This window comes from Microvirga aerilata, from assembly GCF_016743775.1.
In the GTDB taxonomy this organism is placed as follows: domain Bacteria; phylum Pseudomonadota; class Alphaproteobacteria; order Rhizobiales; family Beijerinckiaceae; genus Microvirga; species Microvirga aerilata.
The window spans coordinates 1-55,734 of sequence record NZ_JAEQMY010000022.1; the positions used below are offsets into that span (position 1 = coordinate 1).

Genomic DNA, 55,734 nt, shown 5'->3' on the forward strand with positions numbered 1-55,734 from the left:
CAAGTGGTTGTAAGTTTGTCCCATCGCGGCAACACCTTAGCAGGTGTTGCACTTCACACGTGAACTCAGCGGATCCACGACCCCGACGCTTCAGGATATGAGGAGGATTGGTGCACCTCCTTGTGGATCGTTAGCGGTGATGGATCCCGGGCTCCGCCGCGAGGCCTCGAAATGATACTGTTTCGCTGGTTTTGCGATCCCGGATCTCCGCTATGCTGCGTCCGGGATGTCGCTAGAGACTGCAGGTTCTAAAACGGCCCACGCCAGAGCGCCCAGATCCGCCGCCATTGCGGCACATCCACCACTGTCTGGAACGGATCATAGTCCCGTCTCTCCATGGCCTTGAGATAGGGCTCCACCAGCGCGATCGGCTGGAAGGCGGGCTTGGCAGCATTCGGGACCGTGGCGCGCAGCGCATGCGCCTGCTCAAGATGCCTGCGGGCGACGGCGCGCAGATCGGCGAGTGCTCCTTTAAGACCCGGCCCGCCGCGTCCCGTGACGATGTCTTCGCGCACGACGCCATGTTTGCTCAGAATATCCGCTGGCACATAGACCTGCCCCTGACGGGCATGGATCGGGAAAGCCCGCAGCAAGCCTGTGATGGCATAGGCCACACCGGCATGTCCGGCCGCATCGGCCGTGCCGGGATTCGAGCCGTTCGAGAGAATGAGACTTGAGAGCTGAATCAGGCTGGATGACGTCTCGCCGCAGTAACCCTCGAGATCGTTCAGGCTCGGCATGGGATCTTCGTAGAGATCAAAGATCCGGGCATCGATCAGGTCGACCAGAGACTGGCGGGGAAGCCGGAACTGGACGATGGTGTCGTCGAGCGCTGCGGCCACCGGGTTGGCGCGCACGTCGCCCCGGGCCTCCCCCTGCAGGGCATCGCGCCACCATTGGAGGCGGATTTCGCCGACAAGCGCCTCGCGCACCGCCTCACGAACACGGGCGATCTCGAAATTGAAGGCATGAAGCGCGTGAAGATGCGGCCGCTTGTCGAGGGGTGCGAAGAGGCTCGCCCAGTAGCGGTCGGGGTCGGCTTCACGCACGAGCGCTTCGCAATGGGCGAAATTGGAAATGGCTTGAGCCATGTCAGGGCACGGCGATCAGGGCCGCACCGACCTTGCGGTTTTCGGCAAGCAGGACGTTGTAGGTACGGGCGGCAGCTCCCGTCTGCATCACGTCGAGGCCGATCCCCGCCTCGCGAAAGCGCGTCCGGAAGGCTCCCGGAATGGCCGCGATATCGGCACCCGTTCCCAGGAGCAGCAGGTCGAGCGCATCGCCCTCGGCGAAGACTGGATCGAGCGCCTCGTCCGTCAGCTCGGCGACGGAATTGACTGTCCAGGCTTTGATGCCCGACGGCAGCGCCAGCACCGATCCCCGGTGGGACATGTCCGCGAAGCGAAAGCCGCCATTGCCATAGGCGTCGAACAGATAGCGCCCCGGCAGGAACCCGTCATAGAGGCGACCAGAGCTCATCGGCTTACTCCGCTGCTGCGGCCCTGCCCTCCGGCACCTTCACGGTCTCGGAGCTGCGGAGACCGATATAGATCAACATGGGAGACGAAATGCAGATGGCCGAATACGTACAGATGACAACGCCATAAAGCATGACCTGCGCGAAGCCTTGGATCGCTTGCCCGCCGAAGAGGACCAGCGCCAGGAGCGACAGCGCGGTGGTTGCCGCCGTCATCACGGTACGGGACATGGTGTGGTTGATCGACAGGTTCAACAGCTCTTCGGCCGGCATCGTCTTGTAGCGGCGCATCAGCTCGCGGGTGCGGTCGAACACCACCACCGTCTCATTGAGCGAATAGCCCACGATGGTCAGGATCGCCGCGATCGAGGTCATGTTGAACTCGTGGCCGGTGATCACGAAGAACCCGATGGTGAGCACGATGTCGTGAAGCGTCCCGATGATGGAGGCAATCGCCAGTTCCCGCTCGAAGCGGAACCAGAGGTAGAACAGCACCGCGATGACCGAGAGCACGACGCCGATGGTGCCGGACTGGACGAGTTCGCCCGAGACGCGGGGGCCTACCGTCTCCACGCGGCGGAACTCGTATTCGGCGCCGAACGTATCGCGCGCCTTTTGCACCACGCTGGCCTGAGCGGCCTCGCCTCCCTCCTGGATCGGGAAGCGCAGCGACACCTCGCCGGCGGTGCCGAACTCCTGCACCTCGACATCGCCGAAGCCGAAGCCCTCGGCGGTCTGCCGGATCTGGCCCACATTGGCCTGACCCGATTTCGCTTGAATCTCCATGAGCGTGCCGCCCCGGAAATCGATGCCGAAGTTGAGGCCGCCGGTCAGGAGCATCAGCGCGGTCAGAACCGAGATGACGGCCGACAGCGGAAACGAGAAGCGCCGGAAACGCATGAAGTCGAAGTGGGAGTTTTCGGGCCAGAGCCGTACGAGGCGCACGATACTCACTCCTTAGAACGGAAGAACTTTGGGACGCATCCAGTGATACCAAAGCGCGATCATCATGCGCGTCAGGGTGACGGCTGTGATCACGGTCGTCAGGATGCCGAGAATGAACACGACGGCGAAGCCGCGCACGGGACCGGAGCCGAGGAAGAACAGGATCACCGCCGCAATGGCCATGGTGCTGTTGGAATCGACGATGGTGGCGAATGCCCGGTCGAAGCCCGCCTGAATGGCCGAGACGATCGACCGGCCGGCATGCACCTCTTCGCGGATGCGCTCGTAGATCAGCACGTTGGAGTCGACCGCCGTGCCGATGGTCAGAACGATGCCGGCGATGCCCGGCAGCGTGAGCGTTGCCTCGAGCACCGACATGAGACCGAAGATGAGGCCCACATGGACGATGAGCGCGATGTTCGCGAACAGACCGAAGAGGCCGTAGGTGGCGAACATGAAAACGATCACGAAGATCGCCGCCACATAGGTGGCCAACTTGCCGGCCTCGATGGAATCGCGTCCAAGGCCGGGGCCGACGGTGCGCTCCTCGACGATGGTGAGCTTGGCCGGCAGGGCGCCGGAGCGGAGAAGGACCGCGAGATTGTTCACCTGCTCGACCGTGAAGCTGCCGGAGATCTGGCCCGAGCCGCCGGTGATCGGCGACTGGATGGTCGGGGCTGAAATCACCTCGTTGTCGAGGACGATGGCCAGCTGCCGCCCGAGATTTTCCGTCGTCGCCTGTCCGAAACGCTGAGCGCCGCGGATGTTGAAGCGGAAGTTTACGATGGGCTGGCTGGTTTGGGTGTCGAAGGCCGGCTGGGCATCGGTGAGATCGCCGCCTTCTGCGATGATCCGGCGCTCGACCGGCACCCGCTGGCCGCCCGCATCGCTCATGGGGAGCATGTCGACGTCTGTTGCGCCCGGCTGGGCCAGCAGGCGGAATTCCAGGTTGCCGGTCTCGCCCAGAAGCGCCTTCAGCTGCTGCGGGTCCTGCAGGCCCGGAACCTGGACGAGAACGCGGTCCGCGCCTTGGCGCTGGATGCTGGGCTCCGTGGTGCCGGTGGCGTCCACGCGGCGGCGGATAACCTCGATGGATTGATCGACGGCCCGGCGAATGCGCTCGTTGACGCCCGCTTCCGTGTAGGTGAGCGTGATCTGGCCTTCCGGCGTGGTGACGATTTCGATGGCATTGTTGCCGGTCTGGCCGAGAACGGCATTGCCGACCGGCTGCGCCAGCTCGCGCAGGCGCGGCAGCAGGCGGTCGCGGTCGGCCGCATCCGGCACGCGGATCTGCACGCCGCGCTGGATCGTCTGGATGCCGTTCTGGGACGAGACGCGGGTGTCGCGCAGGATCCGGCGGACGTCGTCACGCAGCGACGTGATCTGCGTGCGCATCAGATCCTGTGCGTCCACCTCGAGGAGAACGTGGGAGCCGCCCTGCAGGTCGAGGCCCAGCACGATGGCGCGGGACGGAACGAGCCAGGACGGAACCCAGCCCGGGATGGCGCTCAGGAAGGCCTGGCGCTGCTCGCGATCCATCGTGCTCGGAACCGCAAGCAGCAGGCCGATCACGATGATCGCCACCGTGGCGATGATCTTCGACTTCGAGAAGCGCAGCATCGTCAGCTCAACCTTTCTCACTCACCCTGCCGCAGGAGCCTGCGGCGAACCGGCCCTCCCCGTGCCTCGAAGGCCTGGAGGACCGGCTTTGTCTCAATCAGGCCTTGACCGGCTCGCTCTTGGAGCGGACCTCGGAGATCATGGCCCTGGCCACCTTCACCCTGACGCCTTCGGCGATCTCGACCTCGACATCGGCCGCGTCCTCGACGACCTTGGTCACCTTGCCGATGATGCCGCCCGACGTGACGACCGTGTCCCCGCGACGCACGTTCTTGATCATCTCCTGGTGCGCCCGCACCCGGCGCTGCTGAGGCCGGATGATGAGAAACCACATGATGACGAAAATGAGGATGAACGGAACGAATTGGAGGATCATCTCCATTCCGCCCCCGGCGGGGGCCCCTTGTGCGAAGGCAGGTGAAATGAACAAGCGGCTCTCCATGGATAAAGGCGCGAGGCGGGCATTTCGAGGCCCACCCGCGCCAGACGGGATCTAAAGCGTGGCGGACTATACTCATCGACCCGACGAAATCAATGAAGTTACAGAGGCATCGTGCGGAAAAGTGGTCCCGGTTTTCCGCATCCAGCGATGCCCCTTTCCAAGAAGGGAGCTTCGGATCGATCCCAAAAGTGGTGGCCACTTTTGGGTCCAAGGCTCAACCTTTCCATGGCCCCTTGCATGGACCGTTCGAGGCTTCCTGCGCTAAGCAGTTCCCCCAACCTCGTTCGAATGGCCATGTCACAGATGCCCACAGACCCTCTTTCTCCCGAGTCGCTGGCGCTTTTGACGCGCATTGCCGATGCCCTGGAGCGCCTTGCCCCGGCAGGAACCCCTCACGCGGATGTTACGGTGGCGGACGCCTTCGTCTGGCATGCCGCAGGACGCAGGCTTTCCCCTGTTCCCAGGGTGAACCGGGTCGAGATGAGCCTGCTGCGCGGCATCGACCGGGTGCGGGACCAGCTTGCGGAGAACACCGGGCGCTTCGCCAGGGGGCTTCCCGCCAACAATGCCCTGCTCTGGGGCGCCCGGGGCATGGGCAAGTCGTCGCTGGTCAAGGCGGTTCATGCGGAGATCAACCACACGAGGGCTGCCGATGCCCGCCCGCTGAAGCTCATCGAGATCCACCGGGAGGATATCGAGACCCTGCCCGATCTCATGACTCTTCTGCGGGCCGATCCGCATCGCTTCATCGTCTTTTGCGACGATCTCTCCTTTGATGCCGACGATACCTCCTACAAGTCGCTGAAAGCCGTGCTGGAGGGCGGGATCGAGGGGCGGCCGGACAACGTGATCTTCTATGCCACGTCCAACCGGCGTCATCTCCTGCCCCGAGACATGATGGAGAACGAGCGCTCCACCGCCATCAATCCGGGGGAAGCCATCGAGGAAAAGGTCTCGCTCTCCGACCGCTTCGGCCTCTGGCTCGGCTTCCACAAATGCAGCCAGGACGAGTATCTCGACATGGTTTTCGCCTATGTGGACCATCTTGGCCTGCAGGCGGACCGGGATGCGGTCCGTGCGGACGCTCTCGAATGGGCGACCACCCGCGGCGCACGCTCCGGCCGCACGGCCTGGCAGTTCATCCAGGATCTCGCCGGGCGGCTTGGCAAGGCAATCTAGAAAAGCAAAGGGACGGTGGCTGAGCTCCACCGTCCCCTCATTCGACCGGCCCCGAATATCGAGGCCGACCTAAACTCTCTGCCTCGTCAGCCGCCGAGATGCTTCATCGGGTCGACCGGGGTCGCGCCTTTGCGGATCTCGAAGTGCAGCTGCGGCGAGGTGACGTTGCCGGTCTGGCCCGAGGTCGCGATCACCTGACCACGCTTCACCTGCTCGCCGCGCTTCACGTTAAGCGAACCGTTGTGGGCATAGGCCGAGACGAAGCCGTTCTCGTGGCGGATGAGCACGAGGTTGCCGTAGCCCTTCACCTCGCTGCCGGCGTAGGTGACGGTGCCGGCCTCGGCCGCTTTGACCGGGGTGCCCTCAGGCACGGCGATGTTGATGCCCTCGTTGCCGCCATTGGCGCCGAACCCGGCGATGACGCGGCCGCGGGCCGGCCAGCGGAAGTCGCCCGATACGCTGGCGGTCTGTTCCGGCTCCGGGACCGGAGCCTTCGCGGCCTCAGGCTGGGGAGCCGGCGCGGGAGCCGCAGGCTGCACGGCAACGGAAGCGGGCTTGACCAGCTCCGGCTGCGTCAGGGCGGCCACTTTGGGCTGCTCGACGACGGGCTTGGGAGCGGAGACCAGGGGCTTCGGCGCGGAAACCAGCGGCTCGTCCGTGGCCGATGCAACCTGCATCGGAGCGGACTTTGCCGGGGCGGCCGGAGCCGGAGCCGGGGCCTGGGCACTTGAGGTCATTCCGGGACGGACGCGCTTGGCCGGTTCGGCCGAGGCGACCGGGGTGGTTGCCGCCGGCGTCTTGGAGGTGTCGACGAGGCGGAACTTCGGCTGAGCGGCAGGCTGGGCCGGGGCCGCCTGAGCAACCGGCACGGGGCGCGGCTGGATCGGAGCGGGAGCGGCGGCGATGCGGGAGGGCTGCGACAGGGGCTGCGACTGCACGGGAGGCAGCGCCTGGGCCTGAACCGGCGCGGTCGGCATCGGAGCGGCAGCATAGGACGGGGAAGGCTGAGGAGCGGCAGGGGCGCTGGCGTCGACCCGCTCGCTGGCCGCGAAGGGGTTCGAGAACGGGTTCTCCCCGAACCGCGCGCTGTCGGTACTACAGGCTGCCGCAGCACTGCCGATCATACTCACCAGAGCGATCCGCGACACGACATTCCAATGCCCAGAAGACACACGCAACCGCATAACTCAACCCCAACCGAACGCAACTCGATGGAGCCATTAAAAGCCTGTTCAGGTTAAGCAACGGTTGACGTGCAGCAATTTGTCGTAACCTTGTCTGAAATTGTTCGATTCCGTCAGAGTGTCGCCGCAATGCCTGTGACGAGCGGCGAAATCCGCAGCAGACCGCCGAGGCTGCGCTTCAGTTCGCCATCGGCCAGGCAATCGATCTGCACCAAGTGAGGCGCACCCTCCACCGTGAGCGCGCCGACAAGGCGACCGCCCGGTCCCAGGAGCGATGTCACCGCCTCCGGAATCTCAGCGCGAGCCCCGTTCAGCAGGATGCGATCGAAGCGGTCGCGCACCCGGATGGCGAGGCCGTCGCCCACCTCCATGCGGACCTTGCCCGCCTCCACGATCTTGAGGTGCTGGGCCGCGCTTTCCGCCAAGGTATTGAAGCGCTCGACCGTGGTCACCTCGGCGCCGAGCTTCGTCAGAAGCGCGGTCACATAGCCCGTGCCGGTGCCTACTTCCAGGATGCGCTGCCCAGGCGCCACCCCGAGGGCCAGCAGCATGGCGGCAACGGTCCTGGGTCCGGTCATGGTCTGGCCGCAGGCGAGCGGCAGGGCAACGTCGGTCTTGGCAAGATCCGTGAAGCGGCGGGGCGCAAACACCTCGCGCGGCACGAGCTCCATCGCCCGCAAAAGCGTGGTGTCCCGGATGCCTTTGGCCCGCAGGGACAGGATGAAGGATGCAACGCCGATCGCCTCTTGCTCGTCACGCGCTTCCGCATCGGACAGGAAGGGCATGTCCCGGCTCATGGGGCCCCTGCTCCCATCAGCCGAAGGCCTGGGCGTAGCGGGTGAGCGTCGGCTCGTCGGTCATGTCGATGCGCAGCGGCGTGACGGCGATGCGCCGGTTGGCGATGGCCCAAAGATCGGTGCCGTTGCCGGGCGTAAAGGGGCGGCGCTCGAAGGCGATCCAGAAATAGGGATTGCCGCGCCCGTCCCTGCGCTCGTCGAGCCGCAGCAGCTCCTGCGTGCGCTGGCCCTGGTTGACGAGAGCCGTCCCCTCGACCTCGTCCGGCTCGCAATCCGGGAAGTTCACGTTGACCAGGATGCCCTTGTCGATGCCGGCCTCGAGAATTTTGCGGACAATTTTCGGACCGTGATGCTCGGCGCATTGCCAGCGCGGGGTCTCGCGGGTTGTCGGCCCGTAGGCCTGGGAGAGCGCGATGGACGGCACCCCCAGGATCGTGCCCTCGATGGCTCCTGCCACCGTGCCCGAATAGGTTACGTCCTCGGCCACGTTCTGCCCCCGGTTGACGCCGGAGAGCACGAGGTCGGGCTTGTGATCGCGCATGATCTGGCGAACGCCCATGATGACGCAATCGGTGGGCGTGCCCTTCACGGCAAAGTGCCGCTCGGAGATCTCGCGCAGGCGCAAGGGATCGTTGAGAGAGAGCGAATGGGCGACGCCGCTCTGGTCCGTCTCAGGCGCCACAACCCACACATCGTCCGACAGGGCGCGGGCGATAGTCTCCAGGGCTTTCAGCCCCGGAGCATGGATACCGTCGTCGTTGGTGCAGAGGATGCGCATGATCTAAGCCTGACGCTCGATGCGGGTGAGGCCGCCCATGTAAGGCTGCAGCACGGCTGGCACCATGACGCTGCCGTCCTCGTTCTGGTAGTTCTCCAGAACGGCCACAAGGGTGCGGCCGACAGCGAGGCCGGAGCCGTTCAGCGTGTGCACGAAGCGCGGCTGCTTTTCGCCGGCGGCCCGATAGCGGGCATTCATGCGCCGGGCCTGGAAGTCGGAGCAGACCGAGCAGCTCGAAATCTCGCGATAAGCCCCCTGCCCCGGCAGCCAGACCTCGATGTCGTAGGTCTTGGTCGAGGAGAAGCCCATGTCGCCGGTGCAAAGCGTCATGGTGCGGAACGGAAGGTCCAGCTTCTTGAGCACGTTCTCGGCGCTGGCGAGCATGCGCTCATGCTCGTCGGCCGAGGTCTCTGGCGTGGTGATCGACACGAGCTCGCATTTCACGAACTGGTGCTGGCGGATCATGCCGCGGGTGTCGCGGCCGGCGGAGCCCGCCTCGGCGCGGAAGCTGGGGGTGAGCGCCGTGAAGCGCAGCGGCAGCTCCTCCTCGGAGAGGATCTGCTCGCGCACGAGGTTGGTGAGCGTGACCTCCGCCGTCGGGATCATGCCGTAGCGGATGTCCTTGATCATCTTGGCAACCGCATCGCGCGGCTGGCCCTCGAGGGCTGCGGCCACGACCTGCTCGAGCGAGTTGCCCGGAAAGGCCCAGAACTGGTCGTCCTCGAACTTGGGCAGCTGCGCCGTGCCGAACATCGCCTCGTCGCGCACCAACAGCGGCGGGTTCACTTCCGTGTAGCCGTGCTCGGTGGTGTGCAGGTCGATCATGAACTGGCCGAGCGCGCGCTCCAGGCGGGCGAGCCCCCCTTTCAACACCACGAAGCGCGAGCCGGAGAGCTTCGCGGCCGTCTCGAAATCCATCAGCCCGAGCGCTTCGCCGATTTCGAAATGCTGCTTGGGGCTTTCGAAATTCTTCGGATTGCCGAACCGGTGGCGCTCCACGTTGCCGTGCTCGTCGGCCCCGACAGGCACGCCTTCCTTGGGAATGTTGGGGATCGCGGCGAGAACGTCGAGCAGTGCCTTGTCGGCTGCACGCTCGGCCTGCTCCAGCTCCGGCATCGCCTCCTTGATGCGGGCCACCTCGGCCATCAGTTCCTGCGCCAGGGCCTCGTCCTTCTTGGCCTTCGCCTGCCCGATCTCCTTGGACAAGGCGTTGCGGCGCTCGGTGGCGGCCTGCAGGGCGGAGACGGCGCCCTTGCGCCCGTCGTCGAGGGCGATCAGGCGCTCGGACAGGGGCTCCATCCCCCGGTTCCGGAGGCCTTGATCGAAAGCCGCGGGGTTTTCGCGGATGGAACGGATGTCGTGCATGGAATGAGGACCTGTTTCGTCGAGCGGCCCTGCCTTAGCGCATCGTGCGGAAAAGTGGAATTCGGTTTTCCGCATCGGACGATGCGCTTGCCCGGGAGGCATCGGATTTTGGATCCGATGCCGAGCACGGGACCGCCCTTATCGGGCCAAGGAGGTGGCGGACATCGGTAGAGGCTTTTTGAGCCCTAGCCTTCCGCCGCGCGCGCGGCCTCGGCTTCCGCACGCCTCTTCTCCACCATGATGACGGACAAGATGGACGCCTCGTAGAGAAGCAAGGTGGGGACCGCAAGGGCGAACTGGCTGATCACGTCGGGCGGGGTGAGAACGGCCGCGATCACGAAGACGATGACCACCGCGTAGCGGCGCTTGTCCTTCAGGAACTGCGAATCGATGATCCCGGCCCGGGCCAGCAGGGTCAGGATGACGGGCAGCTGGAAGCAGATGCCGAAGGCGAAGATCAGCGTCATGATCAGCGACAGGTACTCGCTGACCTTGGGCAGGAACTCGATGGTGGGACCGGACTCGCTCGCCAGCTGCTGCATGCCCACGGAGAAGCGCATGAGAAGCGGCATGGCGACGAAATAAACGCAGGCCGCCCCGACGGCGAACAGAACCGGCGTCGCGACCAGGTAGGGCACGAAAGCCCGGCGCTCGTTCTTGTAGAGACCCGGCGCCACGAACTTGTACACCTGCATGGCGATGATCGGAAAAGCCAGGAACCCTGCGCCGAAAGCCGCGACCTGGATCTGCGTGAACAGATACTCGAGGCCGTGGGTATAAACGAGGTGGGCCTTGTCCGGCGAGCCGACGGCCAGGACATAGGGCCATACCAGAGCGTTATAGATGTACTTCGCCGCGGCAAAGCACGCGAAGAACATCAGCACGAAAGCGACAAGCGCCTTGATCAGGCGCGTGCGCAGCTCGGTGAGATGTTCGATCAGGGGCGCGCGCGATGCCTCGACCTCATCCTGTTCAACGGCGGTGGTCATCCGACTTTCGCGTCCGGTTTCTCTGAGAGTTGTTGAGCGATGGCGGCCTGCTGGGCCTCATACTCGGCTTCGCGCCGCAGGGATTCGGCGATCTCCGTTGCCGGATCGACCGTCGGCGGAAGCGGCAGGTCGATGAGCGGGTCGGCGGGAGGCGGCACTCGGCCCTCCACCACGTCCTGAACCGAGGCATCGGAGCCCACCGGCGAAGTCGTCCCTTGTAGAGCCGTCCCTTGAACGGTTTCTTCCACGCTGCCTGTTTGAGGCGCCTTCTCCGAGGCACCTGCGGGCGCTTCGATGGAGGTCTTCAGCTCGTCCCGAAAGGTCTGGATCGGGTTGAAGCTGGTGCTGGTGGCCGACGACACGGAGTCGTTCACGCTCTGCAGCTGCTTCTTGACGTCGTCGAGCTCGGCCTCGCGCATGGCCTCGTTGAACTGGCCCTGGAACTCAGCCGCCATGCGGCGAACCTTGCCGGTCACCTGCCCGACAGTCCGCAGCGCCCTCGGCAGATCCTTTGGGCCGATCACGATCAGCGCAACGGCGCCGATCACCATGATCTCACCCCAGCTCATGTCCAACATGACGTGGCCTCGAACCTGCCCTTTAGGTACTCACGCGTACTGTCGAGCCACGATGGTGGCTCCCGACGAAAGCTCAACCGACCTTGTGATCCGACGTCACGGTTGTGGTGGTGGTCGTGCCGTTCTGATGATCGATGGTCCGAACGGTTTCGGACGGCTGCACGGGCTTTGCCGGGGCGTCGTCCTCGGACATGCCCTTCTTGAAGGCTTTGATGCCCTTCGCCACATCGCCCATCATGTCGGAGATCTTGCCGCGTCCAAACAGCAGGACGACGATCAGACCCACAACGATCCAGTGCCAAATACTCGTGCCACCCATGGCAATCCTCCTGCGCCCCGGAAGGCGCGGCTTTTGAATTCGAACTCGCCGCCAACCTATGCGTCGGACGCGGCGAAAACAAGGACATCCTTAGTATCGACTTCGATGCCCACATCCTGCCCCTCCTTCACGCCAACGGGATCGTGAACGCGGGCCTGCAGGGGACGGTCCACCCCCTGCACGTCGATATGGACGAGATCGACCTCGCCTAAGAACCTGCGCGACGCCACCCGCCCCGGCAGGCAGAAGCCCGCCGGCTTGAGCTTCAGCCCCTGGGGACGCACGCAGACGACGGCCGGGCCGTCCTCCAGATGCGGGGCCGGGAAGATGCCCACGGGGCAGCTGACCTGATGGTTGCGGACGACGCCGGGGATCTCGTTGAAATCGCAGAAGAAACGGGCTGCGAACAGGTTGGCGGGCCGCCGGTAGATCTCCTCCGATTCCCCCTGCTGGATGATGGCTCCCGAGCGCATCAGCACGATCCGGTCGGCGATTCGCATCGCCTCCTCGGGGTCGTGCGTCACCACGATGGTGGTGGCTCCGTTCTCCCGCAGGATCGCCACGGTCTCGTCGCGGATGGCGTCGCGCATGCGCCGGTCGAGATTCGAGAAGGGCTCGTCCATCAGCAGCACGCCCGGTCGCGGCGCGATGGAGCGCGCCAGCGCCACCCGCTGCTGTTCGCCGCCCGACAGGGTATGGGGATACTCGTTCGCATAATGCTCTAGCCCGACGCGAGACAAGGCGCGGCGCGCGGCGATGCCGGCCTCGGAGACGGAGAGATCCTTCAGGCCGAACATGACGTTCTGCTGGATCGTCATGTGCGGAAACAGGGCATAGTCCTGGAACATCAGGCCGATGCCCCTCTTTTCCGGCTCCACGAAGGCTTTGGGGCCGCTGACCTCCAGGCCGTCCATGAGCACCCGCCCGGCCGTGGGAGCCTCGACCCCTGCGGCCACGCGCAGCAGCGTGGTCTTTCCGCAGCCGGAATGGCCCAGAAGGCAGACGATCTCCCCCGGCTCGACGGTGAGCGACACCCCATCGACTGCGCGCTGGCTGCCATAGGCCTGTACGATGTTCTCGAAGGTCAGCTGCGCCGGGATGGACGCGCCCGCCGTTCCGCGCTGGCCCCATCGCGGCAGCCGGAACAGGTCGCGGGCAGAGCCGGCAGGCTTTGCGGTCATTCCTCGCCCGCCTCGGTCCGGTGCATGTCGAGGGGCTGGAGGAAATCGTCCTGGTCGAGAGGGTCCTCGTCCTCGCGCAGGGCATCCGCGTCGGAGGGCACGGGCACCGAGAAGTCGGACGGCACCCGCCCTTCGATGAAGCCGGCGCCTTTCAGCTCCTCCAGCCCCGGCAGGTCCTCGATGGCATCGAGGCCGAAATGCTCCAGGAAACCGGGCGTGGTGCCGTAGGTGACCGGGCGGCCCGGTGCCTTCCGGCGGCCTCGGAGGCGAATCCAGCCTGTTTCCAGAAGGGTATCGACCGTGCCCTTCGAGGTGGCGACGCCGCGGATCTCCTCGATCTCGGCGCGGGTCACCGGCTGGTGGTAGGCGATGATCGCCAGGGTTTCCATGGCGGCGCGGGACAGCCTGCGCTGCTCGACCACATTGCGGGCCAGCACGAAGGACAGGTCGCTTGCCGTGCGGAAGGCCCACTTTCCGGCAACCCGGACGAGGTTCACGCCCCGAAGCGCATAAAGGCTCTCCAGATCCTGCAGGATCTTCTCCACATCGGCGCCCTCCGGCAGGCGGCCGGCCAGCTCCGCGGCGCCCAGCGGGCTGGCGGATGCGAACAGGAGCGCCTCGGCGATCCGCATGGCCTCGCCATGATCGGGCACGTGGCTGATCTCGTCCTCCGGGGCGTCCGGCATCTCGGCTGTTTCTTCCTGCATGTCACACTCCCGCGGCGGCAGGGTCGGCGGGCTTGACCCAGACCGGAGCGAAGGCCTCGTCCTGGCGAACCGTGAGCTTGCCCTCCCGCACCATCTCCAGGGTGGCCGACAGGGCTGAGGCCATGACCGTGGAGCGCATGGCGGGCTCGACCATGTACTCGACGAGATAGGTGTCGAGGGTCACCCAATCGCTCAGGTGGCCGACCAGTCGCTCCAGGGCCTCCCGCGCATCCACAAGGGACCAGACGTTGCGTTTGTGGAGGGAGACGCGGGCGTTGAACTGAATCTGCCGCTGCTGGGCATAGGCCTTGAGCAGATCGTAGAGGCTGGCCTCATAGCGGGAGTCCCGATTGACGATCACGGGCTCCGGCGCTCCGCGCGCAAAGACGTCCCGGCCGAGCCAGGCCCGCTCGCCCATCTTCTTGGCCGCCTCGCGGATAGCCTCCAGGCGGCGCAGGCGCAGGGCCAGGGCCGTGGCCAGCTCCTCGGCGCTCGGCTCCTCCCCTTTGGGAGGCTCGGGCAGCAGCAGGCGCGATTTTAGATAGGCGAGCCACGCCGCCATCACGAGGTAATCCGCCGCAAGCTCCAGGCGCATGCGGCGCGCCTCCTCGATGAAGGTGATGTACTGCTCGGCCAGCGCCAGAATCGAGATGCGGTGGAGGTCCACCTTCTGGCGCCGCGCCAGCTCCAGCAGGAGATCGAGCGGCCCCTCGAACCCGTCCACGTCGACGAGGAGAGCGGGCTCGCTCTCGGACCGTTCGGTGCGCTCGACATCCTCGAAGGGTAAGGGCTTGGCCATGGACGCTACTCAACTCGACGCATTCGGAGCCGCATCTTAGGCGATCATCGCAAGAGCAGCGTCAAGTCTCGAGCGGGCATCCACAGGATCCAGGGGCTCCGGCTCATGGGTGATGCGCGCCAAGGCCGCGTTGGCCCGGCGCAAGGCCTCCCCGGCCAGAACGGGCGCTGCCTCGGCGACGGCGGTCATCTCCTCCATATTGCCGTTGCAGTGGAGGGCCATGTCGCAGCCCGCCGCGAACGCAGCCTCGGCGCGATCCCGGAACGCTCCCGAAAGGGCGTGCATGGATAGATCGTCCGTCATCACCAGCCCGTCATAGCCGATATGGCCCCGGATGATCTCCTCGATCACGATGCGGGAGGTCGTCGCGGGCCGGTCCGGATCGAGCGCCGTGTAGACCACGTGGGCCGTCATCGCCAGCGGCATGTCGGTCAGCATGCGGAAGGGGGCGAAATCGTGCCGCTCCAGCTCCTCGCGGGTGGCGTCGACCACGGGAAGCGACAGGTGGCTGTCGGAGGCGGCCCGGCCATGGCCCGGCATGTGCTTGACCACCGGCAGCACGCCGCCGGCCATCAGCCCCTCGGCGGCGGCTCGCCCGAGCACGGCAACCTGGCTCGGAGTCTTGCCGTAGGCCCGGTCGCCGATGATGTCGTGAGAGCCCGGAGACGGCACGTCCAGCACCGGCAGGCAATCCACCGTGATCCCGACCTGCCGCAGATCGTGCGCGATCAGCCGCGCTCCAAGGCGGGTTATCTCGCGCTGGACGAGGGGATCATTGGCGTGAACGCGGCCATAGGCACCGCCCGCCGGGTATTTCGGCCAGTGCGGCGGCCCCATGCGTTGAACCCGCCCGCCCTCCTGGTCGATCAGGATCGGGGCGTCGGCCCGTCCGACCGCGTCTCTGATCGAGGCGCAAAGCGCCCTCACCTGCTCCGGATCCGCCACGTTGCGGCGGAAGAGGATGAAGCCCCAAGGGTCGGCCTCCTTGAAGAAGGCAACCTCGTCGGGGGTGAGCTCGAGGCCGGCACAGCCAGCAATAAAGGCGCGGGTTTTCATACCCGCGCCTTACGTCCCCTGCTCGGCAGGGTCAAGAAATCTCACCTGACAAGCTTTACGCCGGTGAGCCTCAGGCCAGTTCAGGCCTCAGGTCAGTTCTTGGCCACGAAGCACTGGCCGCCCTGTCCCTGGAGCTTGGAGCACAGGGAGGAGGCTTCTTCCTTCGACAGCGGTCCGACCCGGACGCGGAAGACGGTGCTGCCGTTCACCTCGGCCTTGCGGATCAGCGAAGGCATTCCGCCAAGGTCGGGATATTTCCTTTGGAACGCCGCGAAGACCGATTGGGCCGACGTCTCGGAATTGGCGACACCGAGCTGCACGGCGAAGCCGCCAGTCGGGGTCGTCTCGGCTGCCGCGACAGGCGCAACCGCCGCAGGCTGCACCGCCGCCACCCGCTGAGGCGAGGATGTGCTGGTGGGCGTGGCGGCCGCCGGAACCGGCTTGGGAGTTGCCGCCGGGGTTGCCGGAGCGGCGACGGGGGTGCTGGCCACGGGCTTGGGCTGAGCGGACGCCACTTGGACCGGCGCAGGCTGGGCTTGTGCTGGCATGGTCATGGCCGGAGCATGGGCGGCTGCCTGAGGAGCCGCGGCTTCGGAACCGGCCACGGTGCCGTCGGGACGGATCGTGACCGTGCGGACCTTGCGCGGCTCGCCCAGGTTGAGGCTTGCGGTCTGCTGGTGCTTGACCGCGCCTCCCGGCACGGTGCCTCCCGTTGCGTCCGCGACAGCATTGCCGTTCATGCGAACGGTCTGCTGCACGTCGACCGGCTGCTCCTCGCGGTTGACCACCTTGGTTTCCGTGCTCTGGGCAGCGCGCTCGTAGATCTGCTTGTTCTGGTTCGGGATCTCGACCCCGCCCGGATTCTGCGGCTGCACCTTGGTCGGCTCGTTGTTGGCCTTGATCAGGGGCGGCTCGCCGCCCGTGATCGCCGCCGAACCCGAAGCCATGTAGGCTCCGCCGCCGCCGATCACGACAGCGCCGATAACCGCCGCGACGGCTAGCATGCCCTTGCGCGAGCGGCTCTTCTCGGCGGGAGCATAGTGCGTGCGTTCGGACTGGGCGTAGTCCTGATCCGCATAGGCCCCGTTCTGATCGTCGTAGTAGTCCGGGGCATAGGCCTCGTTGCCATAGGCGTCCTGGCCCTGGGAGGCGGCGGCCGGCTTATGGGGATAGGCCTGTCCGCCGCGGGGGTCGTGCTGCGGGTAGTCGCCGGCGTCGTAGGCCGGTGCGGGGTACCCGGCCTGAGCGGCCCGGTCCGGCACTCCGTGGCCGGACGGCGGCATTGTGTCGCGGACGGCAAAAAGATCGTCGATGGAAGAGTTTTGCTGGCGCGGACGGGCGGAGCCGTCATTGGCCAAAATGGATTGAAAAGGATCGTCTTGCCCGACAATCCGCGCCAATTCCGCCAGCGGATCGTTCCGCACGGCGGAAGTTGGCTGGGCCTGCGGGTTGCCTGCCTGGGCGAGTTGCCGCTCGATCTCGGTGAGGTCGATGGCAAAACGGGGCTTTACTGATTCGCTCATGCGCCGGATCTCCAGTTACGCGACAAGAGCACCTGCTGCTCCGCCGGCACGACGTGACAGGACCCGACGCGAAGCGACCCTAAGCGGTTGATCCGCCTTGGGAAACACTATCGCATTTCGTCAGGTGCCGTGACGCCCAGGATTGCGAGACCAGATGCGAGCACACCCTTCAGGGCATGCACGAGAGCGAGCCTCGCTTGTGTTGACTCTTTATCAGTTAGATTAACAAAGCGTAATTGCGGCAAGTCTTTGCCCTTATTCCATAAACTATGGAAGGCGCTGGCCAGGTCGTACAGGTAGAACGCGACCCTGTGAGGCTCGTGAGCTTCCGCCGCCGCCTCGATCATTCTCGGGAACTGGGCGATGCGGTGGATGATGTCCATTTCCGCTTCGTCACCCAGGATCGACAGATCGGCGCCTTCAAGCTGCGCGCTCGAGAAATCCGCTCCCGGGAACGCCTCGGCGGCCTGCCGGAAGATGGAGGCGCAGCGGGCATGGGCATACTGGACATAGAAGACCGGGTTGTCCTTGGACTGCTCCACGACCTTGGCGAGGTCGAAGTCCAGAGGCGCGTCGTTCTTGCGGAAGATCATCATGAAGCGGGTGGAGTCCCGGCCCACCTCGTCCACCACCTCGCGCAGGGTCACGAAGTCGCCCGAGCGCTTCGACATCTTCACCGGCTCGCCGCCGCGCAGGAGCTTCACGAGCTGGCAGAGCTTCACGTCGAGCTCGGCCCTGTTGTCGGACACGGCCCGCACGGCTGCCTGCATGCGCTTGACGTAGCCGCCGTGATCGGCGCCCAGCACGTCGATCATGGAGAGGAAGCCGCGCTCGTACTTGGAGCGGTGATAGGCGATGTCGGAGGCGAAATAGGTGTAGGAGCCGTCAGACTTCATCAGCGGGCGGTCCACCTCGTCCCCGTAGGCCGTGGCGCGGAACAGGAGCTGCTCCCGGTCCTCCCAGTCCTCGTCCTTCTGACCCTTGGGCGGCGGCAGGCGGCCCATGTAGATCAGGTCACGGCCTTTCAGCTCCTCGATCATCTTGGCTACCTGATCGCCCTCGGGGCCCTGCTGAAGGGAGCGCTCCGAGAAGAAGATGTCGTGGTGGATGTTGAGCGCGGCGAGATCGCCCCGGATCATGTCCAACATGGCCACGATGGACGCCTCCTTGACGAAGGGCAGCCACTCGGTCTCGGGCTTGTCGAGCAGGCTGGAGCCGTGCTCCTGCGCCAGGCGCTCGCCCACGGGCTTCAGGTAGTCGCCGGGATAGAGCCCCTCCGGGATGGCGCCGATCTCCTGGCCGAGAGCCTCCCGGTAGCGCAGGTAGGCCGAGCGGGCGAGCACATCCACCTGCGCGCCCGCATCGTTGATGTAGTACTCGCGGGAGACCTTGTAGCCGGCGAAATCGAGAAGCCCGGCCAGGGCGTCGCCGAACACCGCGCCGCGGCAGTGACCCACATGCATGGGGCCCGTGGGGTTGGCCGACACGTACTCGACGTTGACGGCTTTGCCCGCCCCCTGCCCGCTCCGGCCGAAGCCGCTGCTGTCGGCGACCACGGCGCGCAGAACCTCGTGCAGAACATGGGGCTGGAGCCGGATGTTGATGAAGCCGGGGCCTGCGGCCTCGACCTTCGTGACGCGCGGATCGTCCCCGAGATCGGAGATGAGAAGCTCGGCCAGGGCGCGGGGGTTCATCCGCGCTTCCTTGGCCAGCACCATGGCGGCGTTGGTGGCGAGATCGCCATGGGAGGGATCGCGCGGCGGCTCGACCACGACGCGGCTTATGTCCAGCCCCGCCGGGATCTTCCCCGCCTCGGCCAACCGGCCGAGCGCATCCGCAACCCGCTTCTCAAACAGCCCGAAAATGTTCATGGTACTTTGTCTCTGAAGGGCCCAGGGCCCTGGATGTTGTGGTGCCGCCTAACGCAGGTCCGGCGTTACGTCAAACAGGCGGCGGTGTTCGAGGATCGCATAGCGGTCCGTCATGCCGGCGATGTAATCCGCCACGCGGCGGGCGAGGCGCGGCTCGTCGTCCCTCGGCAGATCCGCCTGCCACTCTTCCGGCATCAGCTCCGGCTCGGCCTTGAAGCGCCGGAAAAGGTCCCGCAGCACGTCGTCGGCCTGGGCGCGCACCCTCATCACGTCGGGGTGACGGTACATGTGGGCGTACAGGAAGCGCTTGATGGAGGCGTCCGCCTCCTTCATGGGCTTCGAGAAGCACACCACGGTGTCGCCCGCCTGCCGGATGTCCTCGGCTTTTCCTGGGGACAGGGCGGCGATCCTGCGCTCCCCCTCCGCCACCACGTCCTCCACGAAGCGGGTGATGACCCGCCGGGTCAGCTCGTGGATGCGACGGGAAAGATCGAGGCCGGGATAGCGCGCATCGATCTCGGCGAGGAGCCCGGCGAGAAACGGCACCTCGCGTAGTTCCTCGATCCTGAACAATCCGGCCCTGAGGCCGTCGTCGATGTCATGTGCGTCATAGGCGATGTCGTCGGCAATCGCCGCCGCCTGGGCTTCGCCGCCCGCATGGGTCGCAAGTTCCAGGTCCTGCTGCGCGTTGTATTCCAGGATCGCCAGCGGAACGCCCCGGGCCGCATAGCGCAGGGTCGGCCTGCCCTCGGCATCGAGGAGGGGCCCGTTGTGCTTGACCAGCCCTTCAAGGGTCTCCCAGGTGAGGTTGAGACCGTCGTATTCGGCATACCGGCGCTCCAGCCGGGCCACGACCCGCAGGGCCTGGGCGTTGTGGTCGAAGCCCCCGAACCCCTCCATGCACTCGTCCAGCGTATCCTCGCCCGTGTGGCCGAACGGAGTGTGGCCAAGATCGTGGGAGAGCGCCAGTGCCTCGGCCAGGTCCTCGTCGAGACCCAAGGAGCGGGCCAGCGCCCGGGCGATCTGGCTCACCTCGATGGTGTGGGTCAGGCGGGTGCGGAAATGGTCGCCTTCGTGATAAACGAACACTTGGGTCTTGTGCTTGAGCCGCCGGAAGGCGGAGGAGTGGATGATCCGGTCCCGGTCGCGCTGGAACTCGCTGCGCGTCGGGGACACCGCCTCCGGGAAAAGCCGGCCGCGGCTTGCGCCCGGATCGCAGGCGTAAGGGGCTCGCCATCTCTCGCCAAAGGGCCGCACACTCATCCCCGGGTTGAAGCCTTGTCAGCGCGCACTTACCTTGCTCTTAACTGCTTGTGCAAGATCAACGTCCTCGCGAGGGACTGGAAACCATGACCGCCATTACCCTGACCGAACGCGCCGCCCGCCGCATCAACGAGATCATGGCCACGGAGCCGGCAGGATCGCTGCTCCGAATCAGCGTCAACGGAGGGGGCTGCTCCGGGTTCCAGTACGCCTTCGACGTGGACCGCACCCGTCAGTCGGACGATCTCGTCATCGAGCGGGACGGGGCGACCGTGGTGGTGGACGAGGTATCCATCCAGTACATGGACGGCTCCGTCATCGACTTCGTGGACGACCTGATCGGCCAGTCCTTCAAGATCGAGAACCCTCACGCCACCGCCTCCTGCGGCTGCGGCACCTCGTTCTCGTTGTAAAATCCCTCTTCCGAAGCCTATTCTCCCCCCGAACATTGATCGTCCATGGCATGCCGGCTCGGAACCTGAGGCTGGCTTCGGGGGAAATTCATGGGACTTCGTTACCGCGCGGGCGTCTGCGCGCTCGCCCTCATGGTAGGCTCGGCGGCCCTGCAGCTCGAGCCGGCCGTGGTCCGCGACCTGGTCTCCGACGCCGGGGGCCAACGCTTTTCCGTCGGGACCATCCGGGTCCCGTTGTGGAGCGCGGCCTTCGCGCAATCCGCCGACAGCTTCAGCCTGGACAATGTCCGCTTCACCTGGGGCGACTTCACCTACGAGGCGAAGCGGGTCGACTTCTCAGGCGTGACGGTCTCCCGCGCTGACGTGGAGGCGCTTTTCTCCGCAGCCCCCGAGCCCCTGGCCGACCGGCTCATGCGGATCGGCGCCAAGCAGGTCACCTCGCCCGAGATCAAGGTGACCCAGAAGCTCGGCAAGGAGACGCAGACGATCTTCTACAGGAACGTGTCCCTGAACGATGTCGTCCAGGGACAGATCGCCTCGGCCCTCATCGGGGCCATGGCCATGGAGAAGACGGGACCGAAGGGCAACACCCTGTTCAGCTACGGCCAAATCACCGTCAGCGACCTGAATACTCCGGCTTTCGTGAGGCTCTACGAGACGAAGGATGCCTCCGCCGCGGCGCCCATGACCAGGATCTACGGCGCCATCACCATGGACAACCTCGACATGGTCGATACCGGCGAGAACATCTCCCTGCAGATCGCCCGGGTGAACGGCCGGAACGTCATGGCCCGGCCAACCAAGGATTCATGGAGCGGCACCATGGCGTTCCTCTCGGAGATGGGAACCAAGGACGATCCCTCCTCCGAGGAACAGACCCGCCTCACGGCGACGGTGGTCGACCTCCTGGGCGCATTCGACGTCGGCTTCATGGAAGCGACCGGCTTTCAGTTCAAAGCCACCCCGAAGCAGGATCCGACGGCAAAAGACGACAAGTCTCCCTCCTCAGGACGGATCGAGCGCATCGCTTACACCGGCGGCACCGGCTCCCAGCCGGCGGACATGCGGCTGGAGGGGCTCGAGGCCGGCGACCGGGACAGCCGGGTGAAGGTCGGCGCCGTCAGCCTGACCGGGTTTTCCATTGCGCCGACGCTCGCCGGCCTCACGGCTCTGCAAGGCAAGCCCATCGCCGATCTCGACCAGGCGGCGATCCGAACGCTCATTCCGACCTTGGGAACTCTGCGGTTCTCGGGCGTCGACATCGACGCTGTGAGCAAGGAGGACGGAGGAAAACCGGAGCGTACGCACGTGACCATGGACGACTTCGAGATCACGGCGGACAAGCCGCTCAACGGTCTTCCCACCAATGTCAGGATCGAGCAGCGCAACCTCGTCGTCACGCTGCCCTCGAACAGCACGGACGATCTCGTCAAGGAACTCGCGGCCTTGGGCTACAAGACCCTTAATTCGTCCTTTCTGGTCGCGGCCGCCTGGAACGAAAGCGCCAACGAAATCGCCCTCAAAGAGGTTTCCGTGCAGGGACAGGACATGGGCAGCCTGTCGGTGACGGGCACCATCGGCAACGCCACCCGGGATCTCTTCAGCCCGGACGAGGCCACGGCTGCGGCGGCCCTGATCGGCGCCAAGGCGAAGTCGGCCGACGTGGTGGTCGAGGACAGGGGACTGCTCGGGCGCTACTTGGCCCAGGCTGCCAAGGAGCAGAAGACCACGCCCGAGGCGCTGCGGACGATCTACGCGAGCGCGGCGCCCTTCGTCGTGTCGTCCATGATGGGCAATTCGGAACAGGCCAAGACCTTGGGCCAAGCCATCGGCCGCTTCATCGCCAAGCCCGGCAAGCTCGTCGTCCACGCGCAGCCGAAAAACCCGTCCGGCTTCGGCGTGATGGACGCAGTGCTGGCCTCCGACCCGAAGGAAGCGCTGGCGAAGCTGAACATCACCGCCAAGGTGGAGTAGCTCCACTGTCATTCCGGGGCGGCCATAAGGCCGAGCCCGGAATCCATAAGCACGACGTTTCAAGAGGGAACGCTCAGCGTATCGCCTCTTCCTGCACCGTTAGCGGTTATGGATTCCGGGCTCCGCTTGCGCGGCCCCGGAATGACAGCGGCGTGTCCTCAACGCCTCAGATCAGCATCGGCTGGTCCTGCTCGGCTGCCTGCGCCTCCACGACCGCGATGGCCGTGAGGTTGACGATGCCGCGGGCCGTGACCGACGGCGTCAGGATGTGCGCGGGCTTGGCCGGGCCGATCAGGATCGGACCCACCGGCAGCGAATCCGCCAGGATCTTGGTGAACTGGAACGCGATGTTGGCGGCGTCCAGGTTCGGCATGATCAGCACGTTCGCCTCGCCGGTCAGGCGCGAATGGGGGTTCACCCGCTCGCGGAGCATCTCGGACAGGGCCGAATCCGCCTGCATCTCGCCGTCGACCTCGAGATCCGGCGCGCGCTCGTTGATGCAGGCCAGCGCCTCTCGCATCTTCAGGGCCGAGCGGCTGTCGGCCGCGCCGAAATCCGAATGCGACAGGAGCGCGATCTTGGGCTCCATGCCGAAGCGGCGCACGTGGCTGGCGCAGGCGATCGTCATGTCGGCGATCTGCTCGGCGGTCGGGTCGAACTGCACATGCGTGTCGGCCAGGAAGTAGGCGCCCTTGGAAGTGATGACGAGCGACAGGGCCGCCATTTCGTTCACGCCGGGGGCCAACCCGATAATGTCCTTGATGTGCTTGACGCGGGACTGGAAGCGCCCTTCCAGGCCGCAGATCAGGGCATCCGCGTCCCCTCGCCTCACCGCAAGCGCGCCGATGACCGTGGAGTTGGTGCGCACCAGGGTTCGGGCCGCGTCCGGCGTGATGCCCTTGCGGCCGGCCGACTCCACGTAAGTGGCGACATAATCGCGATAGCGCGGATCGTCCTCCGGGTTCACCAGCTCGAAATGCCGGCCGATCTCCATGGAGAGGCCGAAGCGCTTCATGCGCGCCTCCACCACGTTCGGGCGCCCGATCAGGATCGGCTTGGCGATGCCCTCCTCGACGATCACCTGCACGGCGCGCAGGACCCGCTCGTCCTCGCCTTCGGCATAGATCACGCGCTTGGGATTGGCCTTCGCCTGCGAGAACAGCGGCTTCATGATGAAGCCGGACCGGAACACGAAGCGTCCCAGCGACTCCGCGTAAGCCTCAAGGTCCGCCAGCGGCCGCGTGGCGACGCCGGAATCCATGGCCGCCTGGGCCACGGCCGGCGCGATGCGCAGGATGAGGCGCGGATCGAACGGGCTCGGGATCAGGGACTTGCGGCCGAAAGGATGGGCCTCGCCGCCATAGGCGCGGGCCACCACTTCGGACGGCGCCTCGCGGGCAAGGCCCGCGATGGCCTTCACGGCGGCGGCCTTCATCTCCTCGTTGATGGTGGTCGCGCCCACGTCCAGCGCGCCGCGGAAGATGTAGGGAAAGCACAGGACGTTGTTGACCTGGTTCGGGTAGTCCGAGCGCCCGGTGCAGATCATCGCGTCGGGACGGGCGGCCTCCGCCTCCTCGGGCATGATCTCAGGGTATGGATTGGCGAGCGCCATGATCAGCGGGCGCGGGGCCATCTGGGCAAGCAGTTCCGGCTTCAGGACGCCGCCTGCGGAAAGGCCGAGGAACACGTCCGCATCCGGGATCACGTCGGCGAGCGTGCGCGCATCGGTATTCTGCGCGTAGACCGACTTCCAGCGATCCATGAGCTCGTTGCGGCCCTCGTGGACGACGCCCTTGATGTCCGTCACCCAGATGTTCTCGCGCTTGGCGCCGAGCGACACCAGGAGGTTGAGGCAGGCGAGCGCCGCCGCGCCCGCGCCGGAGGTGACGATCTTCACGTCCTCGATGCGCTTGCCCGCCAACTCCAGGGCGTTCATCACGGCCGCGCCGACGATGATCGCGGTGCCGTGCTGGTCGTCGTGGAAGACCGGGATGCCCATGCGGGCCTTCAGGCGCTCCTCGACCTCGAAGCATTCAGGCGCCTTGATGTCCTCCAGGTTGATGCCCCCGAAGGTGGGCTCGAGCGCTGCGATCACCTCGACGAGCTTGTCGACGTTGTTCTCGGCCACCTCGATGTCGAACACGTCGATGCCGGAGAATTTCTTGAACAGGACCGCCTTGCCCTCCATCACGGGCTTGGAGGCGAGCGGACCGATGTCGCCGAGGCCGAGCACGGCCGTGCCGTTGGAGATCACGGCCACCAGATTTTGGCGCGAGGTGAGATTGGCGGCTTCCGCCGGATCGGCTGCAATCGCCTCGCAGGGCGCGGCCACGCCGGGCGAATAGGCGAGCGCCAGGTCGCGCTGGTTGCCGAGGGGCTTGGTCGGCTGGATCTCGAGCTTACCGGGTCGCGGATACTGATGGTAGAACATCGCCCCCGATTTCAGATCCTGCGAGATGTTGTCTCCCATCCCCGACGCTCCTTGCACTGACCATTGCACACGGGAGACTTGTGCGCGCCCCGCCCCCCGCCGTCAATGTTCTTGTCCGCCCGGCGCGGGGCGGCCATAAAACTTCGGCGGCGCATGGGCGCCGCCGAAGGTGGAAACAGGGGTTTGGCCTGCCTGGGCTTACTTCTCCGGCAGGTTCAGCCGGATGTGCAGCTCGCGCAGCTGCTTGGGCGTCACCTCGGAGGGTGCGCCGAGCAGCAGATCTTCCGCCTTCTGGTTCATGGGGAAGATGGTGATCTCGCGCAGGTTCTGCGCGCCGCAGAGCAGCATCACGATGCGGTCCACGCCCGCCGCCATGCCGCCGTGGGGCGGTGCCCCGTACTGGAACGCGCGGTACATGCCGCCGAACCGCTCCATGACCTCCTTCTCGCCGTAGCCGGCGATCTCGAAGGCCTTCACCATCCGGTCGGGACGGTGGTTGCGGATCGAGCCCGAGGCCATCTCGTAGCCGTTGCAGACCATGTCGTACTGGAAGGCCGTGATCTTGAGGATCCGCTCCTTGTCCGAGGGGTCGAGCGCCATGAAGGCGTCGTGATCCATGTCGGCCATGGAGAACGGGTTATGAGAGAAGTCGATCTTCTTCTCGTCCTCGTTCCACTCGTATTGCGGGAAGTCGACGATCCAGCAGAACTCGAAGCGGTCCTTGTCGGTGAGCCCCAGCTCGTCGCCGATGCGGATGCGCGCCTTGCCGGCAAGGGACGCCGCCTTGTCCTCGGTGCCCGCCGAGAAGAACACCGCGTCTCCGGCCTTGATGCCGGCCTTCTCGCGGATGGCGGCCTGGGCGGCCTCCGGGATGAACTTGGCGATCGGTCCTTTTCCGGTGATCTGGCCGCCCTCTTCCTCGAACACGATGTAGCCGAGGCCGGGCGCGCCTTCCGTGCGGGCCCAGTCGTTGAGCTTGTCGAAGAAGGAGCGCGGCTGCGAGGCAGCACCCGTGGCCGGGATCGCGCGCACCACGCCGCCGGACTTGATCACGTTCTTGAAGGCGTTGAAGGTCACGTCCTCGCGGGTGAACACCTCCGACACGTCGGCGATGACCAGCGGGTTACGCAGGTCCGGCTTGTCGGAGCCGTATTTCAGCATGGACTCGAAATACGGGATGCGCGGGAACGTCTCGGTCACGGGCTTGCCGTCCGCGAATTCCTTGAAGGTGTCGCGGATCACGGGCTCCATGGTCTGGAAGATGTCTTCCTGGGTGACGAAGCTCATCTCCACGTCGAGCTGGTAGAACTCGCCCGGCAGGCGGTCGGCGCGCGGGTCCTCGTCGCGGAAGCAGGGGGCGAGCTGGAAGTACCGGTCGAAGCCGGAGATCATGATCAGCTGCTTGAACTGCTGCGGCGCCTGCGGCAGCGCGTAGAACTTGCCGGGATGGATGCGCGACGGCACCAGGAAGTCGCGCGCGCCCTCCGGCGAGGAGGCCGTCAGAATCGGCGTCGTGAACTCGAAGAAGCCGCTCTGCTGCATGCGCGAGCGCAAGCTGTTGATGATCGCGCCGCGCTTCATGATGTTGTTGTGCAGCTTCTCGCGGCGCAGATCGAGATACCGGTAGGTGAGACGGGTCTCCTCCGGGTATTCCTGGTCGCCGAACACCGGCATCGGCAGCTCGGCCGCCGGCCCCAGCACCTCCATGTCGGTGATGTAGACCTCGACCATGCCGGTGGGCAGCTCCGCGTTCTCCGTGCCGGCCGGGCGCTTGCGCACCTTGCCGTCGACCCGGATCACCCATTCCGACCGCGCGGCCTCGGCCTGCTTGAAGGCGGGCGAATCCGGGTCGATCACGCATTGCGTCATGCCGTAGTGGTCGCGCAGGTCGATGAACAGCACGCCGCCATGGTCGCGGATGCGGTGGCACCAGCCCGACAGGCGGGTAACCCCGCCGACATCGGATTCGCGGAGCGCGCCGCAGGTGTGGGAACGGTAACGGTGCATGGAGGCGGACATGGACAAAAGCCTGCTGTTTCGATTTACGCGCAACATCCATGGGAGGCGGGGGAAGTCAAGGCGGAAGGCTGAAATCGAGCCTGCGCGAAGGTGCTCCCTCCCCTGTGCGGGGTGGCGGCTGTGGGCTTGGTCCTGGCTTGTCTCGTGGGGCGAGGGAAGCGCGGGAGGCAAGGCTGCTTCGCTTCACTCCGGTGGAGCGGGCGAAGATCGGGTCGGGACGGGAGTTCCGCCCGGACGGGAAGCACCCTGCCTCCCGCGCACGGCTTTTCGGCCCTGAGCCTCGCGCTTCAGCCCATCAGGGACAAACCCTCAGAGAGCTTTGCGGCGCGTCATGTCGCGCAGCCCCGGGTGCGCCGGTGCCGGCGAGGCTTGGGAGATCGACGACGCCAGCCTGCCCGAACAGGCCTGCCGTCTCGTGCCTCCACTCAGAGCCCTGGCATGCGGAACCAGCGTCTTGTCCCACAGCGGCCAGAACCGCATCCCGCCCCCACAACCAACGCCTCGGGCGCGTCCCTCGTGAGGCAGGACGATAAAGATATGGCTCAGCTTAGGAGAATTGTCAAGAACAAATAGAGAACTAAACTTTATGGCTCTCCCGAGTTCAAGCGCCGAATTTCTGCAGGCCCTCTGCTCTAAGTTCGGCGGCGTGCTCTCTGCCGTGCTTTGTGGGATAGGCGGTTGAGCATCCCTGTGGACAGCGGTGGGACTGGGGGATGCTTTCGAAAGCGATAGACAGCGAATGTAACAACCTTCAATCTTCGGATGTGCAGTAACCCAGGAGGACACATGCACTTCGAGATTGATAAGAACTCACAGGGCCAGTACATCTGGAGGCTCAAGTCAAATAACGGCCGGACCTTTGCCGTTTCTGGGGAGTCCTATCACAACAAGGCCGACTGTGAACACGCTATCGGCCTCGTGAAGAGCGCTGTCCCTGACACGCTCGTGAAAGACCTCACGACTGGGGCTGGCATCCTGGGCGGCCTCTATGGCTTGAAAAAGATGTAACCTATCTCAACAGCCTCAGCCTCTCAGCGATGCTCTCTTCTATGTACAGGTTGGGGCGCCAATCTGGTAGGCGATCCTGGCGAGAGCGATGTACCCTCGCCAAGCCATTCGATCACTGCGAGCGGCAGCGACCGGTCTTGGTTGTCTCGCGGTCGCCGTCATCATAGTTGATGCCGATCGTCTCGCCGCCCAGTGACGCGATCTTCCCAGGATACCACTTTCCAGCGCCCTTGAAGTTGCACTCCACTCGACCGCCGATAGCCCAATTGTACGGCCTTACGGCACTGACGGAGAGGGTCTCCCGATCACCGTCGTCGTAAGCCACGGTGATGTTCTCACCGGATACTGCTTGGATGACGCCAGGATACCAGTAACCACCGCCCTTGTACTTGGCGAGAACCCAGTCGCCCTTGGATTGAGCGTGAGCCGAGCCCATGCCGGCGATCAGGCCCATCATGATGAGCCCGAGCTTATAAGAATTCTTCATACTATACTGCCCCCAGCAAGGCCGCAGGAGCGCGGCCAAGTTACCGGGTATAGAAACCTAACGTGAAGTTCAATGACGTTTGGGAATGCGAGCGCCTTATTGTGGCTGATACTTAACACTTCAAGTACAGCCGGGCGTTGGCCTCACTCTGATCTAACGCTCATTTGCGATCTCAACAGCCCCAGCCTCTCAGCAGTGCCAGCATGGTTGGCTAGGGACCTGTTACATTTCGAATGCTTGCTACTTGCAGCCACCAAAGAACTCCGCGCAGATCCCAAGGGTGAAACCAAGTGTCCAGAGGTACATCAGCGGAATGTAAAACAGGGCCATTGGGACCGTTAAAAAACGGGGCCTCAAATACGCGATAGCCGCTGCACCCAAAAGCAAAACTGGCAGCATGTAAAATCCATACCAGTTGAGCGGGAGCATCCACTTTGGCAGATTTCGAGAGACCGGGATCAAAAGAATAGACCACGCTAAAGGCAGCAGACCAAGGACCAAGGCCATGGCCACTCTGTACCTCGTGCTCATGAACTGGACCCACAGTTGCTCCTGGTTGTACTGGCAAGATAAATTCCAGCCAACCATCACGCAACTATGTTTCTTTTGAGGACCTCACCCCCACCTTTTGGCCATCCAGATGCGATCATGCCCTGGTGGCCGATCCTTCAGGCGGCCGATCTCGGCATAGCCCTGCTTCCGGTAGAATCCCTCCGCCTGGAACGTCGATGTGGTCAGCTGCGCGCCGATGGCCCCGTGTATCCGGGCGGCCTCCTCGGCCATGTCGAGAAGGCGGGAGCCGTAGCCTTGCCCGCGCAGGGCCTCATCGACCCAGAAATGGTCCACTTGCAGCCAGCACAGGGCGATAGCGCCCCTGATGCCGCCGCGCACCCGGTTGTCATTGTCCCGCAGGAGCAGGGTCAGAGGGATCCAGGGCAAGGCGCCGGTCCTCTCGAACAGATGAGCCCGCAAACCCGCCGTCACGTCCTCCGCGCCGGGCGGGCTGGGCTCCTCAAGAATCTCGTTCTGCAAGCGGTTGCCTTATGGTGCTGATGCCGGCCCTCGTACTGTTTTCTCGGAATTACTCCGATGGTTTAGGCCGCACCACCTTCCACCAGAACAGCCATGCACCACTGATCCCATACATGGCACACGAGGGAACGACCCACATGATGATCTCGACCAGTGAGCGCTGATCCGAAGCCTCGTGCGGCAGAAACAAGATGGGCACACTGAGGAGGGCTCCTGTCAGCGCACCGCAGGTGATGAAATAGACCAAACTTCTGGTATCCAAAGCTCTAGCCAAGGATATCGTCAGGAGGAAAAAGGGCGATACGGTCACGAAAGCAATGATCCAGCTGTACGCGCCGAAAAGAACCGACACGAGAGCGACCCCAGCAATTTCAGATAAGAATCCGATGCCGCTATGTGTTGCCCAAACATCAACGCCGAAATCGAGAGCGACAACGGCGGCGAAGGCTCCTGCCGCACCTGTGATGACCCAGTGGTATCCTGCCATTCTACCCATGCCAGACGACCTGTAGTCCTTAGATCCCGACGTGGGATTGAATTCATAACGTTTATGGGGCTCCGGGTGATCAAGCGCCAGTTGCAAAGGATATTATCGCTGTCGCTTCCAGCGGCATCCAGAGAGAATGAAAGCCCTCAGTTCCTCCTACTTTTCCAGTGCTTTTTTCCCTCTCTAATAGCCTCGAGATCCTTGCAGAACAAAGGGTGAAACCCCATATTCTTCCTATGGTTACCACCCTTGCAACATCCCTGTTGAAGCCGGCCCGGAACGCCCCTGTCGAGGAGCGGATCGAGGGCAATTGGCACGTCTATCCGCTGGAGGCGGCGCTGGAGCTCGACTATGTGGACCAGGCCGGCAACGCGACCCGGCGCTGGGTGCTGGCGCGCGAGCTGAAGGTGGGCCCCGGCAAGATGCTGCTGGGCGGCATCGACATCCTGCTGGACGACGGCTATCGCGGCTTCCGGGTCGACCGCATCCAGCGCCTTGAGGATGCGGAGACCGGGTTCGTGGTCGAGCACAACATCCTCGATTGGCTCATGAAGCTCGCCGAGCGGCAGGCCAAGGCCCGGAAGAAGCACATCGCCCGCACCCAAGCCAGCGCCTAAACCACGCCGGTCGACCCACGGCTGCGGCGGAACCGCCGGTTCGGCTCCGTCGCCCTCCCTTGCTCTTGTCCCGGCCCGGTCTTTCTGCAACATAGTGACATATTCATGTTGCATTGAGGCGATGGGTTGACCCAGCAATCCTTGTTCCGGCCGCAGGCCGTCATGGCGGCCACGGGCGAGCATTCGTCCGTGTCGCTGCCGATTGCGCCCATCTCCTGGCAGCTGCTCGGCGGTTTCATCGTCTCCTGCATTCTTGTCATCGTCGGCTTCCTCGGAACCGCCGAATATGCCCGCAAGGAAACCGCGAGCGGATCCCTCGTGGCAGCCGGCGGGGCGGTTCGCATCGGCCCGATGCGCGAGGGCGTGGTTACCCGGCTGATGGTCAAGGAAGGGGACCGGGTGGCGGCGGGACAGGCGCTTTTCACCGTCGCCTCACGCCAGGGGCTGGAGGCCGGCGGCACCCTCGACGGGGCGGTTCTCGCCGCGCTGGAGACCCAAGCCACGGTGCTCCAGGAACAGATCGCCGCAGATCCGGCCCGCATGGCCAACGAGATCCTGCGCCTGGATGCCACGATGGCCGCGGTGGCCGCGGAGCGGGACGCGCTCTCCGCCCAGCGCCGGCTCATGGTGGAGCGTGTGCAGGTGACGGAGGAGCGGCGCAACACCATCGCCCGCCTGAACCAGCAGGGGCACACCACCCGCGCTGCCCTTCAGGAGCAGGACGAGGCGGTGCTCACCCGCCGGCAGGAACTCGCCGAGATCGACCGGCAGATCGCGGCGACCGAGAAGGAGCTGGGCCAAGCCGAGCTCCAGCGCGAGCAGCTGCCGGTGCAGCAGGCCGAACGCCTGGCCCAGCTGCGCCTCAGCCTCGCGGACAAGGAGCGGCAGCGGGCCGAGGCGCAGGCGCAGCGAGCCCAGGTGATCGCGGCTCCCTTGGCGGGTCGCGTCACGGCGCTCCAGGCCGCTCCCGGCCAGATCGTCGATCCCCATAAGCCCCTTCTCACCCTTCTTCCCGACGGCGCGAGCCTTCTGGCGGAGCTGTTCGTGCCGAGCCGGGCCATCGGCTTCGTCGAGCCCGGCCAGCCCGTGCGGCTGATGGTCGACGCCTTTCCCTATCAGCGCTTCGGCACCCAGAAGGGCACGGTCGAGACCGTGTCGCAGGCGGTGCTCTCGCCCAACGAGGTGATCGGCAAGGTGGCGCTGTCCGAGCCGGCCTATCGGGTCACCGTGCGCCTCGACCGGCAGGATATCGACGCCTTCGGGCGGCGGGTCGCCCTCCAGCCCGACATGACCCTCAAGGCCGACATCGTCCTGGAGGGCCGCTCCCTCGTCGCTTGGCTCTTCGAGCCGCTCATCGGCGTCAGGGGGCGGATGTGAGGCTCTCCGCACAGCTCGATTTCTTCGGCGGGCCGCGCCTGCCGGCGATGATCCAGTCGGAAGCCGCCGAGTGCGGCCTCGCGTGCCTGGCCATGGTCGCGACCTTTCACGGGCGAGAGGTCGATCTCACAGCGCTGCGGCGCCTGTTCTCCGTCTCGCTCAAGGGCGTCACCCTCAAGGACGTGCTGGCCATGGGCCAGCGCCTGGGCATGACGGGTCGGGGCCTGCGGCTCGAGCCGGAGCAGCTGGGCGAGATCAAGCTGCCCTGCATCCTGCACTGGGACATGAACCACTTCGTGGTGCTGAAGACGGTGAGCGCCCGGACGGTGACGATCCACGACCCCGCCGTGGGCGTGCGTACCCTCACCCTGGACGAGGTTGGGCGCCACTTCACCGGGATCGCTCTGGAGCTGACCCCCACGGGCAGCTTCGAGCGCAGGAAGGAAACCTCGCGCCTGAGCCTCACGGCACTCTGGGGACGCATGCCTGGCATTAAGCGGGCGCTCGCTCAGGCGCTTGTGCTCTCGGCCGTGCTGCAACTGGTGGTGCTCGCCGCCCCCTTCTACATGCAGCTTGCGGTGGACGAGGCGGTGATGAAGGGCGATGGGGGCCTGCTCACCGCGCTGGCCCTGGGCTTCGGGCTCTTGACGCTCGTCCATATCGGGGCGGACTGGCTGCGCTCCCATGTGCTGCTGTTCTTGAGCGGCGCGCTTAATTTCCAGATGGGAGCGAACCTCTTCCACCATCTCGTGCGCCTGCCCCTGGCCTGGTTCGAGAAGCGGCATATCGGCGATCTCGTGTCGCGCTTCCGCTCGGCGGAGCCGATTCAGCGGCTGATCTCCGAAGGCCTGGTGGCGGCCCTTGTCGACGGCGTGATGGCGATCCTCACCCTGGTGATGATCCTGATCTACAGCCCCAAGCTGTCGGGCATCGTGCTTGCGGCGCTGGTGCTCTATGGGCTCCTGCGCTTTGCCCTCTACCGGGCCCTGCGCCAGCGTCAGGAGGAGATGATCGAGGCCGCCGCCAAGGAGCAGACCACCTTCATCGAGACCGCGCGGGCCATCCAGAGCATCAAGATCTTCGGACGCGAGGCCGACCGGGAGGCGCTCTGGCAGAACCGCTATGCGGACGAGATCAGCCGGGGCATCCGGCATGGCCGTTTCACCATCGGGTTCAAAACCGCCAACGACCTGATCTACGGGATCGAGAACGTGCTCGTGGTCTATCTCGGCGCCAGGGCCATCATGGCGGGCGAGCTTTCCATCGGCATGCTCTATGCCTTCATGGCCTACAAGGAGCAGTTCCTTTCCAAAGCCACCAACCTGATCGAGACCGGCATCCAGTATCGGATGCTCGACCTGCATCTCGACCGGCTCTCCGACATCGCGCTCGCCGAGCGGGAGCAGGACCGGCATGGGGAGAGCCTCGTGCCCCGCGAGGTCAGGGGCGCGGTGGAGCTCGAAGGGGTGAGCTTCCGCTATGCCGACACGGAGCCGGAGGTTCTGTCCGGCGCGAACCTCAAGGTCGAGGCCGGCGAGTTCGTGGCCGTCACCGGCCCCTCGGGCGGCGGCAAGACCACGCTCCTCAAGATCATGCTGGGCCTGTTCAAGCCCATGGAAGGCACCGTGCTCATCGACGGCACGCCCCTCGAGCATTTCGGCACCCGGGCCTTCCGCTCGCAGGTGGGCGTGGTGATGCAGGACGACCAGCTCCTGTCGGGATCCATCGCCGAGAACATCGGCTTCTTCGACGCGACCCTTGATCTCGACTGGATGCGCGCCTGCGCCGAAGCAGCCGGGATCGACGACGAGATCATGGCCATGCCCATGAACTACAACACGCTCATCGGCGACATGGGCACCACCCTGTCGGGCGGCCAGCGCCAGCGGGTGCTGCTCGCCCGCGCGCTCTACCGCCGCCCGCGCATCCTGTTCATGGACGAGGGCACCTCGAACCTCGACCTCGACAAGGAGCGGGAGGTGAACCGGGCGCTGGCGGAGCTGAAGATCACCCGCATCGTCATCGCCCATCGCCCGGAGACGATCCGCGCCGCCGACCGGATCGTGGTGCTGCGCGAAGGCCGGGTTTCCCCGCCCATGGACGGCGACGCGCTGGCCTTCACCGAGGCGGCCCGGCATACGACGGGCCTGAGCCGCGCATGAGCGGGTCGCGTGGAGCCAAGGGGCCACAGGATGCGCCGTTTGAACAAGGGAGCATCGGATGGACCCCAAAAAGTGCAAACCCACTTCCGGGTCCGATGCACGAGACGAAAAAGGCGCGGCCTTGAAAAGCCGCGCCCCTGTTGCCGGCGATCCGGTTCAACGCGGGAGGCGCTCAAGGCCGAGACCTTCGCGCCTCCGTCGCGCCACCGGAGCGATCAGCAGCCTGAGTAAACGATGATCCGGCGACCGCCTGCAACCGCAGCGAGATCCTTCTCGCTGAGCTCGACGATCACCTTCTTGTCTTTCTTCTCAGTCTTGGTCTGCGTCTTCTTCATGAAGACCTCCCCACCCTTCGGGTGTTGTTGAAGTACCAATCCCTGGCCCTCCGGCCAGTGATACATAATAACAATATATCGGGTCAGGGAGTCAACAGGCGGCGTTTTACCTTACCTCGAGCAATCGGGGGATCCCTCGACGACGGACTCGCGGGCCTCTTCGGGATGGGTTATGTACGCTTCATGGACCTGATCACCTCCACCGAAGCCCTGGCAGCCGCCTGCGCCCGCCTCAGCCAGCATCCGTTCGTCACAGTCGATACGGAGTTCCTGCGCGAGACCACCTATTATCCCAAGCTCTGCCTGATCCAGATGGCAGGGCCGGACCCTTCGGACGCCTGCCTCATCGACCCGCTGGCCGAGGGCCTGAGCCTGGAGCCGTTCATGGCGCTGATGGGCGACAGGAACGTGGTCAAGGTCTTCCACTCCGCCCGGCAGGACCTGGAGATCGTCTGGAACTTAGGGGGCATCGTGCCCGAGCCCCTGTTCGACACCCAGGTCGCCGCCATGGTCTGCGGCTATGGGGACTCCGTGTCCTACGAGCAGCTCTCCAACGACCTCGCCAAGGCGAAGATCGACAAGTCCTCCCGCTTCACCGACTGGTCGCGCCGCCCCTTGAGCGATGCGCAGCTCACCTATGCGCTCTCCGACGTCACCCATCTGGTGAAGGTCTACGAGGCCCTGGTGGCCCAGCTCCAGGAGAACGGCAGGCTCGACTGGCTGAACGAGGAGATGGCGATCCTCAGCTCGCCCGAAACCTACCAGGCCGATCCTGCCAATGCGTGGCGCCGCCTCGCCGGGCGCTTGCGAAAGCCGAAGGAGATCGCGGTTCTCATGGAAGTCGCCGCCTGGCGCGAGCGCGAGGCCCAGAACCGCGACGTGCCCCGCGGCCGCATTCTCAAGGACGACGCGGTCATCGACATCGCCACCTCGGCGCCGCGCAGCGTGGAGGCCCTGGGACGCCTGCGCTCGATCCCCAACGGCTTCGAGCGCTCCCGCACCGGCGGCGACATCCTGGAAGCCGTCGAGCGCGCTCTCGCCCGCGATCCTGCCACGATCCCGACCCCTGAGCGCAGCCGGGGCCGCAACAACACCGGCTCGGTGGTGGACCTCCTGAAGGTCCTGCTCAAGGCGGTGGCCGAGCAGGAGGGCGTGGCGCCCAAGATCATCGCCACCGTCGAGGAGCTGGAGGCCATCGCCGAGAGCGACGATGCCGACGTGCCGTCGCTTCACGGCTGGCGGCGCAAGCTGTTCGGCGATAAGGCCATCGCTCTCAAGAACGGACAGCTCGGGCTGGTTCTGGAGCGCGGGAGGGTGAGGTTGCGGGAGATTGCGGCGACCTAGCGCATCGTGCGGAAAAGTGGCTCCGGTTTTCCGCTCGAACGATGCGCCAGCCAAGAGAAGCATCGGACCCAAAAGTGGAATCCACTTTTGGGTCCGATGCTCTAAGGTTTATCCCGAAGTACTCCTGCTCACCGTCATGGCCGGGCTCGTCCCGGCCATCCACGTCTTCGCTATCGGAGCGAATAATGCATCCGCACCTCCACCGTCATCCCGGGGCCACTTCAGTGGAGCCCGGGATCCATATCCGCTGACGCTGCCGGAAGAGGCGCGACGCTGCTCGCCGTTCTGGAGATGTCGCGGTTATGGATCCCCGCCTGCGTGGGGATGACAGTGGAGGATGTGGCGCTGGAAGACGTGGATCGCCGGAACAAGTCCGGGCATGAAGGGAGGGAAATACCGCCGTTAAAGCAGCCCTTTGAGCCGCAGCAGCCCCAGAGCCGCCACCGTCGCCGCATCCTTGATCGTGCCGTTCAGGACCATCGCCAACACCTCCTCCAAGGAAAAAGCCCGGCTCACCATGTCCTGCTCCGACTGCTCGCGATCAGCCTCTCCAAGCCTCAGTCCCTGGGCGAGGTAGATGTGGAAGCCCTGCGTCGAGTAGCCGTAGCACTCGAATAAATAACCTGCATGCAGCATGGTCTCGGCCGCAAGCCCCGTTTCCTCCCGCAGCTCGGCTCTTGCCAGCGCCAGCGGATCGGTGCCGGGAGCCTCCTCCCATGAGCCCTGCGGCAGCTCCCAATAGCGGCCCTGCACCGGATACCGGTATTGCTCCACCAGATGGATCATGCCGTTGTCGACCGGCGCGATCACCGCGAAATCGGCCTTCTCGACGACGCCATAGATGCCGGGCGCCCCGTCACGACGCTCGATGGCGTCCTCGCGCACGCGCATCCAGCGGTTCTCATAGACGATCCGGCTCGAAAGCGTCTTGATGTCCGGCGGCATGGGGCTCCTCATGAGTATGGCCGGGCGTGAGCCCGGCCATTGCGATGGAAAACGGTTCTGGACGGAAACAGCGTTACCGCCCGAAGATGCCCTTGAAGAACTGGGCCATCTTGTTGTGCTTCTTCTTGCGGTCCACGTCGGCCTGGCTCTTCACCCAGGCGATCTGCACCACGCGGCGCTCGCCGGCGAAGGGCAGATGGCCGTGCCAGGAATTGTCCGAACGCAGGAAGGCGAACATGGTGCCCATGGTGGGGGGCACTTCGAGCTTGTAGCGGTCGTAGTTCTTCTCGTCATAGAGAACCCGCAGGCGGCCGCCCTCGTCCTGCTGCCACTCGTCGTTCATGTAGACCAGCATGGTCATGACCTTGGACGGGCCGTCCGTATGGATGGCGCCGTATTTGGGCTGCGACTTCTTCATGATGGTAGTCAGGCGCGGATACTGGTGGAGGTTGAGCCCGAACTTCTGGGACAGCTCCTCGGTCAGCTCGGGGCCTTCCAGCTCGTCGATGAGCTGCTTGAAGCGTCCATGGAGCTTGACTTCGTCCACCGTCAGGTAGCCGGGCTTGTCGATGGCCGGGAAATCGCGCCGCAGCTCGTCGATCTTGTCCTGCTTCAGAAGCTTCGACGCGAGAACGTAATTGTAAGGTTCGCTGGAGCGCTCGGCATTGCGAACGGCTGTCAGGTCGATCAATTCCATAACTATCCCCAAAGGCTAAGTTGCCCGCCTCGTGACGGCCAAAGTACCGAAGTCCTTTGTCGTGTAAACCCTGACGGCGCAAAGGGACAGGGCCGATGGCGCCCTCCTGCCTCGACCCACGCCGTTCGTCAGATGAATTCGATCACCGGCGCCATGTTGAGGAGCTTGCCGAGGGACCGGAGGCGACCGGTGAGGCGTTCGTTGGCGAGCGGCTCCATATGGGCCGGCAATTGCAGGACGACCTGATTGCCCCGGGCCAGCAGCGGCGCCTGCGGCAGGACGCCCTCCATGGCAACAGAGACCGGGTAGGCGATCCGCATCAGGGCTGCGAGCAGACGGGCGCGCTCCAGGAGCTTCGTGCCCGCGAGCGTCTTGATGCGCGAGCTGACCTTGTCGGGGGAGAGCCCCTCGTGCCGGAAGAAGATCGAGAGCGCCAGATAGGCCCGGCCCGGGTGGTCGAGCCCCGCGAAGGCCCCGTAGGCGATGAGGTTGAGGCTCTGCTCGCCCCGGTAATCGGGATGCGCGCGCCAGCCGATATCGGCGAGCAGGCAGGCCGCCCGGCGCAGGCGCGTGTCGCTCTGCGTTTCGGGCAGGTTCAGGCTGCGGATAAACGCTTCCGTCCACCCGCACAGCTCTTCCCCATGGCGGGGAGAGCGGGAGCGCAAGAGGTTGAGATCGCTGGCAGCCGCGAGGAGCGGATCGCGCTCGCGCGTCTGCAGGTCGAGCTTGTCGAAGAGAACGCCCTCGCGCACGCCGAAAGCGGAGATCGCGACCTCTTTCGGCTCCCCGAGGCGGATAATCTCCTCCAGCAGGATCGCCCCATAGGCGAGCAGGGGCCGGCGGGCCTCGGACACGCTCTCGATGTCCTTCAGGGTCTTGGAGTCGGCCTCTTCCACGAGATGCAGGAAGTCGAGACCGTCCTCCGGATCGATGATGTAGCCGTGCATCACGTGCAGCGGATAATCCCGCGCCGCCTGGTGCAGCCGCGCCAGGGCGCGCCATGTGCCGCCAACGGCGTAGAAGGTGCGCCCATGCAGGTTTTCGAGGTATTCGGGGGCACGCTGCAGGGCGTCGCGCACGATCCGCTGCGCCTTCTTCAGGGAGCCGCCGCTCACGTCCTGGAGGGCCAGGCCGCCGAGCGGCATGGTGATCCCCTGCCCCACCCGCGAGCCCTTCACGTCCACCAGCTCCAGGCTGCCGCCGCCCATGTCGCCCACGATGCCGTCCGGCTCATAGAATCCGGCGATGACGCCGAGCGCCGAGGACCGCGCCTCCTCCGCGCCCGAGAGCAGGCTGATCGGCCGGCCGCAGGCGCGCGCCGCGGCCTCCAGGAAGGCGGGCCCGTTGGAGGCGTCGCGCGCCGCGGCCGTGGCCAGCACGAACACCTCGGATACGTTCATCGTGTCGCACAGCACCCGGAACCGGGCGAGCGCCCGCAGGGCCCGGTCGACCGCCTCGTCGTCCAGGCGGCCGGTGGTGGCCACATGGCGTCCGAGGCCGCAGAGAACCTTCTCGTTGTAGATGGGGGTCACGGCCCTGGTCAGGCCCTCATAGGCCACGAGGCGGACCGAGTTCGATCCGATGTCGATGATGGCGACGGGGCGGCCGATCTTGAGCCGGCCTTGGGCCTCGCGGTTGATATGCTGCATGTCAGCGCTGCCCGCGTTTTGCGAGCGCCTTGGGGCTGGAGGTTTTGAGGGATTTGCCACGGCCCGACAGACTCGGATTTGTCATGAAATACTTGTGAGCATTGAATGGTTCCTCGCCCTTGGCCGGCACCACCCGCTGACTCGTGCCGTCGGGTAATACCGTCCAGCTCTGCTCGTTGTCGAGAAGGTTGGCGAGCATGATCTGGTCCAGCACCTGCTGGTGAACGGTCGGGTTGACGATGGGCATGAGCGCCTCGACGCGCCGGTCGAGATTGCGCGACATGAGATCGGCGGACGAGATGTACACATGGGCCTTCGGATTGGGAAAGCCATGCCCGTTGCCGAAGGCATAGATCCGGGTGTGCTCCAGGAAGCGCCCGACGATGGACTTGACCCGAATGTTCTCCGACAGGCCCTTGATGCCGGGCCTGAGGCAGCAGATGCCGCGCACGATGAGGTCGATCTGCACGCCGGCCGCGGACGCATCGTAGAGCGCATCGATGATGTCGGGATCGACGAGCGAGTTGCACTTGCCCCAGATCGCGCCCGGCCGCCCCGCCTTGGCGTGCGCCACCTCCTCGTCGATGTGCTGGAGCAGGCGCTTCCGCAAGGTCAGCGGCGACACGGCCATGCGCTCCAGCTCCGCCGGCTCCGCGTATCCCGTCACGTAGTTGAAGATGCGCGACACGTCCCGCCCGATCACCGGATCGGCCGTGAAGTAGGACAGGTCCGTATAGATGCGGGCCGTGATCGGGTGGTAGTTGCCCGTGCCCACATGGCAGTAGGTGATGAGCTGGCTGCCTTCGCGGCGCACCACCATGGACAGCTTGGCATGGGTCTTCAGCTCGATGAAGCCGAACACAACCTGCGCGCCGGCCCGCTCCAGGTCGCGCGCCCAGCGGATGTTGGCCTCCTCGTCGAAGCGGGCCTTCAGCTCCACCAGGGCCGTGACGGATTTGCCCGCCTCCGCCGCCTCGGCCAGCGCCGCCACGATGGGCGAGTCGGACGAGGTGCGGTAGAGCGTCTGCTTGATCGCCACCACGTTCGGGTCCCCGGCGGCCTGGCGCAGGAACTGCACCACCGCGTCGAAGGACTCGTAAGGATGGTGGACGATGATGTCCTTCTCGCGGATCGCCGCGAAGCAATCGCCGCTGTGCTCGCGGATGCGCTCGGGGAAGCGCGGGTTGTAGGGCTTGAACTTGAGGTCGGGCCGCTCGAGCGCCACGAGCTGGGACAGATCCCGCAGGCCCATCATGCCCTCGACCACGAAGACCTCGTCCTCGGAAACCTCCGATTCCTCAGCCACGAAGAGGCGCAGGTCCTCCGGCATGGCGGCTTCGACCTCCAGGCGGATCACGCTGCCGCGGCGGCGCTGCTTCAGGGCCGTCTCGAACAGGCGCACCAAATCCTCGGCTTCCTCCTCCACCTCGATGTCGGAGTCGCGGATTACCCGGAAGGCGCCCTGCCCCTGCACGTCGTAGCCCGGGAACAGGCGGCTCGTGTAGAGCACGATCATCTGCTCGAGCGCGATGAAGCGGATCGAGCCGGTCTCGGCGAAATCCGGCAGGCGGATGAAGCGCTCGGCCCTGACCGGCAGGCGGATGAGGGCGTTGAGCACCTTGCCGTCGCTCTGGCGAACCAGTTTCAGGGCGATCGAGGATCCGAGATTGGGAATGAACGGGAATGGATGCGCCGGGTCGATGGCAAGCGGCGTCAGCACCGGGAAGACATGGTTGAGAAAGTAGTCCTCGAGCCAGGACGCCTCGGACTTCGTCAGCCCTGCTCCCTCGATAAGGACGATGCCCTCCCCCTGGATCGTCTCGCGCAGCTCGCGCCAGCGCCGCTGCTGATCGGAGGCAAGGTTGGAGACCGCGACCGAGATCCTCGCAAGCTGCTCCTGCGGCGAGAGCCCGTCCTGCGAGGTGGTGGCCACGCCGGAACGCACCTGGCCCCGCAGGCCCGCAACGCGCACCATGAAGAACTCGTCGAGGTTCTCGGCCGAGATCGACAGGAAGCGCAGCTGCTCCAGCAGGGGATGATTGCGGTTCGACGCCTCTTCCAGCACGCGCCGGTTGAACTGGAGCCAGGACAGCTCCCGGTTGATGAAGCGCTGAGGGAACTGCCGCAGCACCGCCCCGTCCAGATCGATATCGGGCGGAGCCTTCGGCAGGGGCGCCTCGCTGACGGTCTCAAGCTCCTTCAAAGCGTTCGCGCTACGCACCTCGATCTCCGCCGTTTCCTTCTTCGGCGTCCGTTTTGCTTTGAGCTTCGTGACAGCTTCACGACGGCTCAGGGCTGGGGCGTTGGTATCGGGCTTCACTCGTTTTCATCCGTTTCCTGCGCGGCGCCAAGGATCTCCGCCGCAATCGCCCGCGACACGCGCCGGCCCCGGCTCAGGGCCTCCCTGTCGAGGAGACCCACAAACTCGGATGCCTTTGCCAGCGATCGTTCGATCCTCAGGGCAATATAGTCGACAACGGAGGTATCGACCACGAGTTGCCTGTCCACGAACAGCTTCACCAGAACGGCCTTGAGCAGGGCGTCGTCCGGAGCCTCCAGGGATACGCTCGGCGCGAGCCGCAGGCGCGACAGGAGATCGGGGGTCCGCAAGCCCCAGCGGTCGGGCGGGATTTCGCAGGTGATGAGGAGCGAGGCCTTCTTCTCCCGCGCGAGGTTCAGGAGATGGAACAGGGCCGCCTCGTCCCTCTCTCCCCGGTCCATGTCCTCGATGGCGAGCGCCCCGTTCGAGACCAGGTGGGGAACCTTGTCGTGGGTGATCCCGGAGGCATCGACCGTCCAGGCGCGGGCGTTCGTGGCCCAGATCGAGGCCAGATGGCTCTTGCCGCTGCCGCGCGGGCCCACGAGCAGCAGGATGGTATCGGGCCAGTCCGGCCAGTTCTCGATGAGGCCGTAGGCCTGCTCGTTGGACGGGCTGACGAGAAAATCCTCCGCGCCGAACCGGGGATCGAGGGGGAGGTCGAAGGCGAGCTGCTTGGGGGTCTCACGCATTGATATCGGCCTTCTGCTCGGCCTCGACCCGGGGTTTGAGGATCACCGGGTCGGCGCCGCGATAGAGCGGGCTTGCCAGATACTGGCGCAGGGCAAAGCGCGCGATGACCCCGATGGCGGCGGCGAGCGGCACCGCCAGGAGCAGGCCGACGAAGCCGAACAGGGCCCCGAATGCCACGAGGGCGAACATGAGCCAGACCGGGTGCAGGCCCACGGATTCGCCCACGAGCTTCGGCGACAGGATGTTGCCCTCGACGAACTGGCCGAAGATGAAGATGCCCAGCGTCGCGGCGATCATGGTCCAGTCCGGCCAGAACTGCACGATGGCGACGCCCACGGAGAGGATGAGGCCGGTGAGCGAGCCCACATAGGGAATGAAGCTCAAGATGCCGGCCGTCATGCCGATCAGCCCGCCGAAGTTGAGCCCGATCAGGGCGAGGCTCACCGCATAGAAGGTGCCGAGGATGAGGCAGACCAGCGCCTGTCCGCGGACGAATCCCGCGATCGCCCGGTCGATGTCGCGGGCGATGTTGCGGATCGTGTCCCGGTGGCGCATGGGCATCCAGGAATCGACCGTGCGCACCATGCGGTCCCAGTCGACGAGCATGTAGAAGGCCACCACAGGCGTCACCACCAGCAGGGAGAAGATGCCGATCAGGGCCTGCCCGCCGGACCACAGCCCCTGCAGGAAGGTGGTCATCCAGGCGATGCCCTGGCTGATGAGGTTGCCGACGGAAGGGGGCGCTGCCGGCAGCACCTCCTCGATGCCGAGCCTTCGGATCAACGGGCCCAGCTGCTCGGCGCCCAGCTCCTGAAGCCTCGTGACGTAGCCCGGCAGCCTTTCGACGAAGGCCCCCACCTGCTGCGCCGCGAAAGGCACCAGGACCACCAGGGCGAGAATGAAAACCAGGACGAACAGAACCAGGATCAGAAGGCTGGCGCCGAGGCGCCCGATGCCCACCTTCTGCAGCCGGTCGGCCAGGGGGTCGAGGAGATATGCCAGCGCGAAGCCCGCCACGAAGGGCAGGAGGATGCCCCGCAGCACGAACAGCAGCAGCACCGCGACGACCAGCGCCGCAATCCAGAACCCGATCTGCCGTTGGACCGTCATCGGCTCTCCTATCAGCTTTCGGCCTTCAGCCCGTCATATGCCGCAGCCAGCCTCCGAGATAGGCACCGGCAGAGGCTACGGTCAAGGCAGCCACCAGCGCCATGGCGATATCCTCCAGCCCCGCAAGCTCCGCCCCGAAGGCATTGGCGGCGAGCGCGAAGGCCGCGAAGGCGATCTGGGCTCCCGTATTGAGCTTGCTCACGAGGAGCGGCTTGATCTCGACCGGCCGGCTCATGACCCAGGACAGGAGCACGGCGGCCACGATCATCACGTCCCGGGACACCACGACGATGGCGAGCCAGCCTGGGATCGCGCCAGAGACGGCGAGCGTCACATAGATCGACACCAGGAGCGCCTTGTCGGCGATGGGATCGATATAGGCTCCGAATTCGCTCCTCATGTCGAACCGGCGGGCGATGAACCCGTCGACGGCATCCGAGATCCCGGCCACCACGAACAGCACGAACGCCGCCGCCCACCGCTGCTGCATGATCGTGACGATCACGATGGGAACGATGATGAGGCGCCCGATGGTGATGATGTTCGGAATGGTCATCGGGGTGATGATGGTCGCTTGAGGGGCGGAGTTCAATCGGATGGGTGGGGATAACGGCCGACGATGACGTGGGAGGGTGTCATTCCCGGCCGGAGCGCAGCGGAGGGGAAGGGAATCCATCGTGCTGAGACTGAGAGTGGGATCCCCTTCCCTCACTTCGTTCGCCGGGGATGACACCACGGATACGATCTCGGGACTTTGCTCTCAGTGTCATTCCCGGCCGGAAGCGGCAGAGCCGCTGGAGGGGAAGGGAATCCATACCACTGCGCATGTGGGTGGATCCCCTTCCCGGTCCTGCGGACCGCCGGGGATGACACCGCTGGAATCCTCCTCCGTCGCTCAAATCCCCTTGCCTCCCGCCCCCTCTCGCCTTACTGCCCCCTCAACACGGGGTGAGCCATGACGACCGAGAAGCAGACGAACGGCCTGACCTATGCCCAAGCGGGCGTCGACATCGACGCGGGCAACGCCATGGTCGACCAGATCAAGCCCCTGGTGCGCTCGACGCGCCGGCCCGGGGCCGATGCTGAGATCGGCGGCTTCGGCGGGCTCTTCGACCTCAAGGCCGCAGGCTTCAAGGACCCGATCCTGGTGGCGGCCAATGACGGGGTCGGCACCAAGGTGAAGATCGCCATCGACACCGGCATCCACGACACCATCGGCATCGACCTCGTGGCCATGTGCGTGAACGACATCATCGTGCAGGGCGCCGAGCCCCTGTTCTTCCTCGACTATTTCGCCACCGGAAAGCTCTCGCCGGAGGTCGGCGTGCATATCGTCAAGGGCATCGCCGAGGGCTGCGTCCAGGCGGGCTGCGCGCTGATCGGCGGCGAGACCGCCGAGATGCCGGGGCTCTACGCCAAGGGCGACTATGATCTCGCGGGCTTCGCCGTGGGGGCGGCCGAGCGCGGCACCCTGCTGCCGAAGGATGTGAAGGTGGGAGACGTGCTCATCGGCCTGCCCTCCTCGGGCGTCCATTCCAACGGCTTCTCCCTGGTGCGTCGGATCGTCGAGCATTCGGGCCTCGCCTGGGATGCGCCCGCCCCCTTTGCAGAAGGACAAACCCTCGCACAAGCCCTGCTGGAGCCGACCCGGATCTACGTGAAGGCGCTCCTGGAGGCGCTGAAAGGCGGCGACGGCATCAACGCGCTCTGCCACATCACCGGCGGCGGCTTCCCGGACAATATCCCGCGCGTTCTGCCGGACGGCATCGGCGTGCGCCTCGACCTCGATGCCATTGCCGCTCCGCCCGTGTTCGGCTGGCTGGCCAAGACCGGCGGCGTGGCCGGGGCCGAGATGCTGCGCACCTTCAACTGCGGCATCGGCATGATCGTGGTGGCAGGCGCCGATCAGGCGGACGCCGTGATGGAGCGCCTGCGCCAAGCGGGCGAGCGCCCGGTGCGGATCGGCGAGACCGTCGCCCATGCGGGCGGCGAGCGCGTGCAGACCGCAGGGTCCTTGAAGCTCTGATGTCGCGCCGCCGCGTCGCCATCCTGATCTCGGGCCGCGGCTCAAACATGCTGTGGCTGATCGAGGCGGCGAACGCGCCGGGTTTCCCGGCCGAAATCGCGCTCGTGCTCTCCAACCGCCCCGATGCGGAAGGCCTCACGCGGGCGAAGGACGCCGGGATCGCGACGCTTGCCGTCGACCACAAGAACTATCCCACCCGCGAGAGCTTCGAGCAGGCCCTCGACGCGGCTCTGGTCGCGCACGACATCGCCTTCATCTGCCTTGCGGGCTTCATGCGCGTGCTCACGGACTGGTTCGTGGAACGCTGGGCCGGCCGGATGATCAACATCCACCCGTCCCTCCTGCCCCTGTTCCGGGGCACGCACACCCATCGAAGGGCCCTGGAAGAAGGCGTTCTGGTTCATGGCTGCACGGTGCATTTCGTGGTGCCGGAGCTGGATGCGGGCCCGATCATCGCCCAGGCCGTGGTGCCGGTGGTGCCGGGCGACACGCAGGAGAGCCTCGCCGCCCGCGTGATCGTGCAGGAGCACCGGCTTTATCCGCAGGCGCTGAGAATGATCTGCGACGGGACGGCTCGCCTGGAGAATGGGCGGGTGGTGTTTGCGCAGGGCTGGGATGCGGGCGGGGCGCTGCACGTACCGGCTCATGCGGAGCGTGCCGTATCGGAATGACCGATTGACATATGCCCGGAACGGGCGTGGAATCCGACGTGCTGGGGTGGCCTCTTTGACGGGAGGAAGCCATGCAATCGCTTAACCGTCGCCAGACCTTGCTCAATCTTGCCGCAGGGTCCGTTGTTCTTCCAGCCCTGCCTGCCGCCGCTCAAACCTCCGGTTCGCCCGAAGGCAGGGAAATCGCGCCGGGCGTCCGCCGTGTGGACTATTCGAAGCGCGAGACCATGATCCCGAACTACAAAACGGTCTCGATGCGCGACAACATCTATCAACCGGGCGCGAGCACCAGCGGTGCGAGCATGGGCAATGACATGGTCTGCCACATGCTCGAGGGTGAGCTGACGGTGGACACGGGATCCGGCGACACCCTCTACAAAAAGGGTGACGTATGGTCGTGCGCCAAAAATATGCCGGAGCGCAGCAAGAACAACGGCACCACGGTGGCCATCATGCGCGTGATCGACCTTCTGCCTGGATAGGCTCTGGCGCGCCATTCCTGAAAGGCTGAAACGAAGAAGGCCGGGCGAGCCCGGCCTTTTTGCATCGCTTCACCGATCAGGATCAGATCTGCGGACGCGGCAGGCGGCAGGCGTCGAGGGCCGCCAGAGCCTTGCCGCGGGCCGTGTCGTTGAACACGCCGGTGTCGCGATAGGCCTGAACCTCCTCGGCGCTGAGCGAGCGCATGGTGCGGCCCGCGTAGCAATCGCAGGCCCGGTTGAGGGAGGACTCGCTCGCCTCGCTCTGGAGCTTGGCCTGCGTGACGGCGCAGGCCTGGCTCACCCGGGCGCGCAGCTGGGGGACGCTTTCGGTCTTCAGCGCGGGATCGGGCTGATACTGCGTCGGCATGTTGGAGGCGGCGGCAAAAGCGGCGGTCGCGCTCAGGGTGACGGCGGCGGCAACCAGCAGCGCGCGGACGGTCGAGGTCATGAATAGCTCCCCAGAGATGAAATCACGTTCAGGCCTTAGAATAGGCTTGGCCGTTCAGGATCAAGGAAGAGCTGCGGATAGGCTTAAGAAGGTCTGACCATGGCGCTTCCGTTACGGGCGCTGTCCCCCTCCTTGTGCGGAGAGCGCTAGCTCAGGGAACGCTCCAGGCTGGGGTGCCATTTCCCTCCCCCTCGTGGGGAGAAGGGCTGGTTGTGCACGGCTGCTCGGCTTGCGCAGAAGGAAGATACCCTCGAGCTCCCCTGAGAGGAGCGGGAAGGAGGTTTCTGTGGCGCTTCGACTTAGCCAACAACGGCCTCGGCCCTGTGATGCTTGCGGGCCACCGGGGGCTCCAGGGCCGGGTCGAGATCCGCCTTTTCCAGCGCCACCCGATTGTCGTGGAAGGCGGCACCGCCATAGGGCGCAACCTGATCGCCGCCGGTGAGCGTGTTGATGCCGCGCCCGAAGGGGTGCGCCGCATTGGGCCAGATGCCCTCGGCGATCAGCACGCCGCGCCTGACCCCGTCGAAGAGCTTGGCGCGCAGATAGACCTCGCCGCGATGGTTCTTCAGCTTCACCCAATCGCCCTCGGCGATGCTCTGTTTCTCGGCATCGACCGGGTGGATCATCACCTCGGGCCGCCGCTCCTTGTCGAGGGAGGTCGGGGTCTCGGTGAAGCTGGAATTGAGGAAGTTGCGGGCGGGACTCGTGGCGAGGCGGAACGGATGCTCCTCCGTGGCCGCCTCGATCACCCCCCAATGGTCCGGCAGCGAGGGCATGCTGGCCCAGGGACCCATGGGGCCGTTGTTGTAGGACGGCACCTTCGTCCAGTCGGGCTTGAAGCGGAACTTGCCGTCCGGGTAGCCGAAGCCGTTGAGGAAATGCGCCTCCTCGAAGGGGGGTTGCGCGTCGAAGTGAACCTGGGCCTCCAGGCTTTCGAGGCTGCCCCAGCCGGAATTCTGCAGGGTCCAGTCGATGATCTCCCGCGGCTCCATGCTGAACCCGCGATGCCGGGCCCCGAGGCGTTCGGCGAGCCCGCGAAACACCTCATGGTTCGACCGGCATTCGCCCGGCGGATCGATGAGCTTGGGGCCGACCTGGAAGTGCTGGTGGCCGCCGCCCGAATAAAGATCGTCATGCTCCATGAACATGGTCGCGGGCAGCACGATGTCGGCCATGAGCGCCGTCTCAGTCATGAACTGCTCGTGCACGCAGACGAACAGGTCCTCGCGGGCAAAGCCCCGCTTCACCAGTTCCTGCTCCGGCGCCACGGAGACCGGGTTCGTGTTCTGGATCAGCATCGCCTTGACGGGCGGGCCGTCATAGAGCGCCACGGGGTCGCCGGTGAGCACCCGGCCGATCTGCGACTGGTCGAGAACGCGGATGCTTTTGTCGATGGCGTCATGGCCTTCGATCAAAGCCTTGTTCCAGTGGAAAATGCCGCTGTTGGAATGGAAGGCGCCGCCGCCCTCGACCTGCCACGCGCCGGTCACGGCCGGGATGGACAGCGCCGCATGCATGTTGACCACGCCGTTGCGCTGGCGGCCGAAGCCGAAGCCCAGGCGGAAGTAAGTGCGCTTGGTCTCGCCCACGAGCTTGGCGAAGGCCTCGATCTCCTCCACCGGCAGGCCCGTGATGGCGGACGCCCAGGCCGGATCGCGGGTGCGCAAGTGCTCTTCCAGCTCGCGCGGATGATCCGTGTAGCGCTCCAGGTAATCCCAATCGGCATAACCGTCGCGGAAGAGCACGTGCATCACCGCGCAGGCGAGCGCCCCATCGGTGCCGGGGCGCACCAGCAGCGCCATGTCGGCCTGCTTCATGGTGGCGTTCTGATAGATGTCGATGGCCACGATCTTGGCGCCGCGTTCCTTGCGGGCCTTCATCGCGTGGGTCATCACGTTGACCTGGGTGTGAACCGGGTTGGTGCCCCAGATCACGATGCAGTCGGACGCCGCCATCTCGCGCGGATCGGCGCCCCGCAGATGGCCGGTGCCGGCCACGTACCCCGTCCAGCTCATGGCGGTGCAGATGGTGGAATACTGGCCGGAATACTTTTTGACATGGCGCAGGCGGTTGATGCCGTCGCGCATCACATAGCCCATGGTTCCGGCATAGTAGTAGGGCCACACGGCCTCGGAGCCGAACTCGCGCTCGGCCTCCAAGAACTTTTGAGCCACGATATCGAGAGCCTCGTCCCAGGAGATGCGCTCGAAGGATCCTGAGCCCTTCGGGCCGGTGCGCCGCAGGGGGTAGAGCAGCCGGTCCGGGTTGTGGATGCGCTCGGCGTAGCGGGCCACCTTGGCGCAGATCACGCCCGCCGTGTAGGTGTTCGACTTCGCCCCATGGACGCGGCCGATGGTGCGGCCGTCGATCACCTCCACCTCGAGGGAGCAGACGGAGGGGCAATCGTGCGGGCAGACGGACGAGCGGCGCTCGATGCGGGGAGCTTGGTTCATGGCGGGCGCATGATGGGGGAAAGGGCCTGAAATGAAAAGGCCGCCCGGGGGCGGCCTATGATCTCGGTGTCAGTCCCGGCCGGAGCGCAGCGGAGGGGAAGGGAATCCGTTCAACAGCGCTCGATCGCGGGTCCCCTTCCCGGCCTGCGGCGGCCGGGGATGACAGGGCTGGTTAGCCGACGATCTCGTTGCCCGAGAAGAACTGGGCGATCTCGATCTTGGCGTTGTCCTGGCTGTCGGAGCCGTGGACGGAGTTCTCGCCGATGGACCGGGCGTAGAGCTTGCGGATCGTGCCCTCGGCGGCGCTCTCCGGGTTGGTGGCGCCCATGATCTCACGGTAGCGCAGAACGGCGTTCTCACCTTCGAGAACCTGCACGACCACGGGGGCGGAGATCATGAAGTCCACGAGCTCGCCGAAGAAGGGGCGCTCCTTGTGGACGGCGTAGAACGTCTCGGCCTCGCGGCGGCTCATGAGGATGCGCTTCTGCGCCACGATGCGCAGGCCCGCCTTCTCGATGACGGCGTTGACGGCGCCGGTGAGGTTCCGCTCGGTCGCGTCGGGCTTGATGATGGAGAAAGTGCGCTCGATGGCCATGATGGTTCGCTTCTATTCAAGAGAAAAACGGTGAAGTGGGGCGCTTATAGCGGCGAGCCCCTTGTGCCTCAAGCGCCTTTTGGCCCCTCCTCACTTGGAAAGCTTGACCGCCTCCCCTAGTCTTCCCCCCAACCGGTCCGGTGAAGACCGGTCTTATGGGAGTTCCCAATGAACAAAACCATCCTCGCCGCCTTCGGCCTTCTCCTGCTGACCCTTCCGGCACAGGCCCAACCCGCCGACCCGAGCGGCACATACTTGAGCGAGACCGGCGAGACCCGGGTCCGCATCGCCCGCTGCGGAGGCGCCTATTGCGGCACCATCATCTCCGTGCAGGGCGAGGCCAAGGACGTGAACAACCCGGACGCCAAGCTGAAGGGCCGCAATCTGGTGGGCGTTCAGATGCTCTCCAACATCCAGCCGGCCCCCGACGGCTTCACGGGCCAGCTCTACAACTACAAGGACGGCAAAACCTATAACGGCAAGATGAGCTTTGCCGGCGGCAAATCCATGCAGCTCTCCGGCTGCGTGCTGGGCGGGCTGATCTGCCGCTCGCAGACCTGGGCGAAGGTGAACTGAGGACGAGAGAAGAGCGTCATCCCGGGGCTGCGAAGCGGAACCCGGGATCGCCGGACGAGAATGGCGCAAGTAATCCTCTCCCCTTCGACAGGAGAGGGTGGCCTGCGCAGCAGGTCGGGAGAGGGGCCGTGCTCAGGCGAGGTCCGCCCCCTCTCCCGGCTCACTTCGTTCGCCACCCTCCCCCGCAAGGGAGTGATGGACATAGCGCACCATCCTTCACGGTCCGGGATGACGCTTTCTCGGAACGCTACCGCGCCTTCTGGCCGAACAGCACGGCTTGCACCGCCGGGTCCGTGAGATCGGTCTTGTTGCGGTCCTCGGAACTCACCGCAATGCCCCGCTGGACCGCCGGACGCTCCAGCACCGCCGCAAGCCATCGCTTGACGTTCGGGAAATCCTCGATGTTCTGGCCCTGGCGCTCCCAGAGCTTCGCCCATGGGGCAATGGCCATGTCGGCAATGGAATACTCGCCTGCCACGAATTCCCGGTCGGCCAGCTGCTTGTTCAACACGCCATAAAGGCGGTTGGTCTCGTTGGTGTAGCGGTCGATGGCATAAGGCACCTTCTCGGGCGCATAGATGCGGAAATGGTGGGTCTGGCCGAGCATGGGGCCGAAGCCGCCCATCTGCCAGAACAGCCATTGGTCGACCTCGACCCCCTTGCGTTCGTCCTGCGGATAGAAGCGGCCTGTCTTGCGGCCGAGATATTGCAGGATCGCGCCGGATTCGAACACGGAGATCGGCTGGCCGTCCGGACCGTCGTAGTCGACGATGGCAGGCATCTTGTTGTTGGGCGAGATGCTCAAGAACTCCGGCTTGAACTGGTCGCCCTTGCCGATGTTCACCGGGTGGATCGCATAAGGCAGCCCGCATTCCTCGAGCATGATGGTGATCTTCCATCCGTTCGGAGTCGGCCAGTAATAAAGATCGATCGGGTGCTGCGTGGAAGCCGCCATGGCATGCCTCTCCTTGGGTGACGATACGGTCGGGGCCGGACGTTAAGACATAAGATTGGGCGTGGCACCATCGCGTGCAATGAAATTCCGTGGAAAGAGCGCATGGCAGCCCTCCGGTGCCTGCATGCTCCCTTGCATGTTTTAACGTTTCGTCTGAGATGCCCTGCGGCGCCTCGTGAAGCGCCTATGGGGGGATCCGACGATGAACCGACTTGCCAGCTCCGCTCTCGCTGCCGCCGTGGCCTTGTTCCTGGCCGGCTCCGCTCAGGCCGCCGCCGAGGCGAAGCCGAAGAGGGAGCCGACCGCGGCCCAGCTCGCCGCCCGCGAGCGCATGAGCAAGTGCAGCGTCGAGTGGAAGGAAGCCAAGGCCGGCGGATCGCTCGCGAAGGACGCCAAGTGGCCGAAGTTCTGGAGCGAATGCAACAAGCGCCTGAAGGGCGGCACGAAGGCCTGAGACGTCCGGTAGGCACGACGGCCCGCGGGTCTTCCCTGCTATCCCGGGGCCGCTTTGGCGGAGCCCGGGATCCGCAACCGCTAACGGTTCAGAACGAGCGAAATGGCTGCCGCCGCGCTTGACGCTCAAAGATCGTGTTTATGGATCCCCGCCTGCGCGGGATGACAGTGGTGTGTCTGCACCACCGATTGCCTCAAAGCTTCTTCTTGAAACCCTCGTGACTGCGCGAGAAGCCCAGGCGCTCATAGAAGCGGTGGGCGTCCGCGCGGGTCTTGTTGGAGGTCAGCTCCAGCATTGCCGCTCCATGGGTGCGGGCGTGGTCTTCGGCAAACGCCATCATCCGCGCGCCGATGCCGGCCGAGCGCCGTGCGGCCCTCACCTTCACGCTCTCCACCTTCACGCGCAGGGCCCCGCGTCCGGTGAGGTTGGGAATGAAGGTCAGCTGGAACGTGCCGACGACCTGATCTCCTTCGACCGCCACGAACAACCTGTTCTCGGAACTGCGCTCGATGGCGGCGAAAGCCGCCTCATAGGCAGGCTGGGTCTCGGGTGACCAAGCATCCCCGTGGGAGCCGAGAGCGTCCTCCTCGTGCAGGCGGATGATCGCTTCGAGGTCGCCGGCCTGCGCTTCGCGGATCGAGAGATCGCTCATGCGGCCTCGCGCGATGCAGCTGGAAGCAGACCCTTCGGGCTCTCGAATCCCGGCAGGGCCTCCACCCGCTTCAGCCATGCGGCGACGTTGAGATAAGGGGCAAGATCGACCGCCGCCTCGCCTGCATAGACCAGGACTCCATAGATATCGATATCGGCGATGGTCGTGCCTTCTCCGACAATCCAGTCCTTGCCGGCCAAATGCCGGTCCAGGGTCCTGAGCGCGGAGGCCGCGTTCGCGGCACAGAATTCAAGGCTTTCCTCGCCGCCCTTCATGAAGCCGAGACGGATGCCGCGCGAGCGATAAATGGCCGGAGCCAGACGGTCGAAATCCCAGTAGAGCCACTCGCGCACCTGAAGGCGCTCGTCGAGGGTTGCTCCACCGAACCTGCCCAAGGCATCGGCCAGATATTCCAGGATTGCCGCCGATTGGCAGAGATGGCGGCCGTTGTTCCGGTCGACCAGCAGCGGCACCTGACCGTAGCGCTGCTTGGACAGGTAAGGCGGCTGCTTGTGCTCGCCCTCCATGAGGTTCACGTGCAGGTAATCGAAGGGCTCACCGGCCAGGGCCAGCATCAGGCCGACCTTGTAGGTCGGTCCCGAAAGGAAGACGCCATTCAGTTCGAAACGTGCCGGCATGAGAAAGCCCCTGGAAGAGAATTCTGTCGCCGCAGACCCTAGTCGATTGCCTCCCGCTGGAAAAGGACCAGAATCTCAGGCTTGACGACCGGCTCGCCAATATTCCCACCTCATCAGGATGAGGACCTGAGCGAATGCCCCATATAGGCCCCGTCCCTGAGGAGATGTCATGCCCACCATGGAACGCGAACGGAAGCTTCTGCAGCAGAGCGTGGCCATCGTCGCCACCATTCCGGTTGCCACCGGGCTCTACGGTGTCCTGTTCGGGCAGGCGCTTACGGGCGATGCGGTGAGCATCTCGGCGGAGAGCCATTTCCGCTTCATGTCCGGCCTTCTGCTCGGCATCGGCCTGGGCTTCTGGAGCACCTTGCCGGGTATCGAAACCCACACGGGCCGGTTTCGGCTGCTGACGTTGCTGATCGTGATCGGCGGCCTGGGCCGCCTGATCGGCCTTGGGCTGACCGGCCTGCCCTCGCTCTTCATGGTCGGCGGATTGGCGGTCGAGCTCGTCGTCGCGCCGATCCTATGCCTGTGGCAGACCCGGGTCGCCAATCTCTACGCCGACGAGCATGGGGTGGCCGAGCCGTGAGCGGCTCGCGTCGCATACCCACTGGGCTGTTTCCCGCGGCATCAATCCCGTCCGCTCACGTCTTCGCCGATATCCTTGAGCAAGCGCGGGCCGAGCCGCGCCCGCAGTGAAGCGGGCAACTCGGACGGGGGAAGTGATTTCAGCGGCTTCTGTCCGCGCTCCCGCACGGCGGGAATGAGATCAATGCGGACGGTCAGCCAGACGAGGGGGAGCGTGATCTGTTTCATCGGAACCTGCAGCGAGAAGGGAGGGAAGCAATGCGGCGAATGCGCATGGTGCAAACATCATGGCCATGTGACGCCTCCCTCGGCTGCAGGTGATAGCAATGCGGCTGAACCGATCAGCCACGGAAACAGATTAACATATCCTCGATGACTTTGCCAACCTCAGGCTTTCAGCTCGCGGACGCCGTCGAGGAAAAGCTTTGCGCCGATGGCGCCGAAGATGGTCCCGAAACCTGCCTCGATCCCCCGGAAGAAGCGCGCATAGACGCGCATGGCGAGCCCGGTCGAGAAGATCAGGGCGTAGGCGCCATAGATCAGCATGGCCGACACGGAAGCGACCACGTCGATGAACAGGAGGTGCGGCGCCGATAGGCCGGAGGATGCGAGATACATGGAGATCGCCACCCACACCAGGGCAGCCTTCGGGTTCGTGATCGCAACGAAGAACCCACGACCGTAAGCCGCCGCGGCACGTGCTTCCGCGCGTTTCGCAACAGCCCCCTCGCCGGAGGACATGAAGGCGGCCCGCAGGGCTTTCAGGCCCAGATACAGGAGATAGCCGCCGCCGACGAGGCGCATGGCCGTGGTCGTTTGCGGAAAGGCGTTGAGGACGGCACCGATCCCCAAAGTGGCGAGACTGGCCCAGATGAAGACGCCCGTGGCGATCCCGGCCGCGGTGACGATGCCGAGCCGACGGCCGCTGCCGAGAGAGATCGACAACACAGCCATCATGTTCGGGCCAGGCGACGCCTGGGCTAAAAAGATGCCGACGAGGATGCTCGCTACTTCAAGCATGGGGCTTCCAGTCCGGACAGTGTCCCTGTGAGATGAAGATCGACTGCAGCCTGAACGTTCAAGGCCGATTGTTCAAATCGGAATTCCACCCGCAGGGAAATATGTGTGAACTCGCGCTGGCCGCTTGCGGGAGCGCTCATGTTCGGCAAAAGCTCCGCCCATGCTGCGCCTCGTTGCTCACCGTCTCGGCCCTCCCGGGGAGGTTCTGTCCGTCGAGCCTGCCGACCTGCCTCAGCCGGAACCATCCGGCGTGGTGGTCCGCATGCTGTCGAGCGCCATCAACCCGTCCGACAGGCTGACCATCAGCGGAGCCTATCCTCACCGAACCGCACTGCCCTTCATCCCCGGATACGAAGGTGTCGGCATCGTTGAGGCAACAGGCCGCGAGGTGCATGGCCTTCATGCCGGACAGAGGGTTCTTCCCCTCGGCTCCGCCGGAGGATGGCAGACGTTCAAGGGGTCGCCCGGCCGGTGGTGCGTGCCCGTGCCTGACGATCTCACCGATGATCAAGCGGCAACCGCTTACATCAACCCGTTGACGGCGCGCCTCATGCTGCGCGCCATAGCGCCTGCGCCCGGAGCATCGATCGGGATCAACGCGGCCGCATCCGCCATCGGGCGCATGCTGGTTCGCATGGTTCATGCGGCGGGCGCCCGCCCCGTGGCCATCGTGCGCTCCTCCCGCGCAAGAGCCTTGCTGGAGGACGAGCCGGTCGCGGAGGTTGTTTTCGACGGCACGGCCTTGCCCTTGCTGGATGCGGGGCTCGATGCCGTGGGCGGCGCGAGCGGGACCGCCCTGGCCGCAGCCGTGAAGCCGGGCGGCCCTTTCCTTCACTACGGCCTTCTGTCAGGCGAGCCGCTGCCACCTGGCCTTCAGCGTCAAAGCAGTGCGGCGGTGCAGCTGTTCTGGTTGCGCGCCTGGGTGCATGCGGCAAGCCGCGAACAGCTCTGCGAGGCCATGGCGGAGGTGTTCGGCGATATCCGATCGGGTCTCGTCAGGACAACC

Annotated in this window: 54 protein-coding genes (1 of these 54 only partly in view); 15 read left to right on the top strand and 39 right to left on the bottom strand. The window is 65.3% G+C overall.

Annotation, left to right across the window (positions count from 1 at the left end; translation table 11 throughout):
• Positions 1–248 precede the first annotated feature (248 nt).
• From JKG68_RS15725 to yajC, 5 genes are all read right to left on the bottom strand, one after another.
• On the bottom strand, positions 249–1,091 hold the full coding sequence (locus tag JKG68_RS15725; RefSeq protein ID WP_202061217.1) for a phytoene/squalene synthase family protein: 843 nt from the start codon (positions 1,089–1,091) through the stop codon (positions 249–251).
• A gap of 1 nt (position 1,092) precedes the next feature.
• The gene (locus JKG68_RS15730; protein ID WP_202061219.1) at positions 1,093–1,479 is read right to left on the bottom strand and encodes an Mth938-like domain-containing protein; all 387 of its coding nucleotides are present in this window, start codon (positions 1,477–1,479) and stop codon (positions 1,093–1,095) included.
• 4 nt (positions 1,480–1,483) lie between these two features.
• Positions 1,484–2,422 (bottom strand): protein translocase subunit SecF, encoded by a 939-nt coding sequence (gene secF, locus JKG68_RS15735; protein WP_202061221.1) that lies wholly within the window; start codon positions 2,420–2,422, stop codon positions 1,484–1,486.
• A 12-nt stretch (positions 2,423–2,434) separates the two neighbouring features.
• Complete coding sequence (gene secD, locus JKG68_RS15740; protein WP_202061223.1) at positions 2,435–4,042, bottom strand: protein translocase subunit SecD; 1,608 nt, start codon at positions 4,040–4,042, stop codon at positions 2,435–2,437.
• Positions 4,043–4,139: 97 nt separating this feature from the next.
• Entirely contained in the window at positions 4,140–4,472 is a 333-nt protein-coding gene (gene yajC / locus JKG68_RS15745) for a preprotein translocase subunit YajC (RefSeq protein WP_246515484.1), read from the bottom strand.
• Positions 4,473–4,787: 315 nt separating this feature from the next.
• Between yajC and JKG68_RS15750 the strand changes: the two genes are divergently transcribed.
• Entirely contained in the window at positions 4,788–5,663 is an 876-nt protein-coding gene (locus JKG68_RS15750; protein WP_376773159.1) for an ATP-binding protein, read from the top strand.
• A gap of 86 nt (positions 5,664–5,749) precedes the next feature.
• Here the strand turns inward: JKG68_RS15750 and JKG68_RS15755 are convergent, their stop codons facing one another.
• The 14 genes from JKG68_RS15755 to JKG68_RS15820 all read right to left on the bottom strand — a co-directional run bounded on the left by JKG68_RS15755 (position 5,750) and on the right by JKG68_RS15820 (position 20,073).
• Positions 5,750–6,787, bottom strand: coding sequence for a M23 family metallopeptidase (locus JKG68_RS15755; protein ID WP_246515487.1), 1,038 nt, complete (start codon positions 6,785–6,787; stop codon positions 5,750–5,752).
• Between the two features lie 173 nt (positions 6,788–6,960).
• On the bottom strand, positions 6,961–7,644 hold the full coding sequence (locus JKG68_RS15760; RefSeq protein WP_202061229.1) for a protein-L-isoaspartate O-methyltransferase family protein: 684 nt from the start codon (positions 7,642–7,644) through the stop codon (positions 6,961–6,963).
• Positions 7,645–7,660: 16 nt separating this feature from the next.
• Positions 7,661–8,422: a 5'/3'-nucleotidase SurE gene (gene surE / locus JKG68_RS15765; RefSeq protein ID WP_202061231.1), complete on the bottom strand. Its 762-nt coding sequence runs from the start codon at positions 8,420–8,422 to the stop codon at positions 7,661–7,663.
• A gap of 3 nt (positions 8,423–8,425) precedes the next feature.
• Positions 8,426–9,787, bottom strand: a complete 1,362-nt coding sequence (gene serS, locus JKG68_RS15770; protein WP_202061233.1) for a serine--tRNA ligase — start codon at positions 9,785–9,787, stop codon at positions 8,426–8,428.
• 185 nt (positions 9,788–9,972) lie between these two features.
• Positions 9,973–10,776: a twin-arginine translocase subunit TatC gene (gene tatC, locus JKG68_RS15775; RefSeq protein WP_202061241.1), complete on the bottom strand. Its 804-nt coding sequence runs from the start codon at positions 10,774–10,776 to the stop codon at positions 9,973–9,975.
• The gene (gene tatB / locus JKG68_RS15780) at positions 10,773–11,354 is read right to left on the bottom strand and encodes a Sec-independent protein translocase protein TatB (RefSeq protein ID WP_202061243.1); all 582 of its coding nucleotides are present in this window, start codon (positions 11,352–11,354) and stop codon (positions 10,773–10,775) included. The genes tatC and tatB overlap by 4 nt, the downstream gene beginning before the upstream one ends.
• Before the next feature lie 73 nt (positions 11,355–11,427).
• A complete protein-coding gene (locus JKG68_RS15785) occupies positions 11,428–11,673 on the bottom strand; it encodes a twin-arginine translocase TatA/TatE family subunit (RefSeq protein ID WP_202061245.1) in 246 nt (81 codons plus the stop codon).
• 56 nt (positions 11,674–11,729) lie between these two features.
• Positions 11,730–12,854 (bottom strand): ABC transporter ATP-binding protein, encoded by a 1,125-nt coding sequence (locus tag JKG68_RS15790; protein ID WP_202061247.1) that lies wholly within the window; start codon positions 12,852–12,854, stop codon positions 11,730–11,732.
• Positions 12,851–13,561 (bottom strand): SMC-Scp complex subunit ScpB, encoded by a 711-nt coding sequence (gene scpB / locus JKG68_RS15795; protein ID WP_202061253.1) that lies wholly within the window; start codon positions 13,559–13,561, stop codon positions 12,851–12,853. The genes JKG68_RS15790 and scpB overlap by 4 nt, the downstream gene beginning before the upstream one ends.
• A 1-nt stretch (position 13,562) precedes the next feature.
• Positions 13,563–14,360, bottom strand: a complete 798-nt coding sequence (locus JKG68_RS15800) for a segregation and condensation protein A (protein WP_202061256.1) — start codon at positions 14,358–14,360, stop codon at positions 13,563–13,565.
• Between the two features lie 36 nt (positions 14,361–14,396).
• On the bottom strand, positions 14,397–15,416 hold the full coding sequence (gene nagZ, locus JKG68_RS15805) for a beta-N-acetylhexosaminidase (protein WP_202061258.1): 1,020 nt from the start codon (positions 15,414–15,416) through the stop codon (positions 14,397–14,399).
• Positions 15,417–15,508: 92 nt separating this feature from the next.
• Positions 15,509–16,939 (bottom strand): SPOR domain-containing protein, encoded by a 1,431-nt coding sequence (locus JKG68_RS15810; RefSeq protein ID WP_202061260.1) that lies wholly within the window; start codon positions 16,937–16,939, stop codon positions 15,509–15,511.
• A 107-nt stretch (positions 16,940–17,046) separates the two neighbouring features.
• The gene (argS, locus tag JKG68_RS15815; protein ID WP_202061262.1) at positions 17,047–18,810 is read right to left on the bottom strand and encodes an arginine--tRNA ligase; all 1,764 of its coding nucleotides are present in this window, start codon (positions 18,808–18,810) and stop codon (positions 17,047–17,049) included.
• Positions 18,811–18,858: 48 nt separating this feature from the next.
• Complete coding sequence (locus tag JKG68_RS15820) at positions 18,859–20,073, bottom strand: deoxyguanosinetriphosphate triphosphohydrolase (RefSeq protein WP_202061264.1); 1,215 nt, start codon at positions 20,071–20,073, stop codon at positions 18,859–18,861.
• A gap of 86 nt (positions 20,074–20,159) precedes the next feature.
• On the opposite strand from JKG68_RS15820, the gene erpA reads away from it, so the two are divergent.
• Together erpA and JKG68_RS15830 are read left to right on the top strand one after the other, a co-directional pair.
• A complete protein-coding gene (gene erpA, locus JKG68_RS15825) occupies positions 20,160–20,486 on the top strand; it encodes an iron-sulfur cluster insertion protein ErpA (RefSeq protein ID WP_202061266.1) in 327 nt (108 codons plus the stop codon).
• Positions 20,487–20,576: 90 nt separating this feature from the next.
• Complete coding sequence (locus JKG68_RS15830) at positions 20,577–22,460, top strand: aq_1923 C-terminal domain (protein WP_202061268.1); 1,884 nt, start codon at positions 20,577–20,579, stop codon at positions 22,458–22,460.
• Between the two features lie 166 nt (positions 22,461–22,626).
• On the opposite strand, the gene JKG68_RS15835 is transcribed toward JKG68_RS15830, so the two are convergent.
• Positions 22,627–24,930 (bottom strand): NADP-dependent malic enzyme, encoded by a 2,304-nt coding sequence (locus JKG68_RS15835; RefSeq protein ID WP_202061270.1) that lies wholly within the window; start codon positions 24,928–24,930, stop codon positions 22,627–22,629.
• Positions 24,931–25,089: 159 nt separating this feature from the next.
• Positions 25,090–26,898: an aspartate--tRNA ligase gene (aspS, locus tag JKG68_RS15840; protein ID WP_202061406.1), complete on the bottom strand. Its 1,809-nt coding sequence runs from the start codon at positions 26,896–26,898 to the stop codon at positions 25,090–25,092.
• Positions 26,899–27,696: 798 nt separating this feature from the next.
• Here aspS and JKG68_RS15845 point away from each other — a divergent pair.
• A complete protein-coding gene (locus tag JKG68_RS15845) occupies positions 27,697–27,918 on the top strand; it encodes a YegP family protein (protein WP_202061272.1) in 222 nt (73 codons plus the stop codon).
• Between the two features lie 112 nt (positions 27,919–28,030).
• Here the strand turns inward: JKG68_RS15845 and JKG68_RS15850 are convergent, their stop codons facing one another.
• From JKG68_RS15850 to JKG68_RS15860, 3 genes are all read right to left on the bottom strand, one after another.
• Entirely contained in the window at positions 28,031–28,405 is a 375-nt protein-coding gene (locus tag JKG68_RS15850) for a tudor domain-containing protein (RefSeq protein ID WP_202061274.1), read from the bottom strand.
• 615 nt (positions 28,406–29,020) lie between these two features.
• On the bottom strand, positions 29,021–29,437 hold the full coding sequence (locus tag JKG68_RS15855; RefSeq protein WP_202061276.1) for a GNAT family N-acetyltransferase: 417 nt from the start codon (positions 29,435–29,437) through the stop codon (positions 29,021–29,023).
• Between the two features lie 49 nt (positions 29,438–29,486).
• Entirely contained in the window at positions 29,487–29,924 is a 438-nt protein-coding gene (locus JKG68_RS15860) for a hypothetical protein (protein ID WP_202061278.1), read from the bottom strand.
• 236 nt (positions 29,925–30,160) lie between these two features.
• Here JKG68_RS15860 and JKG68_RS15865 point away from each other — a divergent pair, with 236 nt between their 5' ends.
• From JKG68_RS15865 to rnd, 4 genes are all read left to right on the top strand, one after another.
• Positions 30,161–30,541 (top strand): hypothetical protein, encoded by a 381-nt coding sequence (locus JKG68_RS15865; RefSeq protein ID WP_202061280.1) that lies wholly within the window; start codon positions 30,161–30,163, stop codon positions 30,539–30,541.
• 126 nt (positions 30,542–30,667) lie between these two features.
• Positions 30,668–31,918, top strand: a complete 1,251-nt coding sequence (locus JKG68_RS15870) for a beta-barrel domain-containing protein (RefSeq protein WP_202061289.1) — start codon at positions 30,668–30,670, stop codon at positions 31,916–31,918.
• The gene (locus JKG68_RS15875) at positions 31,915–34,080 is read left to right on the top strand and encodes a peptidase domain-containing ABC transporter (protein WP_202061291.1); all 2,166 of its coding nucleotides are present in this window, start codon (positions 31,915–31,917) and stop codon (positions 34,078–34,080) included. The genes JKG68_RS15870 and JKG68_RS15875 overlap by 4 nt, the downstream gene beginning before the upstream one ends.
• 518 nt (positions 34,081–34,598) lie before the next feature.
• Positions 34,599–35,759, top strand: coding sequence for a ribonuclease D (rnd, locus tag JKG68_RS15880; protein WP_202061293.1), 1,161 nt, complete (start codon positions 34,599–34,601; stop codon positions 35,757–35,759).
• Between the two features lie 402 nt (positions 35,760–36,161).
• Here the strand turns inward: rnd and JKG68_RS15885 are convergent, their stop codons facing one another.
• From JKG68_RS15885 to JKG68_RS15915, 7 genes are all read right to left on the bottom strand, one after another.
• Positions 36,162–36,704: an NUDIX domain-containing protein gene (locus tag JKG68_RS15885; RefSeq protein ID WP_246515485.1), complete on the bottom strand. Its 543-nt coding sequence runs from the start codon at positions 36,702–36,704 to the stop codon at positions 36,162–36,164.
• Positions 36,705–36,777: 73 nt separating this feature from the next.
• Positions 36,778–37,401 carry a 2OG-Fe(II) oxygenase gene (locus JKG68_RS15890; protein WP_202061295.1) on the bottom strand — a complete coding sequence of 208 codons (624 nt, stop codon included), beginning with the start codon at positions 37,399–37,401 and terminating at the stop codon, positions 36,778–36,780.
• Between the two features lie 128 nt (positions 37,402–37,529).
• The gene (ppx, locus tag JKG68_RS15895; protein ID WP_202061297.1) at positions 37,530–39,050 is read right to left on the bottom strand and encodes an exopolyphosphatase; all 1,521 of its coding nucleotides are present in this window, start codon (positions 39,048–39,050) and stop codon (positions 37,530–37,532) included.
• 1 nt (position 39,051) lies between these two features.
• Positions 39,052–41,370, bottom strand: a complete 2,319-nt coding sequence (locus JKG68_RS15900; RefSeq protein ID WP_202061299.1) for an RNA degradosome polyphosphate kinase — start codon at positions 41,368–41,370, stop codon at positions 39,052–39,054.
• Positions 41,367–42,059 carry a P-loop NTPase family protein gene (locus JKG68_RS15905; RefSeq protein ID WP_202061300.1) on the bottom strand — a complete coding sequence of 231 codons (693 nt, stop codon included), beginning with the start codon at positions 42,057–42,059 and terminating at the stop codon, positions 41,367–41,369. Before JKG68_RS15905 ends, JKG68_RS15900 begins: the two co-directional genes overlap by 4 nt.
• Positions 42,052–43,170 (bottom strand): AI-2E family transporter, encoded by a 1,119-nt coding sequence (locus tag JKG68_RS15910; protein ID WP_202061302.1) that lies wholly within the window; start codon positions 43,168–43,170, stop codon positions 42,052–42,054. The genes JKG68_RS15905 and JKG68_RS15910 overlap by 8 nt, the downstream gene beginning before the upstream one ends.
• Before the next feature lie 25 nt (positions 43,171–43,195).
• The gene (locus tag JKG68_RS15915; RefSeq protein WP_202061304.1) at positions 43,196–43,726 is read right to left on the bottom strand and encodes a CDP-alcohol phosphatidyltransferase family protein; all 531 of its coding nucleotides are present in this window, start codon (positions 43,724–43,726) and stop codon (positions 43,196–43,198) included.
• Positions 43,727–44,125: 399 nt separating this feature from the next.
• Between JKG68_RS15915 and purM the strand changes: the two genes are divergently transcribed.
• From purM to JKG68_RS15930, 3 genes are all read left to right on the top strand, one after another.
• Positions 44,126–45,196 carry a phosphoribosylformylglycinamidine cyclo-ligase gene (gene purM / locus JKG68_RS15920; protein ID WP_202061306.1) on the top strand — a complete coding sequence of 357 codons (1,071 nt, stop codon included), beginning with the start codon at positions 44,126–44,128 and terminating at the stop codon, positions 45,194–45,196.
• Entirely contained in the window at positions 45,196–45,867 is a 672-nt protein-coding gene (gene purN, locus JKG68_RS15925) for a phosphoribosylglycinamide formyltransferase (protein ID WP_202061309.1), read from the top strand. Before purM ends, purN begins: the two co-directional genes overlap by 1 nt.
• 71 nt (positions 45,868–45,938) lie before the next feature.
• Entirely contained in the window at positions 45,939–46,349 is a 411-nt protein-coding gene (locus tag JKG68_RS15930; RefSeq protein ID WP_202061310.1) for a cupin domain-containing protein, read from the top strand.
• 82 nt (positions 46,350–46,431) lie between these two features.
• Here JKG68_RS15930 and JKG68_RS15935 read toward each other — a convergent pair whose 3' ends face one another.
• The 3 genes from JKG68_RS15935 to ndk all read right to left on the bottom strand — a co-directional run bounded on the left by JKG68_RS15935 (position 46,432) and on the right by ndk (position 49,845).
• Complete coding sequence (locus JKG68_RS15935; RefSeq protein ID WP_202061318.1) at positions 46,432–46,797, bottom strand: hypothetical protein; 366 nt, start codon at positions 46,795–46,797, stop codon at positions 46,432–46,434.
• A 299-nt stretch (positions 46,798–47,096) separates the two neighbouring features.
• Entirely contained in the window at positions 47,097–49,250 is a 2,154-nt protein-coding gene (locus JKG68_RS15940; protein ID WP_202061320.1) for a molybdopterin-containing oxidoreductase family protein, read from the bottom strand.
• A 172-nt stretch (positions 49,251–49,422) separates the two neighbouring features.
• Entirely contained in the window at positions 49,423–49,845 is a 423-nt protein-coding gene (ndk, locus tag JKG68_RS15945) for a nucleoside-diphosphate kinase (protein ID WP_202061322.1), read from the bottom strand.
• 168 nt (positions 49,846–50,013) lie between these two features.
• Between ndk and JKG68_RS15950 the strand changes: the two genes are divergently transcribed.
• The gene (locus JKG68_RS15950; protein ID WP_202061324.1) at positions 50,014–50,421 is read left to right on the top strand and encodes a DUF2147 domain-containing protein; all 408 of its coding nucleotides are present in this window, start codon (positions 50,014–50,016) and stop codon (positions 50,419–50,421) included.
• A 247-nt stretch (positions 50,422–50,668) separates the two neighbouring features.
• Here JKG68_RS15950 and JKG68_RS15955 read toward each other — a convergent pair whose 3' ends face one another.
• Entirely contained in the window at positions 50,669–51,376 is a 708-nt protein-coding gene (locus JKG68_RS15955; protein WP_202061326.1) for a glutathione S-transferase N-terminal domain-containing protein, read from the bottom strand.
• A gap of 202 nt (positions 51,377–51,578) precedes the next feature.
• On the opposite strand from JKG68_RS15955, the gene JKG68_RS15960 reads away from it, so the two are divergent.
• The gene (locus JKG68_RS15960; RefSeq protein WP_202061328.1) at positions 51,579–51,830 is read left to right on the top strand and encodes a hypothetical protein; all 252 of its coding nucleotides are present in this window, start codon (positions 51,579–51,581) and stop codon (positions 51,828–51,830) included.
• Positions 51,831–52,023: 193 nt separating this feature from the next.
• On the opposite strand, the gene JKG68_RS15965 is transcribed toward JKG68_RS15960, so the two are convergent.
• Positions 52,024–52,482: a GNAT family N-acetyltransferase gene (locus tag JKG68_RS15965; RefSeq protein ID WP_202061330.1), complete on the bottom strand. Its 459-nt coding sequence runs from the start codon at positions 52,480–52,482 to the stop codon at positions 52,024–52,026.
• Positions 52,479–53,120: a glutathione S-transferase family protein gene (locus JKG68_RS15970; RefSeq protein ID WP_202061332.1), complete on the bottom strand. Its 642-nt coding sequence runs from the start codon at positions 53,118–53,120 to the stop codon at positions 52,479–52,481. Before JKG68_RS15970 ends, JKG68_RS15965 begins: the two co-directional genes overlap by 4 nt.
• 178 nt (positions 53,121–53,298) lie before the next feature.
• Here JKG68_RS15970 and JKG68_RS15975 point away from each other — a divergent pair, with 178 nt between their 5' ends.
• Positions 53,299–53,709: a DUF4345 domain-containing protein gene (locus JKG68_RS15975; RefSeq protein ID WP_202061408.1), complete on the top strand. Its 411-nt coding sequence runs from the start codon at positions 53,299–53,301 to the stop codon at positions 53,707–53,709.
• Positions 53,710–53,750: 41 nt separating this feature from the next.
• Here the strand turns inward: JKG68_RS15975 and JKG68_RS15980 are convergent, their stop codons facing one another.
• Together JKG68_RS15980 and JKG68_RS15985 are read right to left on the bottom strand one after the other, a co-directional pair.
• Positions 53,751–53,936: a hypothetical protein gene (locus tag JKG68_RS15980; protein ID WP_202061334.1), complete on the bottom strand. Its 186-nt coding sequence runs from the start codon at positions 53,934–53,936 to the stop codon at positions 53,751–53,753.
• Positions 53,937–54,095: 159 nt separating this feature from the next.
• On the bottom strand, positions 54,096–54,728 hold the full coding sequence (locus JKG68_RS15985) for a LysE family translocator (RefSeq protein ID WP_202061341.1): 633 nt from the start codon (positions 54,726–54,728) through the stop codon (positions 54,096–54,098).
• A gap of 160 nt (positions 54,729–54,888) precedes the next feature.
• Between JKG68_RS15985 and JKG68_RS15990 the strand changes: the two genes are divergently transcribed.
• A protein-coding gene (locus tag JKG68_RS15990; protein ID WP_202061343.1) for a zinc-dependent alcohol dehydrogenase family protein crosses the window boundary here: on the top strand, positions 54,889–55,734 show its 5' portion. Its footprint extends 96 nt past the window's final position; the window shows 846 of its 942 coding nt (coding positions 1–846); its start codon is at positions 54,889–54,891; its stop codon lies beyond the right edge, outside the window.

Coding starts and splice junctions, on each gene's coding strand:
- JKG68_RS15725 (WP_202061217.1), bottom strand. CDS start 1,091: ATGGCTCAAGCCATTTCCAATTTCGCCCATTGCGAAGCGCTCGTGCGT.
- JKG68_RS15730 (WP_202061219.1), bottom strand. CDS start 1,479: ATGAGCTCTGGTCGCCTCTATGACGGGTTCCTGCCGGGGCGCTATCTG.
- secD (WP_202061223.1), bottom strand. CDS start 4,042: ATGCTGCGCTTCTCGAAGTCGAAGATCATCGCCACGGTGGCGATCATC.
- JKG68_RS15750 (WP_376773159.1), top strand. CDS start 4,788: ATGCCCACAGACCCTCTTTCTCCCGAGTCGCTGGCGCTTTTGACGCGC.
- JKG68_RS15755 (WP_246515487.1), bottom strand. CDS start 6,787: ATGATCGGCAGTGCTGCGGCAGCCTGTAGTACCGACAGCGCGCGGTTC.
- JKG68_RS15760 (WP_202061229.1), bottom strand. CDS start 7,644: ATGAGCCGGGACATGCCCTTCCTGTCCGATGCGGAAGCGCGTGACGAG.
- surE (WP_202061231.1), bottom strand. CDS start 8,422: ATGCGCATCCTCTGCACCAACGACGACGGTATCCATGCTCCGGGGCTG.
- serS (WP_202061233.1), bottom strand. CDS start 9,787: ATGCACGACATCCGTTCCATCCGCGAAAACCCCGCGGCTTTCGATCAA.
- tatC (WP_202061241.1), bottom strand. CDS start 10,776: ATGACCACCGCCGTTGAACAGGATGAGGTCGAGGCATCGCGCGCGCCC.
- tatB (WP_202061243.1), bottom strand. CDS start 11,354: ATGTTGGACATGAGCTGGGGTGAGATCATGGTGATCGGCGCCGTTGCG.
- JKG68_RS15785 (WP_202061245.1), bottom strand. CDS start 11,673: ATGGGTGGCACGAGTATTTGGCACTGGATCGTTGTGGGTCTGATCGTC.
- JKG68_RS15790 (WP_202061247.1), bottom strand. CDS start 12,854: ATGACCGCAAAGCCTGCCGGCTCTGCCCGCGACCTGTTCCGGCTGCCG.
- scpB (WP_202061253.1), bottom strand. CDS start 13,561: ATGCAGGAAGAAACAGCCGAGATGCCGGACGCCCCGGAGGACGAGATC.
- JKG68_RS15800 (WP_202061256.1), bottom strand. CDS start 14,360: ATGGCCAAGCCCTTACCCTTCGAGGATGTCGAGCGCACCGAACGGTCC.
- nagZ (WP_202061258.1), bottom strand. CDS start 15,416: ATGAAAACCCGCGCCTTTATTGCTGGCTGTGCCGGCCTCGAGCTCACC.
- JKG68_RS15810 (WP_202061260.1), bottom strand. CDS start 16,939: ATGAGCGAATCAGTAAAGCCCCGTTTTGCCATCGACCTCACCGAGATC.
- argS (WP_202061262.1), bottom strand. CDS start 18,810: ATGAACATTTTCGGGCTGTTTGAGAAGCGGGTTGCGGATGCGCTCGGC.
- JKG68_RS15820 (WP_202061264.1), bottom strand. CDS start 20,073: ATGAGTGTGCGGCCCTTTGGCGAGAGATGGCGAGCCCCTTACGCCTGC.
- erpA (WP_202061266.1), top strand. CDS start 20,160: ATGACCGCCATTACCCTGACCGAACGCGCCGCCCGCCGCATCAACGAG.
- JKG68_RS15830 (WP_202061268.1), top strand. CDS start 20,577: ATGGGACTTCGTTACCGCGCGGGCGTCTGCGCGCTCGCCCTCATGGTA.
- JKG68_RS15835 (WP_202061270.1), bottom strand. CDS start 24,930: ATGGGAGACAACATCTCGCAGGATCTGAAATCGGGGGCGATGTTCTAC.
- aspS (WP_202061406.1), bottom strand. CDS start 26,898: ATGCACCGTTACCGTTCCCACACCTGCGGCGCGCTCCGCGAATCCGAT.
- JKG68_RS15845 (WP_202061272.1), top strand. CDS start 27,697: ATGCACTTCGAGATTGATAAGAACTCACAGGGCCAGTACATCTGGAGG.
- JKG68_RS15850 (WP_202061274.1), bottom strand. CDS start 28,405: ATGAAGAATTCTTATAAGCTCGGGCTCATCATGATGGGCCTGATCGCC.
- JKG68_RS15860 (WP_202061278.1), bottom strand. CDS start 29,924: ATGGCAGGATACCACTGGGTCATCACAGGTGCGGCAGGAGCCTTCGCC.
- JKG68_RS15865 (WP_202061280.1), top strand. CDS start 30,161: ATGGTTACCACCCTTGCAACATCCCTGTTGAAGCCGGCCCGGAACGCC.
- rnd (WP_202061293.1), top strand. CDS start 34,599: ATGGACCTGATCACCTCCACCGAAGCCCTGGCAGCCGCCTGCGCCCGC.
- JKG68_RS15885 (WP_246515485.1), bottom strand. CDS start 36,704: ATGCCGCCGGACATCAAGACGCTTTCGAGCCGGATCGTCTATGAGAAC.
- JKG68_RS15890 (WP_202061295.1), bottom strand. CDS start 37,401: ATGGAATTGATCGACCTGACAGCCGTTCGCAATGCCGAGCGCTCCAGC.
- ppx (WP_202061297.1), bottom strand. CDS start 39,050: ATGCAGCATATCAACCGCGAGGCCCAAGGCCGGCTCAAGATCGGCCGC.
- JKG68_RS15905 (WP_202061300.1), bottom strand. CDS start 42,059: ATGCGTGAGACCCCCAAGCAGCTCGCCTTCGACCTCCCCCTCGATCCC.
- JKG68_RS15910 (WP_202061302.1), bottom strand. CDS start 43,170: ATGACGGTCCAACGGCAGATCGGGTTCTGGATTGCGGCGCTGGTCGTC.
- JKG68_RS15915 (WP_202061304.1), bottom strand. CDS start 43,726: ATGACCATTCCGAACATCATCACCATCGGGCGCCTCATCATCGTTCCC.
- purM (WP_202061306.1), top strand. CDS start 44,126: ATGACGACCGAGAAGCAGACGAACGGCCTGACCTATGCCCAAGCGGGC.
- purN (WP_202061309.1), top strand. CDS start 45,196: ATGTCGCGCCGCCGCGTCGCCATCCTGATCTCGGGCCGCGGCTCAAAC.
- JKG68_RS15930 (WP_202061310.1), top strand. CDS start 45,939: ATGCAATCGCTTAACCGTCGCCAGACCTTGCTCAATCTTGCCGCAGGG.
- JKG68_RS15935 (WP_202061318.1), bottom strand. CDS start 46,797: ATGACCTCGACCGTCCGCGCGCTGCTGGTTGCCGCCGCCGTCACCCTG.
- JKG68_RS15940 (WP_202061320.1), bottom strand. CDS start 49,250: ATGAACCAAGCTCCCCGCATCGAGCGCCGCTCGTCCGTCTGCCCGCAC.
- ndk (WP_202061322.1), bottom strand. CDS start 49,845: ATGGCCATCGAGCGCACTTTCTCCATCATCAAGCCCGACGCGACCGAG.
- JKG68_RS15950 (WP_202061324.1), top strand. CDS start 50,014: ATGAACAAAACCATCCTCGCCGCCTTCGGCCTTCTCCTGCTGACCCTT.
- JKG68_RS15955 (WP_202061326.1), bottom strand. CDS start 51,376: ATGGCGGCTTCCACGCAGCACCCGATCGATCTTTATTACTGGCCGACT.
- JKG68_RS15960 (WP_202061328.1), top strand. CDS start 51,579: ATGAACCGACTTGCCAGCTCCGCTCTCGCTGCCGCCGTGGCCTTGTTC.
- JKG68_RS15965 (WP_202061330.1), bottom strand. CDS start 52,482: ATGAGCGATCTCTCGATCCGCGAAGCGCAGGCCGGCGACCTCGAAGCG.
- JKG68_RS15970 (WP_202061332.1), bottom strand. CDS start 53,120: ATGCCGGCACGTTTCGAACTGAATGGCGTCTTCCTTTCGGGACCGACC.
- JKG68_RS15975 (WP_202061408.1), top strand. CDS start 53,299: ATGGAACGCGAACGGAAGCTTCTGCAGCAGAGCGTGGCCATCGTCGCC.
- JKG68_RS15980 (WP_202061334.1), bottom strand. CDS start 53,936: ATGAAACAGATCACGCTCCCCCTCGTCTGGCTGACCGTCCGCATTGAT.
- JKG68_RS15985 (WP_202061341.1), bottom strand. CDS start 54,728: ATGCTTGAAGTAGCGAGCATCCTCGTCGGCATCTTTTTAGCCCAGGCG.